This window comes from Pseudomonas sp. NPDC087803 (genome assembly GCF_044742995.1).
In the GTDB taxonomy this organism is placed as follows: Bacteria; Pseudomonadota; Gammaproteobacteria; order Pseudomonadales; family Pseudomonadaceae; genus Aquipseudomonas.
Map to the genome: position 1 here is coordinate 1 of NZ_JBIUVO010000022.1, position 57,671 is coordinate 57,671.

Here is a 57,671-nt window from a genome sequence, read left to right on the forward strand (position 1 = left end):
ATGCCCAGGTAGGTCAGGCGGATCGGCGCTGCGATGGCGAACACCACCGTGGAGATCAGGCCCGGCACCACACCCAGCCCGAAGAGGGTCAGGGTCGGAATGAGGTAAACGAAGGTCGGTACGGTCTGCATCAGATCGAGTACCGGACGCATCAATGTGTAGAACATCGGTTTGTGCGCGGCGACGATGCCCAACGGCACGCCGATGACCACGCAGACCAGGGTCGCAAACATGACCTGGGCGAGGGTTTCCATGGTTTCCTGCCAGTACCCCAGATTGAGGATCAGCAGGAACGAGGCAATCACGAAAACAGTCAGCCCCCATTTGCGCTGGATGAAATGCGCGAGCAGGGCGATGAGGCCGATCAAGACAAAGGGATTGAACCAGGTGAGCGCAAACGTCACGCCGTGGATCATCGTTTCCAGGGTCACGGCGATTGCGTCGAAGGTGCTGGCGCCGTGTTGCGTCAACCATTCAACGAAGCCCGCGATGTACTGGCCTAAAGGGATTTTCTGATCAATCAGCATGGTAGTGAACGTCCGCATGCAAGGAATAAACAGCCCGGGCGAGCGCACTCGCCCGGCGTAAGGCAATTACTGTGCGAGCTTGGCTTTCACGGCCTCCAGGCCTGGTTTACCGTCAATGGTGGTCACGCCAGCGAGCCAGGTATCGAGCACCTGTGGATTCTTTTTCAGCCAGGCCTTGGCGGCCGCGTCAGGCTTCATCTTGTCGTCGAGGATGTTGCCCATCAGCTCACTTTCCATGTCGACATTGAACTCCAGGTTCTTCAGCAACTGACCGACGTTGCTGCATTCGCTGGAGTAACCCTTGCGAGTGTTGGTCGCCACGGTTGCAGCACCGAAATCGGGGCCGAAGAAGTCATCGCCGCCGGTCAGGTATTGAATCTTGAAGCGCTTGTTCATCGGGTGCGGCGCCCAGCCGAGGAAGACCACGGCGGTGTCGCGTTTCTGCGCGCGGTCAACCTGCGAGAGCATGCCTGCTTCGGACGACTCGACGACCTTGAAACCGGCGTCCTTCAGACCGAAGGCGTTCTTGTCGATCATGCTCTGGATCAGGCGGTTGCCGTCGTTGCCAGGCTCGATGCCATAGATCTTGCCATCGAGCTCTTTCTTGAATTTGGCGATGTCGGCGAAGTCATGCAGCCCCTTGTCGTACAGGGCTTGTGGCACGGCGAGGGTGTACTTGGCGCCCTTGAGGTTGGTGCGCACGGTTTCCACGGTGCCGGCGTCGCGGTAGGCCTTGATGTCGTTTTCCATCGTCGGCATCCAGTTACCGAGGAACACGTCCATGTTCTTGCCGTCGGCCAACGACTTGTAGGTCACGGGCACCGAGATCATGGTGGTCTTGGTCTTGTAGCCGAGGGCGTCGAGCACCACCGAGGTGGTGGCGGTGGTGGCGGTGATGTCGGTCCAGCCGACATCGGAGAAGTTCACGGTACTGCACTGAGCCGGTTCTGCGGCTTGAGCCAGTAACGGCAGACTCAGCATGGCGGCCAACAACAACGACGGGGAACCTTTCATGGATGGACTCCTTGGTGTTTTTTTTGGCAGTGTTCCGACTGGACCACCGCACTTATAGGTTGCGGTTGGATGGCGTTCTGGAGACAGCTCTACCACGGCGCCTTGCAATCGAGTCATAACGATCATGTACCAGTGAAAATCTGACGCCTACAGGGTGCGTCGTATCCAGTACAGGGATGGTCGCATCCAGTGTCAGTGACGTCGTTTACAGCTTTTTTCTGCCCCGTCTGGCCATCTGAACCGCATAAAAACGGCGAAAACACGGGAGAAAACCGGCACGGCGTTGGTGGGCATGAGTGCGTCGGTGTCAGACGCCGAGCGACCCGGCAAAAGCCTGATGATGCGGGCATTCCGGCGGATCGCAGCTTGAGCGTAGCAGCTCCGCCAGCGGGCGCTTAATGCCCGGGAACGGCATCCTCAGGAGCTCTGCAGCAATGGCTATCAGCGTTTTCGACCTGTTCAAGATCGGCATCGGCCCGTCCAGTTCTCACACCGTCGGGCCGATGCGCGCCGCCGCCCTGTTCGTCGAGTCGTTGCGCGGCAAATTCCTGCTGGAGCAGGTACGGCGTATAGAAGTGCAACTGTTCGGCTCACTGTCGGCCACCGGCATCGGGCACGGCAGCGACAACGCGGTGATCATGGGCTTGATGGGCGAGTGGCCGGACGCAATCGACCCGTCGCAGATCGGCCCGCGAATCCAGGCGCTGCGGGAAACCCACACGCTGTTATTGGACGGTCGTTTGTCGGTGCCGTTTGTCTGGGCTCGCGACATGCGCCTGATCGACGAGAACCTGCCGTTCCACCCCAACGCCATGACCCTGATTGCCGAAGGCGATCACGGCGAGATTCATCGCGACACCTACTATTCGGTCGGTGGCGGTTTTGTCGTGGATCAAGCGCAGGCATCCAGCGGCGTGGTCGATCTGGATCGCACCGAATTACCTTATGACTTTTCCAGCGCGGTGGAACTGCTGGAGCTGTGTCAAAAGAACAATCTGCGTGTCGCCGAATTGATGATGGCCAACGAAAAGGTCTGGCGCAGCGAAGAAGAAATCCGCGCCGGGCTGATGAAACTGTGGCGGGCCATGCAGGACTGCGTCGAGCAGGGCCTCAAGCACGAAGGCATCCTCCCCGGTGGTCTCAATGTGCGCCGCCGTGCGGCCAAGCTGCATCGCAGCCTGCAAGAGTTGAACAAGCCCAACGTGATCGGCTCGACCCTCAGTGCCATGGAGTGGGTCAACCTGTTTGCCCTCGCGGTCAACGAAGAAAATGCTGCCGGCGGGCGCATGGTCACGGCGCCGACCAATGGCGCAGCGGGGATCATCCCGGCGGTGCTGCACTACTTTATGAAATTCAGCGAAGCGGTCACCGACGCCAACGTGGTCGACTACTTTCTGGGGGCGGCGGCGGTGGGCATTCTGTGCAAGAAGAACGCTTCGATCTCCGGTGCCGAAGTCGGCTGCCAGGGCGAAGTCGGCTCGGCCTGCGCGATGGCGGCAGCCGGACTGGCGGAGATTTTGGGCGCAACGCCGGAGCAACTGTGCAACGCGGCGGAAATTGGCCTGGAACATAACCTTGGCCTGACCTGCGATCCGGTCGGTGGTCTGGTGCAGGTGCCATGCATCGAGCGCAACGCGATTGCCGCGGTGAAGGCGATCAACGCGGCGCAGATGGCCTTGCGTGGCGATGGTCAGCACTTCATCTCGCTGGACCGGGTGATCCGCACCATGCGTGATACCGGCGCCGATATGCATGACAAATATAAAGAGACATCGCGCGGAGGTCTGGCCGTCAGCGCGGTTGAGTGCTGACACATTTTTCTGTGGCGAGGGAGCTTGCTCCCGCTCGGCTGCGCAGCAGTCGCAATCAGTTTGGTGCGTTTCAACTGAGGGACCGCGAAGTCTGGTTTTGGGCCTGCTTCGCAGTCCAGCGGGAGCAAGCTCCCTCGCCACAGGAGCCTGTAACTCTCGCTATTGGGATATGAGTAGACCAGTCAAAACTGCGCGCTAAGTGAACACCGAAACCAAATCACGCCACCTTTTAGCGCGTCGCAATCAGACAAGAGTGTTTCCCACCCACAGTGCGCCGTTCGCACTCCCTACCGTCCGTCACCCGTGCCTGCGGTGACACTCTGCAACAACCCCGCGCAAGCCTGTTCCCACAAGTGCTACCGATCTGCTCACAGGCGGCGGGGCAGGGCTTTTACCGCCGCTGATGGCACTTCGAAATACCTTTCGTCGCACGTCTTGAATAGACACGTCGCGACGTCGTTTTCAGGAGTTATTGAACAGCCATTCAAATTTAGGCATGGCAATTGCTCTGTCATAACAAAGCCCGTCTCCCACGCGAGAACGCTGGCAATAACAAGAGCCTCCGCCTGAGGCCATCACCCGCTTTGTGTGAGGAGATACCGCGATGACGTCGTTCAACTCCGGGGCCCAACCCCAGAACCGTGCGCCTCAATCCATCGGCTTTCTGCTGCTGGACAATTTCACGCTGATTTCTCTGGCCTCTGCGGTTGAACCGCTGCGCATGGCCAACCAGTTGTCCGGTCGTGAGCTGTATCGCTGGAGCACCCTTACCGTCGATGGCGGCCAGGTGTGGGCCAGTGACGGTCTGCAAATCACCCCCGATGCCTCCATGCACAAAGCCCCGCCGCTGGACACCGTGATCGTCTGCGGCGGCATTGGTATTCAACGCACCGTGACCCGTGAACACGTGTCCTGGTTGCAGAGCCAGGCGCGGCAGTCCAAGCGTCTCGGCGCCGTGTGCACCGGCAGTTGGGCCCTGGCCTGTGCCGGCCTGCTCGACGGTTTCGATTGCAGCGTGCACTGGGAATGTCTGGCGGCGATGCAGGAAGCTTTCCCCCGCGTGGCGATGAGCACTCGTCTGTTCACACTCGACCGTAACCGCTTCACCAGTTCCGGCGGCACCGCGCCACTGGACATGATGCTGCACCTGATCAGCCGCGATCACGGTCGTGAACTGTCCGCCGCGATCTCGGAAATGTTCGTCTACGAGCGCATCCGCAACGAGCAGGATCACCAGCGTGTGCCGCTCAAGCACATGCTCGGCACCAACCAGCCGAAACTGCAGGAAATCGTCGCGCTGATGGAAGCCAATCTGGAAGAGCCGATCGACCTCGACGAACTGGCGGTGTACGTCGCCGTGTCGCGTCGACAGCTGGAGCGGCTGTTCCAGAAATACCTGCACTGCTCGCCGTCGCGCTACTACCTCAAGCTGCGCCTGATTCGTGCGCGGCAACTGCTCAAGCAGACGCCGATGTCGATCATCGAAGTCGCCTCGGTGTGTGGTTTCGTGTCGACCCCGCACTTTTCCAAGTGCTACCGCGAATACTTCGGCATTCCGCCGCGTGACGAACGCGTAGGCTCCAACACCACCCAGCAAGTGGCAATGATGCCGCTGCCGCAGGCGATCGTGATGTCGCCGCTGTCGGGGCCGATGTCGGCGTTGAGTCAGGCGCGGAATGAATCGACGTTTGCCAGTGTAAGGTTGTAGACCGCGTCGCCCCTATCGCTGGCAAGCCAGCTCCCACAGGTCTGTGGTGATACAGATATTCTGGTCACACCGAAAATACTGTGGGAGCTGGCTTGCCAGCGATGGCGGTCTGTCAGGCGCTGCGGGTCTGCTGGTACTGCGCCAGTGCCGGCAGTAACTGTTTATCAAAAGCCTCACGCACTGCCGGCAAAATAGTCGCGCTGCTGGTGTACATCTGCTTGACCATCGTACGCAACGTGTTCGCCCGTACGTCGTCCAGACCCCGCACGGCGTATTCGCAGGCTTGCTCAGCGGTAGCGCCCGACGGCACTTCGAAACCCAATGCCTTGAGCTGGCCCAACAGGTCTTCCTGATCGATCAAATCGGCGTACATCATGGTGCGCTTCCTTCTTCGGCAACGGAGGTCGTGACTCGATTCTGGTGGGCATGCGGGGGGACGGCAAGGGCGATTTGTCGCAGTGGCCGCGACGGCTATGAACAGGTCGTTTTCGGCTAACTGACCGCCCATGGGAGTGGGCACACTGGCCTCAGCTCGCTACACGACGGTTTGGTCACCCTCGACTGGCAGCTCCTCAACAGTACCCTCTGCCCCGATCCTGTCACGGCTTGATCGGGGCTTTTTTTGGCTGTGAATTCAGCAAAGGTTCTGACACCTTCGCGAGCAAGCCCGCTCCCACATTCGACCGGTGAACACGCTGACAGCCCGGATCGAAAGGGAATGGTTTACCGGGCAGGTGGCAGGGCGATGACGCGGCCGATGTAAGCCGGGGGCGGCAGGTCGGCTTGTTCGGCGACGATGGCTTGCAGGCGACTCAGGGTGTTCGGGGTGAACGGTGCGGAACGTGGGCCGGCGAGGTCGACGTGTAGCAGCATCTGTTCGTTGCCGGCCAGTTCCTGGTCGTCGCCGGTCAGGTGCAGGCTGTGATAGAGGTGCAGGCGTTTGCTGTCGTGACCGATGATCTGCGTGCGCACTTCGACCTCGGCGTCGAGCTTCACTTCGTGCAGATAATTCAGGTGCAGCTCGAGAGTGAACAGTGAATGGCCGCTGGCTTCGCGGTTGTTGCTGTCCAGGCCGAGGCGATCCATCAGCGCGTCGGTGGCGTAACTGAAAATCAGCAGGTAGAAGGCGTCGCGCAGGTGACCGTTGTAGTCGACCCAGTCGGGGATGATGCGGGTTTGGTAGGTGGTGAGGGCTGGCATGGTTGAACTCCTTAGATCGCTGGCGCAATACACACTTGTGGCGAGGGAGCTTGCTCCCGCTGGGCTGCGCAGCAGCCCCAAAACCTCTGAACGCGGTGCGTCGGTCAGATAGCATTCGCTGGTTTTACGACCGCTTCGCGGCCGAGCGGGAGCAAGCTCCCTCGCCACAGGGGAAGACGATTACTCGCTGAAACTCATTCCATGCTTCTCCTTGGTGGTCTTCACTGCCTCCAGTACCGCCAGCAGGCAATCATCACGATAGCGCTCCAGCGCGGAAATACTGTGGCTGCCCAACTGATCGCTGGTGCCATCGACCACATCGTCAATCAACTTGTCGGTCAACTCCGGTGCCGGCAGATAGGTCCACGGCAACTGCAACGCCGGGCCGAACTGCGACATGAAGTGACGCATTCCGGCATCGCCACCCGCGAGGGTGTAGGTCAGGAATGTGCCCATGAACGACCAGCGCAGCCCGGCGCCAAAACGGATCGCGTCGTCGATCTCGCCAGTCGTCGCCACGCCGTCGTTGACCAGGTGCAGCGCCTCGCGCCACAGCGCTTCGAGCAAGCGGTCAGCGATGAATCCCGGCACTTCCTTGCGCACATGCAGCGGGCGCATGCCGAGGGATTCGTAGACTTTCATCGCCGCTTGCACGGCTTCCGGCGCGGTGTTTTGGCCGCCCACCACTTCCACCAGCGGCAACAGGTAAACCGGGTTGAACGGGTGTCCGACCACGCAGCGCTCCGGGTGGGTCGAACTCTCGTAGAACTCGCTCGGCAACAGACCCGAAGTGCTCGAACCGATCAATGCATCGGGCTTGGCCGCTGCGCTGATTTTGCTGTGCAGCTCCAGTTTCAGCTCAAGGCGTTCCGGGGCGCTTTCCTGAATGAAATCGGCATCGCGCACGCATTCTTCGATGGTCGCGACAAAGCGCAGACGCTCCTGCGAGGCGCCGGGCGCCAGACCATTTTTCTCCAGCGCGCCCCAGGCATTCGCCACGCGTTTGCGCAGCGCCGCTTCAGCGCCAGGCGCCGGATCCCAGGCCACTACATCGAGGCCATGGGCGAGGGCACGCGCGACCCAGCCGCTGCCGATGACACCGCTGCCGAGGGCGGCGAAGGTTTTGATGTTGGTGATAAAGCTCATGACGATTTCCTGAGAGAGTTCGGTGGTCCCTGTGGAAACTCTGTCTTGTGGCGAGGGGATTTATCCCCGATCGGCTGCGAAGCAGTCGTAAAACCAGCACTCTCGGTCTATCTGATGCCCGGATTGTCAGGTTTTGGGGCGGCTTCGCCACCCATCGGGGATAAATCCTTTCACCACAAAATTCATTTCACAGAGGGAAATGGGTGGTTGGGTCAGCCGCGCTGGGTCAGGCCCATCTTCTTGCGGCCTTCAGCCGGGGTCAGCACCCGGGCGCCGAGGCGGCTGAGGATTTCGCTGGCGCGTTCGACCAATTGGCCATTGGTTGCCAGCACGCCTTTGTCCAGCCACAGGTTGTCTTCCAGGCCGACCCGCACGTTGCCGCCGAGCAGCACCGCTTGCGCGGCCATCGGCATCTGCATGCGGCCGATGCCGAACCCGGCCCACACCGCGTCGGTCGGCAGGTTGTCGACCATGGCTTTCATGGTGGTGGTGTCGGCCGGTGCGCCCCACGGGATGCCCAGGCACAGTTGGAACAGCGGGTTATCGAGCAAACCTTCCTTGATCAGCTGCTTGGCGAACCATAGGTGGCCGGTGTCGAAAATCTCCAGCTCGGCCTTCACCCCCAGCTCGGTGATGCGCTTGGCACCGGCGCGCAGTTGCGCCGGGGTCGAGACGTAAATGGTGTCGCCATCGCCGAAGTTCAGCGTGCCGCAATCGAGGGTGCAGATTTCCGGCAGCAGCTCTTCGACATGGGCCAGCCGGGTCAGCGGGCCAACCAGATCGGTGTTCGGGCCGAACTCCATCGGGTGCTCACCGGCGCCGATTTCCAGGTCGCCGCCCATGCCGGCGGTGAGATTGACGATGATGTCGACGTCGGCCTCGCGGATGCGCTCCATCACTTCGCGGTACAGCGCTACATCGCGGCTGAATTTTCCAGTCTGCGGGTCGCGCACATGGCAGTGAACAACCGTCGCACCGGCCTTGGCCGCTTCCACCGTAGCCGCTGCGATCTGTTTCGGGGTGACCGGCACATGCGGGCTTTTGGCGGTCGTGTCGCCAGCACCGGTGAGTGCGCAGGTGATGATGACGTCGTGGTTCATGGTGCGGTTTCCTTCAGGCGTGATGGGTCAGTCCGCAGCCCTTTTTCGGGGCTGCGGGCGTTGATTCGGGGTGATTTATTTGCTGGTCAGTTGCAGGTTTTCAGCGGCCGGTTTGCCGTCGAAAGTGGTCACACCGTCAAGCCAGCGCTGCTTGTCTTCGGGGTGATCCTTAAGCCACTGTTTGGCCGCCTCGAAGGCATCCTTGTGGTCGAGCAGCGGTTGCATCATGCGGCTCTCGTCTTCGGCGGTGAACGTCAGGTTGCTCAGCAGGCGGCCGACGTTCGGGCACTGTTCGGCGTACTTCGGCGCGGTGACGGTCCACACCGTGGCCATGCCTTCGTTCGGACCGAGGGCGTCTTCGCTGCCGGTGAGGTAAGTCATTTTCACGTTGACGTTCATCGGGTGCGGCGCCCAGCCGAAGAACACCACGGCCTCTTTGCGGCGTACGGCGCGGTCGACGGCGGCGAGCATCCCGGCTTCGCTGGACTCGACCAGTTGGAATTTGCCGAGGCCGAACTGGTTTTTGGCGATCATCGCCTTGATCTGCGTGTTGGCGCCCGAACCCGGCTCGATGCCGTAGATCTTGCCGCCCAGTTCCTTCTCGAACCTGGCGATGTCGGCGAAGGTTTTCAGGCCCTTGTCCGCCAGATAGGTCGGCACGGCGAGGGTGGCGCGGGCGTCCTTCAGGCTCGGCGCCGGCAGGACCTTGACCTGATTGGCGTCGACGAACGGGGTAATCGTTTGAGTCATCAGCGGGTTCCAGTAGCCGAGGAACAGGTCCAGCCGCTGATCGCGAATCCCGGCGAAGATGATCTGCTGGGAGGCGCTGGTTTGTTTGGTGCTATAGCCGAGGCCGTCGAGCAGCACCTGGGTCATGGCACTGGTGGCGATCACGTCGGTCCAGTTCACCACACCCATGCGCACGTTCTGGCACGACGCGGGTTCGGCCGCCATGACGCTGGCGCTCAAGAAAGCGGTACCGCTGAGTGCAAGAACACAGCTGCTGATCAGTCGTTTCATGTCGGGTTCCTCGGCAGGTCGTTATTGTGAGTTCCGGCATCTGGCGTGCCGGTGATGCAAAGTTACGCAGCAACAGGCCCGTGAAAGCGCACTGCGGCGACTGGCTCTTGCACTGTAGCGACCTGGGCGCTTGAACGCCGACGCCAAACGGCGTATCAACGATCCACGCTACCCGCCACCGAGTGCGCACATGTCCCAGGATTTCTACTTTCTGCTGATGCCGGGGTTTTCCGCCATCGGTTTTATCTCCGCGATCGAACCGCTGCGGGTAGCCAACCGCTTTCGCGGCGAGCTGTACCGCTGGCACGTGCTCAGCGCGGATGGCGGGGCGGTGCTGGCGAGCAATGGCATGTCGGTCAACGCTGATGCGGCACTGGAGCCGCTGAAGAAAGGCGCGACGCTGCTGGTGGTGGCCGGATTCGAACCGCTGAAGTTCGCCACGCCAACGCTGGAACACTGGCTGCGCCGGTTGGATAACGAAGGCGTGACCCTCGGCGCCATCGACACCGGCAGCTTCGTTCTCGCTGAGGCCGGCCTGCTCGACGGCCATCGCCTGACCCTGCACTGGGAAGCCATCGACGCGTTCAAGGAATCTTATCCACAGCTGAGCGTGACCCAGGAACTGTTCGAGATCGACCGGCGGCGTATCACCTCGGCGGGCGGCACGGCGTCCATCGATTTGATGCTCGACCTGATCGCCCAGGCCCATGGCCCACAACTGGCGATTCAGGTCAGCGAGCAGTTTGTGCTGGGACGGATTCGTCCGCGCAAGGACCACCAGCGCATGGAAGTCGCCACGCGTTACGGCATCAGCAACAAGAAGCTGGTGCAGGTGATTGGCGAGATGGAACAACACAGCGAACCACCGCTGACCACGCTGCAACTGGCGGAATCGATCAAGGTGACGCGGCGACAGCTGGAGCGCTTGTTTCGTTTGCACCTGAATGACACGCCGAGCAATTTTTATCTGCGCCTGCGATTGGAAAAGGCCCGGCAGCTGTTGCGCCAGACTGATATGAGCGTGCTCGAAGTCAGCATCGCCTGCGGCTTTGAATCACCGTCGTATTTTACCCGCAGCTACCGGGCGAAGTTCGCACGCTGCCCCCGCGAAGACCGGCGTACCGCTCAGGCCTAAAATCAAAAGATCGCAGCCTTCGGCAGCTCCTACATTGGAATGCATTTCCCTGTAGGAGCTGCCGAAGGCTGCAATCTTTTGATCTTACTTCTTCACCAACGCCGAACACGCCGCCTTGTAAGCCTCATGCTGATACTTGTTCAGCGTCCCCGGCAGCTCAAAGTTGTGTTTCTTGGCCTGCGCATTGATGGTCTGCGGCGACAGCAACGTCACCTCACACCCATCCAGCAACTGAAACACACCCTCGATCTTGAACGTGGTCGGCCCACCGGCAAACTCGCCCTTCTTGCTGCGCTTCTTGATCGCAATCCGGTCAATCGAATGCTCGCGCACAAACGAAGCAACCTGCGCCGCGAAGCGTTTGACGTTGGCCGCCTCGTCGTCATCGTCCAGAGCAATTTTCTTGGTGCTGAGCGCCACATGGCTCAGCGTTGCCCCGTCAAGGGAGGCCACGGCGATGATCGCTTCGCTGCCTTTGATTTCGATGCCGCAGATGTTCATGGGAATTCCTTTGAATGAAGAGGGCAGCCTACAACTCAAGTTGATTGGCGGTGATGCCGAACGCTGCGGCAATCTTCTCGCGGGTTGCCTTGCGTGGCTTCGCTACCGTTTCCTGTTGAGCGAACGCCGGCTGGGAAATTCCCAGACGTTTCGCCACTTCTTCCTGAGTCAGCTTCAGGTGTTCGCGCCAGGCACGGATCGGTGTCGCCCCGTCGACCATGCGACTGACCACCTCATGGGGGATCAGATCAGGCTGCATTTTCTGCGCGACGTATTGAGCGTAGGGAATGACTACGAAGGCCGGGTTGCCTTCGGCATCGTTGATGATTTGGATGTCAGTAGGTGCGTTCATCGCGTTTTTTGACCTCTTGAATACTGACCACTTTGATTGCGCCTTCCCAGTCGAACATGACTCGATAATTGCCAACGCGCAGGCGGTAGGCATAGTCATGGCCAATCAGTGCTTTGACATTGCCAACATCGGGCATGTCGGCAAGCGCCGTGACGGCATCTCTAACCTGTTCCTGATGAACGGTGTGCAATCTCAAGAGTTGCTTAACGGCCTTTCGCGTCCAGTGGATGCTGTTCATGGAAGAATATAAGTCTTTTATAAGATTCGCGAATCTTTGCTTATATTTTCCCGGTGGCCAATCAACAATCGTTGACAGCATATTGCGTGAAACACCCGCAGCTTCGGGCATTCAAGAAATTTGTGTAGGCGAGGTCGGAGTGCTTTGTAGGAAGAGGGGATAGTGCGCATGAAAGCTGGAGGCAGTTCCAGCTTTCAGCGGAACATTCAGGATCACTCCTGCCCAATCGACTCCAAAAACTCCGACCGTTCGTCACTCATCCGTGCCACACAGTCATTCTGCGCAATCTTGAACGCCTTGCTGCCTTCGGTGGCGGGGAAGGCTTCCACGGCGCAATCGGCATCACGGGTTTTCAGCCACTGTTGCTGGGCGGTTTTGAGTTTGGCGGTGATGTCGGCCAGTTGCGCGGCGTTTTTGCCGTAGGTGGCCTGCATGCGTTCGTTGAGGCTGGCGTAGTTGTCCTTGAGCAGGTCTTCGGCGGTGGTGCGGCTGTAGGTCGAGCATTCCAGGGTCTGGACGTCGTTTTCCACCGCGTCGCACGGGTTGTTGTCGGTGTCTTCGGCGGCGTGTACGCCGGTCGCAATCAGTGCCAGGGCCAGGAAGATCGATTTCATGGTTGTCGCCGCTCTAATCCAGTGGTGTATCCAAGATGCGCCAGATTCTGGCTCAAGCGGGCGGGCTTGAACAGGTGGCTGATCGGAGCGCCTGGCGACCCTTTGTCGCGGATTGACGCTTTCGGCAATTCCCCTGTCGTTTTTGCACCCGGTCGCCCCGGCACCGAGGCATATGCTGGCCCCAAAGCGCCGGCAGACGATTCGGCGCATGAATCGCCAATAAGGGGACGCCTGATGAGCCCAGCCGAATTACACGCCGACAGCATCGTTATCGACGGTCTGATCATTGCCAAATGGAACCGCGAGCTGTTCGAAGACATGCGCAAGGGCGGTCTGACGGCGGCCAACTGCACTGTGTCGGTGTGGGAAGGCTTTCAGGCGACCGTGAACAATATTGCCGCCAGCCAGAAGCTGATCCGCGAAAACAGCGACCTGGTGATGCCGGTGCGCACCACCGCCGACATCCGTCGCGCCAAGGAGCAGGGCAAGACCGGCATCCTCTTCGGCTTCCAGAATGCCCACGCGTTTGAAGACCAGATCGGCTATGTCGAGGTGTTCAAGCAGCTCGGCGTCGGTATCGTGCAGATGTGCTACAACACCCAGAACCTGGTCGGCACCGGTTGCTACGAGCGTGACGGTGGCCTGTCGGGTTTTGGCCGCGAAATCGTTGCCGAGATGAACCGCGTCGGCGTCATGTGCGACCTGTCCCACGTCGGTTCCAAGACATCCGAGGAAGTCATCCTCGAATCGAAAAAACCGGTCTGCTATTCCCACTGCCTGCCGTCGGGTCTGAAAGAGCACCCGCGCAACAAGTCCGATGCTGAGCTGAAGTTCATTGCCGACCACGGCGGTTTTGTCGGCGTGACCATGTTCGCGCCGTTCCTCGCCAAGGGCATCGATTCGACCATCGACGATTACGCCGAAGCCATCGAATACACCATGAACATCGTCGGCGAAGATGCCATCGGCATCGGCACCGACTTCACCCAGGGTCTCGGCCAGGACTTCTTCGAATACCTGACCCACGACAAGGGCTACGCCCGTCGACTGACCAGCTTCGGCAAGATCATCAACCCGCTGGGCATCCGCACCGTCGGCGAGTTCCCGAACCTGACCGAAACCCTGCTCAAGCGCGGCCACTCCGAGCGTGTGGTACGCAAGATCATGGGCGAAAACTGGGTCAATGTCTTAAAGGACGTCTGGGGCGAATGAATAACTCTGGAGCCTACTCCGCTCGCCGATAGCTGCGTCAGGTCCTCGCGCCAAACTCGCCGTACGTCCCGTACTGTCTCGCTTGTCGCTCCGGTCCTTCCTTGCTCTCGACGTGCTCGCTACGGCTCCAAAGTCATTCATACGGCTTTTTTATAAGAGCAAAGCAAAAGCTTTGCTCTGCACCGACCACGAATTTTTCTGGAGTTAAGTTTCCATGGCCAAGATCGCCCCGCAATTGCCAATCGAAGTCGACAGCGAGACCGGTGTCTGGACCTCTGACGCCCTGCCGATGCTCTACGTGCCACGGCACTTTTTCGTCAACAACCACATGGGCATCGAGGAAGTGCTGGGCGCCGAAGCCTATGCCGAAATCCTCTACAAGGCCGGCTACAAGTCCGCCTGGCACTGGTGTGAAAAAGAAGCGGAGTGCCACGGCCTGGAAGGCGTCGCGGTGTTCGAACACTACATGAAGCGCTTGTCGCAACGTGGCTGGGGCCTGTTCAAGATCCAGGACATCGACCTCGACCAAGGCACCGCCAGCGTCAAGCTCGAACACTCGGCGTTCGTCTATGTGTACGGCAAGGTCGGGCGCAAGGTCGACTACATGTTCACCGGCTGGTTTGCCGGGGCCATGGACCAGATCCTCGCCGCTCGCGGCAGCAAGATTCGTACGGTTGCCGAGCAAGTCTACGGTGGCTCCGAAGAAGGCCACGACGACGGCCTGTTCACCGTCAAGCCGTTGTAAGTCGAGGAACCCGCCATGGCTTTCGAAGCAATGTTCCAGCCGATCCAGATCGGCAAACTGACCATCCGCAACCGCGTGCTCAGCACTGCGCACGCCGAGGTCTACGCGACTGACGGCGGCATGACCACCGAGCGCTACGTCAAATACTACGAAGAGAAAGCCAAGGGCGGCATCGGCCTGGCGATCTGTGGCGGCTCGTCCGTGGTCGCCATCGACAGCCCGCAGCAATGGTGGAGTTCGGTGAACCTGTCCACCGACCGGATCATTCCGCACTTCCAGAATCTGGCCGACGCCATGCACAAGCACGGCGCCAAGATCATGATCCAGATTACCCACATGGGCCGCCGCTCACGCTGGGACGGTTTCCACTGGCCGACCCTGATGTCGCCGTCGGGCATCCGTGAACCGGTGCACCGCGCCACCTGCAAGACCATCGAACCGGAAGAAATCTGGCGGGTGATCGGCAACTACGCGCAAGCCGCGCGCCGCGCCAAGGCCGGTGGCCTGGACGGTGTCGAGCTGTCCGCCGTGCACCAGCACATGATCGACCAGTTCTGGAGCCCGCGCGTCAACAAGCGTACCGACGAATGGGGCGGGACCTTTGAAGGCCGGATGAAGTTCGGTCTCGAAGTGCTGAAGGCTGTGCGTGCCGAGGTCGGTGACGACTTCTGCGTGGGCATGCGTATCTGCGGTGATGAATTCCACCCGGATGGCTTGTCCCACGAGGACATGAAGCAGATCGCCAAGTATTACGACGACACCGGCATGCTCGATTTCATCGGCGTTGTCGGCTCGGGTTGCGACACCCACAACACCCTGGCCAACGTGATTCCGAACATGAGCTATCCGCCGGAGCCGTTCCTGCACCTGGCGGCCGGAATCAAGGAAGTGGTCAAGGTTCCGGTGCTGCACGCGCAGAACATCAAGGACCCGAACCAGGCCACGCGCATCCTCGAGGGTGGTTACGTCGACATGGTCGGCATGACCCGCGCGCATATCGCCGACCCGCACCTGATCGCCAAGATCAAGATGGGCCAGATCGACCAGATCAAACAGTGCGTCGGCGCCAACTATTGCATCGACCGTCAGTATCAAGGCCTGGACGTGCTGTGCATCCAGAACGCCGCGACCTCCCGTGAATACATGGGCGTGCCGCACATCATCGAGAAATCCACCGGGCCGAAACGCAAAGTGGTGGTGGTCGGTGCCGGCCCGGCCGGGATGGAAGCGGCGCGCGTTGCCGCCGAGCGGGGCCACGATGTGACTCTGTTCGAGAAGAAAGAATTCATCGGCGGGCAGATCACTACCGCGTCGAAAGCGCCGCAGCGTGACCAGATCGCCGGCATCACTCGCTGGTTCCAGCTGGAGCTGGCGCGGCTGAAAGTCGACCTGCGTCTGGGCACTGCTGCAGATGCCGACACCATCATGGACTTGCGTCCGGACGTGGTAGTGCTGGCCGTCGGTGGGCATCCGTACCTGGAGCAGAACGAACACTGGGGCGCCGCCGAAGGGTTGGTGGTCAGCAGTTGGGATGTGCTCGACGGCAAGGTGGCGCCGGGCAAGAACGTGCTGGTCTACGACACCATTTGCGAGTTCACCGGGATGTCGGTCGCCGACTTCCTCGCCGACAAGGGCAGCCAGGTCGAGATCGTCACCGACGACATCAAGCCGGGCGTGGCCATCGGCGGTACGTCGTTCCCGACCTACTACCGCAGCATGTACCCGAAAGAAGTGATCATGACCGGCGACATGATGCTGGAAAAGGTCTACCGCGAAGGCGACAAGCTGGTGGCGGTGCTGGAGAACGAATACACCGGCGCCAAAGAGGAGCGGGTGGTCGATCAGGTGGTGGTGGAAAACGGCGTGCGTCCGGACGAGGAAATCTACTACGCGCTCAAAGAGGGTTCGCGCAACAAGGGCCAGATCGACGTGGAAGCGTTGTTCGCGATCCAGCCACAACCTTCGCTGAGCAGCACCGGCGACGGCTACTTGCTGTTCCGCATCGGCGACTGCGTGGCGCAGCGTAATACCCACGCTGCGATCTATGACGCGTTGCGGTTGTGCAAGGATTTCTAACGGTTTCACCGCCATCACCTGTGGCGAGGGAGCTTGCTCCCGCTGGGCTGCGAAGCAGCCCCAAAACCTGTAGTCGAGGTGTATCAGATATACACCATCGGCCGGATTGGGAGCGCTTCGCACTCCAGCGGGAGCAAGCTCCCTCGCCACAGGAAGGTGCGTTGTTCTCAGCAGCGCGCAAATGACCCTGAGGTCTTTGGGAGCTTCACCATGTTGAACACCCTTCTTCCAATCCTGTTGTTCGCCGCCCTGGGCCTCGCGGTTCTCGGCGCGTTGCGGCGGGTAGCGATGTGGCGTCGGGGCCGGGCCTCGAAGGTCGACCTGATCGGCGGCCTGTTCGCCATGCCCAAGCGTTATATGGTCGACTTGCACCACGTGGTGGCGCGGGACAAATACATCGCCAACACCCACGTCGCCACGGCCGGTGGTGCGGTGGCGTCGATCGTGCTGGCGATTCTGGTGCACGGTTTCGGCCTGCATAATCGCATCCTCGGCTACGCGCTGCTGTTGATGACGGCGGTGATGTTCGTCGGTGCGATCTTTGTTTATCGGCGCCGGCTCAACCCGCCGGCACGCCTGTCGAAAGGCCCGTGGATGCGCCTGCCGAAAAGCCTGCTGGCGTTCTCCGCGTCGTTCTTCCTGGTGACCCTGCCGGTGGCCGGCATCCTCCCGGAGAACTTCGGCGGCTGGCTGCTCGCGGCGATTCTCGGGCTCGGGGTTTTGTGGGGCGTGTCGGAATTGTTCTTCGGCATGACCTGGGGCGGGCCGATGAAGCACGCCTTCGCCGGCGCCCTGCACCTGGCCTGGCACCGCCGCGCCGAACGCTTTGGCGGCGGTCGTTCCACCGGTTTGAAACCGCTGGACCTGAATGATCCAAGCGCGCCGCTCGGTGTGGAAAAACCCAAGGATTTCACATGGAACCAGTTGCTCGGTTTTGACGCCTGCGTGCAGTGCGGCAAGTGCGAAGCGGCGTGCCCGGCCTTCGCTGCCGGCCAGCCGCTGAACCCGAAGAAGCTGATTCAGGACATGGTCGTCGGCCTCGCTGGCGGCACCGACGCGAAGTTCGCTGGCAGTCCTTATCCGGGCAAGCCTGTGGGCGAACACAGCGGCAACCCGCATCAACCGATCGTCAACGGTCTGGTCGATGCCGAAACCCTGTGGTCGTGCACCACCTGCCGCGCTTGCGTCGAGGAGTGCCCGATGATGATCGAGCACGTCGACGCCATTGTCGACATGCGCCGCCACCTGACGCTGGAAAAAGGTGCGACCCCGAACAAGGGCGCCGAAGTCCTCGAGAATCTGATCGCCACCGATAACCCCGGCGGTTTCGCGCCGGGCGGGCGGATGAATTGGGCGGCGGATCTGAACCTCAATCTGCTCAGCGAAAAGAAATCCACCGACGTGCTGTTCTGGGTCGGCGATGGCGCCTTCGACATGCGCAATCAGCGCACCTTGCGCGCGTTCGTCAAAGTACTGAAGGCCGCGAACATCGACTTCGCCGTGCTCGGTCTCGAAGAGCGCGACAGCGGTGACGTAGCCCGGCGTCTCGGTGACGAAGCGACCTTCCAGTTGCTCGCCAAACGCAATATCCAGACCCTGGCCAAATACAGCTTCAACCGCATCGTCACCTGCGATCCGCACAGTTTTCATGTGCTGAAAAACGAGTACGGCGCCTTCGACGGCAACTACCTCGTTCAGCACCACAGCAGCTACATGGCGGAAATCATCCAGGCCGGCGCGCTGAATCTCGGTCAGCACAAAGGCAACAGCGTGACCTATCACGACCCGTGCTACCTCGGCCGTTACAACGGCGAATACGAGGCGCCGCGCGAAGTGCTGCGCGCCCTCGGCATCGAAGTCAAAGAGATGCAACGCTCCGGCTTCCGTTCGCGCTGCTGCGGCGGCGGTGGCGGCGCGCCGATCACCGACATTCCGGGCAAGCAGCGGATTCCCGACATGCGCATGGATGACATCCGCGAGACCGGCGCCGAGCTGGTGGCGGTGGGTTGTCCACAATGCACGGCGATGCTCGAAGGCGTGGTCGAACCGCGTCCGCTGATCAAGGACATCGCCGAGCTGGTGGCCGACGCGCTGCTCGAAGATGCCGCGCCGAGCAAGCCAGCCACCCCGGCCAAACGTGAACCTGCGGAGGCCCACTGATGAGCGACATTATCCGCCGCGACCCGCGCGCCGAATGGATTGCGCGTAACCGTTTGCACCCGCTGCACGCGGCGATGCAACCGGCGCAACACAGCTGGATGGGCCCCAATGGGGTCATCCGCAAGAACCTGCACGGCATCGGTTTCATCGGCCCCAATGGCATCAAGCGTATTGACCGCAGTGGCGCGCAACAGGGCGGGGCGGTCAAACGCTCGGCCACGGTTGAAGTGCAATTGCCGCTGCATCAGGTGCCAGCCCCGGCGTTCTACATCGGTGTGGTGCCGGACATGGTCGGCGGTCGCTTGAGCAGCCACGACCGCGACTTGCTCGGCCTGGCTCATCAACTGGCCGGCAAGGACGGCGCGGTGCTGGCGGTGGTGTTTGGCGAACACAAAGAAAACGCCTTCGCCACGGCGGGCGTCGATCGCTTGCTGGTGCTGGAGGGCGACGAGTTCAGCGGTTATGCACCGGAACAACGGGTGCAGGGCTTGCGGGCTGTGGATAACCAGTTCAATCCGCGCCACTGGCTGCTGCCGGACAGCCGCAGCGGTGGCGGTGAACTCGGTCGACGCTTTGCCGCAGCACTGGGCGAACGCCCGGCGACGCGGGTGTGGCAGGTCAAGGATCAGGCGTGCATTGGTCGCGCGGGTGCCGGCCTGCAAGACTTGGCGCGGCCGGTGGCACGCTTGATTCTGGCTGCGGCCGAATGCGCAGAACCGGTCAGCGAAACCCGGCACGAAGCGCTGCCAGTGGAGTTATCCACAACGATTGCGCGCAGCCTGTCGCGGATCGAGGATCTGGGTGCGGTAGCGGTGGACCCGGCGGCGATTCCGATGGCCGAAGCCGAGTTCATTTTCTCCGGCGGCAACGGGGTCAAGGACTGGGCGCTGTTCCACCAGACCGCTGCGGCGCTCGGCGCTACCGAGGGCGCCTCGCGGGTCGCGGTGGACGACGGCTTCATGGCGCGTGATCGGCAGGTCGGCGCGTCCGGCACCTGGGTCACCGCGCGGGTTTACGTAGCTGTGGGTATCTCCGGGGCGATCCAGCACCTGCAGGGCATTGGCGCCTGCGACAAGGTGGTGGCGATCAACCTCGATCCCGGTTGCGACATGATCAAACGCGCCGACCTGTCGGTGATTGGCGAAAGCGCGGAAATTCTTCAGGCGTTGATCGCGGCGGTAGCGGCTTACCGCAGCGAAGCCAAGCGCGATGCGGCTTAAGGAACGGGTTATGAGCACAAAGATCATCAGTCTGGTTTCCATCGGTGCGCACCCGACTTCGGGCCGGCCACGCCGCGCCGATCACGACGCGCGCGCCGTGGAACTGGGCCTGCAACTGGCTGGGGATAACCTGCAAGTGCTGCATGCCGGGGATGTTGCCGAACCGGCGCTGCGCGCCTATCTGGGCATGGGCCTGGAACAGCTGCATGTGCTGGAACAACCCGCTGGCGCCGACGCCTTGCCGGCGCTGACCGCGTATCTGCGCGAGGCCGGCGCCCAGGTAGTGCTGACCGGCACTCAGGCGGAAACCGGTGAAGGCTCCGGCATGCTGCCGTTCCTGCTCGCCGAAGGGCTGGGCTGGCCGCTGGTGGTGGGGCTGGCACAGGTCGAGTCGATCAATGACGGCTCGGCGCTGGTGCTGCAAGCCTTGCCCCGTGGGCAGCGGCGGCGCTTGAAGGTGCGCCTGCCGTTTCTGGCGACTGTCGATAATGCCGCGCCCAAGCCGCGACAGAGTGCGTATGGCCCGGCGCAGCGCGGGGTGCTGAACGCCGACGACGTTGAAGTCGTCGACGATGAATTGCTGGCCGTCGCGACCTTGCAACAGGCCAAGCCTCGGCCGAAACGCTTGAAGGTGATCAAGGCCAAGAGCGGTGCGGACCGGATGAAAGCCGCCACGGCCAAGGCCAGTGGCGGCGGGGGGCAAGTGCTCAAAGGCGTTACGGCGCAGGCCGGGGCGGAAGCGATCCTCAAGCTGCTGATCGAAGAAGGCGTCGTGCGCTAGCCACAATCTTCCAGGCACGGAATAACCCTTGTGGGAGCGGGCTTGCTCGCGAAAGCGTCGTTTCAGCTGCATCAAAGCTGAATGACCCACCGCTTTCGCGAGCAAGCCCGCTCCCACATTGGAATCCATGTGAACCTGACTGAATATGTTTACCCACAATCCCTGTTGGCGGATCTGTGGATAACGTGTTCGCCCATCCCTACACCCCACGCCAATCAAGCCTTCCAGGCCTCAGCTCAAAAAACAACCAGCCTAAGTCGCGGTTTTCTCTGGCTTTTTCCTCTGAATAACGGCGCAAGTTGCCCCCAATCTCTGTTGGCGTTTCTGTGGACAAGATGTTCGCTGTCCGCTGCAAGCCATATAAAACGTGGTCTGTAGATAATTGGTCAATAAGTGATCAGTTGGGCTTTTCAAGCTGATAATTCTTGCGCAAACCCTGATTTCACAGCGCTTGCGCCGCTTTTCCACAGCCGCCGCAAAGTTACCCCCGAAGTCTGTTGGCGCTTCTGTGGATAACGTGTTCGCCATCCTCTACAGGCCATATGAGACGTGGCTTGCAGAGATTTGATCAAAAAACACTCAATCCGTCCTGCAAAGCGTGCTTCTGGATAAGTCACGATTTTTCTTCACAAATCAGTCAGTTATTTTTCTGCTCAGGAACAGTTACCCCCAATTGCTGTGGGTGGCTGTGTGGATAACTTGTTCGTCAAACCCTGCAAGCCCCGCCAGCCATAGTCGAAAGCGCAATTGATCACATTTCATACAGTTCTAAGCGGCTGCCTTGACTTCGATTCCTCGCCTGTCTTCACTGCAATGGCACAAGGACAGCCGTCACTTATCCACATCTGGTTCTGGGAGAACGCATGATGGATAGCCGCCCACATCGCCCGAACCCCTCGCCACGCAAGCGCACGTTACGTCGTGCGGCCAATCAACACGCTCGTCTGTAGCGTCCGTCCTGCTTCCACCGCTGTGCTGTCGCCGGGTTCGCCCCGGAGGCCAGGTGCTCGTTCGCCCATTGATTGCAGGCAACCGCAGAGTTGTCCCATCAGCCTGAGAAAGGATCAGTCTCATGACACGCATCGCAACGCCCATCAGCGAGATCAAAGAACACTACGACGTCATTGTCATCGGCTCCGGCTATGGCGGCGGCATTGCTGCATCGCGCCTGTCCCGGGCCGGCAAGCAGGTGTGCCTGCTGGAACGCGGGCGGGAAATCCAGCCCGGCGAATACCCCAACACCATGATTGCCGCCACCGAAGAGCTGCAAGTGCACGACCCCGACGGCCACATCGGTTCGCGCACCGGGCTGTTCGACCTGCATGTCAATGCGCAGCAGAACGTGGTGGTCGGTTGCGGCCTCGGCGGCACATCGTTGATCAATGCCAACGTCGCGCTTGAACCCGAGCCCGGTGTGTTCGAGGACCCGCGCTGGCCGCAGGCGGTGCGCGAACACCGCGACACCCTGCTCAAGGACGGTTACGCCCGCGCCCGGGAAATGCTCAAACCCAATCCGTACCCGAGCACCGCGCCGAACCTGCCCAAGCTCGACGCCAACAAAAAGTCTGCGGACTTCCTCAAACAAGGCGCGCACTTCTACAAGCCGCCGATCAACGTGACCTTCGACAAACTGCCGAACAACCTCAACCACGTCGGCGTCGAGCAACTGCCGTGCAACCAGTGCGGCGACTGCGTCTCGGGCTGTAACAACAAGGCGAAGAACACCACGCTGATGAACTATCTGCCGGACGCCTGGAACCACGGCGCGGAGATTTTCTGTCAGGCCGAGGTGCGGCATCTGGAACGTGATGGCGATGGCTGGATCGTGCACTTCCAGTACCTCGACAGCGGGCGCGAGAAATTCGACGCGCCGACGCTGTTTGTGAAAGCCGATATCGTCGTGGTCTCCGCTGGCACTCTCGGTTCTACCGAGATCCTGTTGCGCTCACGGGACAAGGGCCTGGTGATGTCCGGCCAGCTCGGCGAGAACATGAGCGGCAACGGCGACATCCTCGGCTTCGGCCACAACTGCGAGCAGACCATCAATGGCATCGGTTTCGGCGCGCATTCGGCGAAGGAACTGCAGCCGGTTGGCCCGTGTATCACTTCGATCATCGACATGCGCACCGAAGGTGACTGGCGCAGCCGCATGGTCATCGAGGAAGGCTCGATCCCCGGCGCGCTCGGTCGGCCCATGGTGCCGGCGATGGCCGGGTTCGCCGAGATGATCGGCAAGGCCACCGACGACAGTTTCAGCGGCAAGCTTGGCTACAAGGAGCGCGAGGCCGAAAGCTTCCTGCGCGGCCCGTATTACGGCGCGCTGCACAACATGCAGACCTACCTGATCATGAGCCACGACAGCGGCCAGGGGCGGATGATTCTCGACAACAAGGATCAGTTGCGCATCGACTGGCCGGGTGTCGGCGAGCAGGAAAACTTCAAGCTCGGCAACGAACGGCTGTACCAGAGCACCAAGGCGCTGGGCGGGGTCTGGGTGGAGAATCCGATCTGGACCCAACTGCTCAGGCACAGCATCGTCTCGGTGCATCCGCTGGGCGGTTGCGTGATGGGCGAAGATGCCGCGCAAGGCGTGGTCAATCACAAGGGCCAAGTGTTCAGCGGCGCGAGCGGCACTGATGTCTACCCTAGCCTGTACGTGACCGACGGCGCGGTGATCCCGACGTCGCTGGCGGTCAATCCGCTGCTGACCATCTCCGCCGTGAGCGAGCGCAACATGGGCCTGCTGGCCGCCGACCGGGGTTGGCAGATCGACTACACGCTGCCGTCGGCACCGCGCAAGCAGGTGGCGCCGCCGACCCTCGGCGTGCAGTTCACCGAAACCATGAAGGGCTATTTCTCCCGGGCCTTCACCGCCGCGCAGAGCACCGATCTGAAAGTCTACGAAGCGGCGGCCAAGCGCGGCGAGGCGGACAACTCGCCGATCGACTTCACCCTGACCATCACCGCCAACGACTTGAACCGGATGATCAAGGAGCCGGAACACGCCGCGACCATCGTCGGCACGGTCAACGCCCCGGCGCTGTCGCCACAACCGCTGACCGCCAGCAACGGCGTGTTCAACCTGTTCGAGCAATTCGAGCAGCAGGTCGACACGCGCCACATGAAATACGATATGAAGCTGACCGCCGAGGACGGCAGCGACTATTTCTTCAGCGCCTTCAAAACCGTGCCGGAAGACAACGGCGTGCTGAACATCTGGCACGACACCAGCACCCTGTACGTGACGCTATATCGCGGGTCGGACAAGTCGGGCGAGGTGATCGGCTCCGGGGTGATGCACATTCATCCGACCGATTTCGCCAAGCAGATGACTACCATGAAAGTGCTCAACGCGCGTAACGAGCGCGAGCGCATCGAAGGGCTGGCGCGGTTCGGCAAGTTCTTCGCCGGGATTCTCTGGGAGAGCTACGGCGGGGTGTTCGCCGGTGACAAATATTTCAACCCCGACGCGCCGCCACGCCTGAAACGGCCGCTGGATGCGCCGACCCCGGCGGTGCATTTCTTCCCCACCGAGGATGGCGTCGAGCTGCGCCTGACCCGTTATCAGGCCGGCAGCAAAGGCCCGGTGATGCTGGTGCATGGCTTGGGCGTCGGATCGAATATCTTTTCCACTGACACCATCCAGACCAATCTGCTGGAGTACCTGTGCAAGCACGACTATGACGTGTGGCTACTGGATTTTCGCGTGAGCATCCTGCTGCCGGCGAGCAAGAAGGAATGGAACGGCGACCAGATCGCCCAGTACGACTTCAAGGCTGCCATTGCGCAAATTCAGCAGGAGACCCAGGCCAAAGACGTGCAATGCGTGGTGCATTGCTACGGCGCGACCACGTTCTTCATGTCGTTGCTGGCAGGGCTGCAAGGTGTGCGCTCGGTGGTCTGCTCGCAGATTGCCGCTGACACGGTGGTCGCCACGGCTACCGGATTGAAGGCCGGTCTGCACCTGCCGGGGATGCTCGATGCGATCGGCATCAAGTCGATGACGGCTTACGCCGACAGCAAGGAGAACTGGTTCAACCGCCTCTACGACAAGGCCCTCAACGGCTACGCACGGATCGAGGCGCAGGGTTATTGCACCAATCCGGTGTGCCACCGCATCACCTTCATGTACGCCTCGCTGTATCGCCACGACACCCTCAACGAAACCCTGCACGACAACCTGCACGAACTGTTCGGCGAGTCGAACATCGAGACCTTCGAGCACCTGGCGCTGATCGTGCGCAAAGGGCATCTGGTGGATTTCAAGGGCAACGACGTGTACATGCCGCACTTCGAGCGGCTGACGATGCCGATCTGCTTTATCAGCGGCGCGGACAACCAGTGTTACCTGCCGGAAAGCACGCTCAAGACCTACCAGCGCGTCTGCGACGTCCACGGGCCGGAACGCTACAGCCGGCACGTGGTGCCGGGCTACGGCCACATCGACTGCATGTTCGGCAAGAACGCAGTGGTGGATGTGTATCCGCTCATCCTCGAGCACTTGGAGAAAACGGCCCTCGGTTGAGATCGATTACTGATTTCTGTGTTGAGGAGATTCTCTGTGGCGAGGGGATTCATCCCCGATCGGCTGCACAGCAGTCGTAAAACCTGAGTGCGCGGTCATCCTGACAGACCGCGCTGGCAGGATTTGGGGCCGCTTCGCGACCCATCGGGGATAAATCCCCTCACCACAGGGGACATCGCTGGTTGGTGGTCAGAAGGAAATGGATGAGATGGATACCTGTATCCGCTGGTTTCAACGCTTCATCTGGATCGGCATTGCAATGAACATGGTGTTCGCGATCCCGGCGCTGTTTGCGCCGGGGTTGCTGACATCGGTGGTAGGTCTGCCGCCGCAACTCTCCGACCCGTGGCTGGAAAACGCCGGGATGCTGCTGGTGGGCATCAGCGTGTTTTACATGCCGTCGGGCTTCAACGCGCCGCGCTACGTGGTGCATTCGTGGCTCTGCGTACTGACGCGGCTGATCGCCGTGGTGTTCTGGATTTACCTGATCAATACGAGCATTCAGGGTTCGGTGTTCGTGCCGATGCTGATGGGCGATCTGAGCTTCTTTCTGATCCTTGGCATTCTGCTGTACCTCGGCACCACGCCCGAGCACCGGCCATGGGCATTGCTCTGCGATGGCTGGCGCGAGTGGCGCGCCGCCTGGGCGCGGCAATGGCAGAGCCACGCGTTCAAGGTCGGTACCTTGATCGTAGTGGCAGTGCTCGGCTTCATCGGTTACCAGACCTGGTACCAGATGCTGCGGGTGGTGCCGGAGCAGGAATACGCCTCCGACGAAGATCATTACAAATACGCCGCCATCGGCCTGGGCATCGAAGCGCGGATCCCGTATTACCTGTTCGCCGTGCTGCCACAGATGTGCCCGGAAAAACTGCCCAAACCCGGCGGCTGGGAAGTCTTCGGCTTTCTCTATGAGAACGGCAAGGACCTGCCGATCGGCATGGCCAAGCGACAAATCGGCTACCCGACCGTGGAGCCAAACTGCGCGCTGTGCCACACCGGCTCCTATCGGGCCAATGCCAGCGACGTTGCGGTCAACGTGCCCAGCGCGCCGGCCAACACCCTGCAACTGCAGGCCTTCCAGTGGTTTGCCTACGATTGCGCCAGCGATCCGAAATTCACCACCGACGCGGTGATGGCGGCGATCAACGGCAAATTCCAGCTGGGCTTTTTCGAGAAGCTGTACAACCGCTACCTGATCATCCCGATGGCCAAGAGCGCTTTGCTCAAGCAGAAACAGGCCTACGCCTGGCAGAAGCTGCGCCCCGCTCAAGGACCCGGTCGCACCGACACCTTCAACCCGACGAAAATGGTGGTGTTCGGCTTCCCGGATGACTCGACCATCGGCACCGTCGACCTGCCGCAAGTGTGGAACCAGAAACCACGGGAGACCATGTACCTGCACTGGGACGGCAATAACAACAAGATCCACGAACGCAACTACGCCGCCGCGATGGCAGTGGGCGCAACGCCGGAATCGGTGCTGCCGCCGAGCTTCAACCGGGTGACCAACTGGCTGCTCGGGCACAAGCCGCCGGCGTGGCCGTGGGCGCTGGATCAGGCCAGGGTCGCGCAAGGCAAACCGATCTGGGAAGCCAATTGCGCCGGTTGCCATGACTTCGGGCGCGCCGACACCGGGCAGGTCACCACCAACATTGATCAACTGGGCACCGATCCACATCGGCTGGACTCGTTCACCACCGGTCTGGTGACCGCGTTCCATACCTTCAAGAAACCGCCGTTCGACTTCGGCGCGTATCGCAAGACCCAGAGCTACAGCAACACGCCGACTGACGGCATCTGGCTGCGTGCGCCGTACCTGCACAACGGTTCGGTGCCGACCCTGTGGGACCTGCTGCAACCGCCGGAAAAACGTCCGGTGGTGTTCATCACCGGCTCCGACGTCTACGACCCGGTCAACGTCGGTTTCGTCACCACCGGTGCCCAGGCCAAAGCCTCGGCGGATTTCAAATACGACACCCGACTGGAGGGCAACCACAACAGCGGTCACCTGTATGGCACCACGCTGTCGGACGCCGACAAGCGTGCGCTGATCGAATTCATGAAAACCCTGTGAGCCCTTACGGATAGAGGATTACGCCATGTCAGCGGTCGGTCATCTGAAACACGAATACGACAAGGTCAAAGTGCGCATTCACGGCTTGTTCACGCGCATGGAAATGGCCTGGATGAAGCTCATCAGCGAACTTGAACCGCAGGAGTTCGAGGCCATTATCAAGTTGCTGCAGCGCGGTCACGATCAGGCGCAATACGTGCTGAAAAACGGCGAGTTGCCCGGCGACGAACCGGCGGTGCCGTGGGAGTTGTCCCATGGTCTGTCGATCCTGCGGATCGGCAACGCTACGCCTTTGCCGCAGTCGAGTGATCAGTTGCAAACCCGGGTGCTGAAGGACGGCAGCCTGCTGGGTTGTCGCAAGTGGGAACTGCTCGATCTGCTGTGGAGCGAGGCGCTGCTGAAGTGGATCGAAAACCTGCGTCACCACGCGACCTTCGGCACCGACCCGGCGGTGGTGCAGATGGAGCGCGACGTGACCCTGGCGATTGCCGGCGATTGGGGTACCGGCCCCTTTGACAGTCACGCGCCGGCGGTGTCGGTGGCCAACCAGATGCAACTGGCGCAGGCCGATTTCACCATCCATCTGGGTGACGTGTATTACGCCGGCAGCCACTCGCAGGAAGACGTCGACATGGCCGGTTGGCCGATGGGCAGCCACGGTTCCTTCACCCTCAATTCCAACCATGAGATGTACAGCGGCGCCCACGGTTATTTCAAGGAGCTGGCCAAGCGCTTTCCGGGACAGCAGGGCACCAGTTATTTCGCCTTGATCAATGATGACTGGCTGGTGGTCGGCCTGGACTCGGCGTACGCCTCGGATGCAATGAACCTGTACATGGACGGCACGCTGAACGAGCCGCAGATTGTGTGGATGAAGGGCCTGCCGAAACGCAAAAAAATCATGGTGCTCAGCCATCATCAGGGCTTCGACATCTCCGGGCACAACAAGACCGCGCTGTATCAACCGGTGTGCGATGCCCTGGGGCGCGAGCCGGATTACTGGTACTGGGGGCATCTGCACAACGGCATCGTCTATGCGCAACAGGGCGGTTTGCGTGCGCGCTGCGCCGGGCACGGGGCGATTCCCTATGGCAACGCCAGCGAGCTGGACGGGCATTCGCGGGTGTTGTGGTCGGAGACGCAGGATGCCAACGACCCGGCGTATCCGCTGCGGGTGTTGAATGGCTACGCGAAAATCCGGCTGGTGGGGGAGGATATTTTTGAGGAGTTTATTGGGGAGGATGGCAGTGTGAGGTGGTCGTCCAAGTGATGAGGTGAATGTTCTGACGCCATCGCTGGCAAGCCAGCTCCCACAGGTTTGAGGTGTTCACAACATTTGTGTACACCAGAGAACCCTGTGGGAGCTGGCTTGCCAGCGATGCTTTTAGCCCTGGACAGGGACGCCTTTGAGGTACGGCGCAGGCTCAGCCCCAAGGTTGTTGAGCATCCGCTCGCTGTACCAGTCCACGAAGTTGACCACGCCAAACTCATAGGTCTTGGAGTACGGCCCAGGCTGATAAGCGGTGGAGTTGATCCCGCGCTGGTTCTCTTCGGCCAGACGCCGGTCCTGATCGTTGGTCGCGTCCCACACCTGGCGCATGCGTTCGACGTCGTAATCCACGCCTTCCACTGCATCTTTATGCACCAGCCACTTGGTAGTGACCATGGTTTCCTGGGCGCTGATCGGCCACACGGTGAAGACGATGATGTGGTCGCCCATGCAGTGGTTCCACGAGTGCGGCAGGTGCAGGATGCGCATCGAGCCGAGGTCGGGGTTCTTGATCCGGCCCATCAGTCTGGCGCAGCCCTGTTTGCCGTCCAGGGTCATCGACACGGTGCCCTTGAGCAGCGGCATGCGCACGATGCGGTTGCGCAGGCCGAAGCTGGCGTGGGCGTAAGGGATCTTCTCGGCTTCCCACGCCGCGGCGGAGGCGGCGACGTGATCCTTGAATGCCTGATCGGCGCGCGGGTCGGTGACGTCGTCCCATTCCAGCAGGGTTTTCAGCAGTTCCGGGTGCGAGGCGTTGCAGTGGTAGCACTCGCGGTTGTTTTCCAGCACCAGTTTCCAGTTGGCCTTTTCCATCAAGGTGGTGGTGATCGCCACCTTGGTGTTCTCCATGTCGTACGGTTCCATGTAGTGGTTCAGCGTCGACAGGAAGTCATCAATGGCCGGCGGATTCTCCGCCAGGCTGATGAAGATGTAGCCGCCGGCGGTCTTCACGTTCACCGGTTTGAGGCCGTACTGCTTCATGTCGAAGTCGGCGCCCATCTCGGTGCCCGCGAACAGCAGGCGGCCGTCCAGCTCATAGGTCCACTGGTGGTAGTGGCAGACCAGTTTGGCGACCTTGCCCTTGTCGCTGGTGCACAGGCGCGAGCCACGGTGGCGGCAGACGTTGTGAAACGCGTGGACCACACCGTCGGCGCCACGAATGACGATGATCGGGTTTTTGCCGATCTGCAGGGTGATGTAGTTGCCCTTGGCCGGGATCTCGCAGGTCATGCCAGCGATCAACCACTCTTTCTGAAAAATCTCCTGCATGTCGATATCGAACAGACGCTCGTCGCTGTAGAACGGCTGCGGCAGCGAAAAGGTGCGCTCGCGCTCCTGCAGCATCTGTGCGGTGGCCTTGCGTGCGGGTTCCAGCGGATCGCCCAGGCTGATTTTTGCGGTGACGTCCATCGATGTATTCCTCAAGGCCATCTGCGTGGCCGCGAAAGTGGCTGATCAGGGTTGCTACGCAAGGTGTAAAGAATCTGTTTGATGTGAGGCGAGTGTGGGGCCGGCGCCGGGCGGAACCTTATCCATGGGCGACATGGCGCAATCTGTTCCCGACGCGCAACCCCCGGTGGTTGGGGGCTGGTCGCGATAAGTATGTGAATGTCGCGGATAGGTAAACGGGCGGTTCACGCTATACGCAGAATCGCCACATGAAGGCCGACAGTCGGCCGTGGAGAACAGCATGTCCAACAGCTTCCTGAATCCGGTCACCACCCAGACCTGGGCCAATGGCCGACACATCGTCCGTTGCGTCAAAGTCATCCAGGAAACCTGGGACGTGCGCACCTTCTGTTTCATGGCCGACCAGCCGATCCTGTTCTTCTTCAAACCCGGACAGTTCGTGACTCTGGAGCTGGAAATCGATGGCCAGCCGATCATGCGCTCGTACACCATCTCCAGTTCGCCGTCGGTGCCGTACAGCTTCTCGGTAACCATCAAGCGCGTGCCCGGCGGCAAGGTCTCCAACTGGCTGCACGACACGTTGCATGAAGGCCAGGAGCTGGCGGTGCACGGGCCGGTGGGGCTGTTCAACGCCATCGACTTCCCTAGCCCGAAAGTGCTGTATCTCAGCGGCGGCGTCGGGATCACCCCGTGCATGTCGATGGCACGCTGGTTCTACGACACCAACGCCAATGTCGACATGACCTTTATCCACAGCGCGCGCTCGCCGAAAGACATCATTTACCACCGCGAGCTGGAGCACATGGCGTCGCGGATCGACAACTTCAGCCTGCACCTGATCTGCGAAAAACACGGGCTGGGCGAGCCGTGGGCCGGTTATCGCGGCTACCTCAATCACAAGATGCTCGAACTGATGGTGCCGGACTTCCTCGAACGCGAAGTGTTCTGCTGCGGCCCGACGCCATACATGACCGCGGTCAAACGCTTGCTGGAAGCCGCCGGTTACGACATGTCGCGCTACCACGAGGAGTCCTTCGGCGCCACACCACCGGAAGCTCGTGCCGACGCGGTGGAACAGGCCGAACAGGCGGCCGAGGCACCGGAAATCGACGCAGCGGATCTGCATCAGGTCGAGTTCACCGCCTCCGGCAAGAGCATTCGCGTGGCCCCGGGCGAAACCGTCCACGCAGCCGCGGCCAAGCTTGGCCTGATGATCCCGAAAGCCTGCGGCATGGGGATTTGCGGCACCTGCAAGGTGCTCAAGCTCGGTGGCGAAGTGGAGATGGAGCACAACGGCGGGATCACCGAGGATGACGAGGCGGAAGGGTTCATCCTGTCGTGCTGCAGCGTGCCGAAGGGCGACGTGCGAATCGAATTCTAAGGCTTTGCACAAACCCAATGTGGGAGCGGGCTTGCTCGCGAAGGCGTCGGATCAGTCGGCAAATGTGTTGAATGACACACCGCTTTCGCGAGCAAGCCCGCTCCCACAAGGGAATGTGTTTTCAGTCGATGAACAGGTCGGGCATCAGGGTTGCGTTGCTGTCCGGATCAAATCGGTAATGGTCGAATTCGGTCACGCCGCTCTCCCGCAAAATCTCCTCATCAATCAACAGCCGGCCAGTGATCTGCCGTTGGTGGCTGCTCAGAATCACATGCGCCGCATCCGCCATGATCGCTGGCGTGCGCGCATGCTTGAACGACTCGCGACTGCCCAACTGAAACTCGATTGCCGCCGTGGCAATCATCGTCTGCGGCCACAGCGAATTGACGCTGATGCCGTAACTGGCGAATTCTTCGCTCATGCCCACGGTAAGCATGCTCATGCCGTATTTGGTCACGGTGTACGGGCTGTACTGGGCGAACCATTTGCTCGCCAGGTTCAGCGGCGGCGAAAGGTTGAGGATGTGGCCGGCGGATTTTTTCAGATAGGGCAGGGCGGCCTGGCTGCACAGCAACACCGCGCGGGTGTTGATCTGGTGCATCAGGTCGAAACGCTTGAGTTCGATGTGTTGCACACCGGTGAGCTTGATCGCCCCGGCGTTGTTCACCAGCGCATCAATGCCGCCGAAATGTTCATTGGCCTGGGCCAGTGCACTGCGCACCGCGTCTTCATCACGCACATCCAGTTGCAGCGCCAATGCCTTGCCGCCAGCGGCTTCGACTTCTGCTGCGACGCTGTGGATGGTGCCGGGCAGTTTCGGATGGGCTTCGGCGCTTTTGGCCGCAATCACGATATTGGCCCCGTCCTTGGCGGCGCGCAGCGCAATCTCACGCCCGATGCCGCGGCTGGCGCCGGTGATGAACAGGGTTTTGCCTTGTAGCGACATGCCGATGCTCCTGCTTGTTGTTATGTGAGCGGAGGGCTCGACAGACAATGTAGACCAAGCAGCTGGCGGGGTAGGGATGGGCGGAGATGACTTGTGGTGAGGGGATTTATCCCCGATGGGTTGCGCAGCAGCCCCAAAACCTGTGAACGCGATCTACCAGTAAGACCGCGTTCTCAGGATTTACGACTGCTGCGCAGCCGATCGGGGATAAATCCCCTCGCCACAAGGGATCACCTCATTACCGGAGATCACCTGATCCGGGGTTCATTTGCCAAGGAATCAGGCCGACATCACTTCGCGGATGTCGCGGGCCAGTTCGCGTACGCGTTCTTCTTCGGTGTCCCACGAGCACATGAAACGTGCGCCGCCCTTGCCGATGAAGGTGTAGAAGCGCCAGTTCTTCGCGGTCAGCGCGGCGATCGCCGGTTCCGAGAGTTGCAGGAACACGCCGTTGGCCTGCACCGGGAACATCAGTTCCACGCCGGGGATGTCGCTGACCAGTTCGGCCAGCAATTGCGCGCAGTGGTTGGCGTGGCGGGCGTACTTGAGCCAGGCGTCGTTTTCGAGGATGCCGACCCACGGTGCCGAGAGGAAACGCATTTTCGACGCCAGTTGCCCGGCCTGTTTGCAGCGGTAGTCGAAGTCTTCGGCCAGTTTGTGGTTGAAGAACAGAATCGCTTCACCCACCGCCATACCGTTCTTGGTGCCGCCGAAGCACAGCACGTCGACGCCGGCCTTCCAGGTCAGGTCGGCCGGCGAGCAGCCGAGGAAGGCGCAAGCGTTGGAGAAACGCGCGCCGTCCATATGCAGGTGCAGGCCCAGCTCTTTGCAGGTGGCGCTGATGGCGCGGACTTCTTCCGGGGTGTAGACGCTGCCGACTTCAGTGGCCTGGGTCAGGGTCACGACACGCGGTTTCGGGTAGTGAATGTCCTGGCGCTTGAGCGCGACTTCACGGATCGACTGCGGGGTGATCTTGCCGTTTTCGGTGCCGGCGATCAGCAGTTTCGAGCCGTTGGAGAAGAATTCCGGGGCGCCGCATTCGTCGGTTTCGACGTGGGCGGTTTCCGAGCAGATCACGCTGTGGTAACTCTGGCACAGTGACGACAGCGCCAGCGAGTTGGCGGCGGTGCCGTTGAAGGCGAAGAACACTTCGCAGTCGGTTTCGAACAATTTGCGGAAATAGTCCGAAGCGCGTGCGGTCCATTCATCGTCGCCATAGGCACGCTGGTGGCCGTGGTTGGCCTGTTCCATGGCAGCCCAGGCTTCAGGGCAGATACCGGAGTAGTTATCGCTGGCGAATTGTTGGCTCTTGTCGGTCATGGCCGGCTTCCGTGGTCGAGACTCTTGTGAAGGCTCGTGGTCAATGATGGTGCGCACTTTACCGAAGATCTTCCGGGGAGCACACGGGATGTCGCTGTCAGAAAATTACCAGTTTGTTGCCCGATTATGCACGTGACTAAACGCGACGGCGCGCTGGATTTGCTCAAGTGGCTGGCGCTGCTGAGCATGCTGCTCGATCACCTGCGATATGTCGGGATCAGCGCCGATTGGCTGTATGTTCCGGGGCGACTGGCGTTCCCGTGGTTCTGTCTGGCGATGGCGGCGAACCTTGCCCGGGCCGGTGCGCAGAAGACCGAGTGGCGCTACCTGGGCTGGTTGCTGCTATTCAGTGCGGTCAGCGAAATTCCCTATCGTTTGTACATTCCTGATCCCGACACCTTGAACGTGATGCCCACGCTGGCGCTGGGATTGCTGGTGGCGCGGGGCTGGCAGGATCGGTCGCTGTTGTCGCGGCTTTTGGGCGTCGCTGCCTTGCTGCTGGCGGTGCTGTTTTCGCAGTGGCTGATGTTCGGCGTGTTTGGCGTGTTGCTGCCGCTGGCGCTGCTGTGGGTGATCCGTCGCCCCTGGTATTTCGGTCTGCTGCCGGGGCTGGTGTGTCTGGCGGGGAATCAGTGGCAGGTGCTGTATGAGGCGGCGGAGTTTGGCAACTACGTGGCGGTGTTCGGCATCGCGGCATGCCTGATTGCGCCAATGCTTGGGCTGTTCTTGTTGCGACACTTCAGATCTATCCATCCGCTGCCCATGCGCCGTTGGGCGTACGCCCTTTACCCCGCGCATTTCCTCCTGTTACTCGCCATTCGCGCGGCCTGCACATAACCCCTGTGGGAGCGGGCTTGCTCGCGATAGCGGTGAATCAGACGGCATAGATGGCGACTGACACACCCCTTTCGCGAGCAAGCCCGCTCCCACAAGGGATCTGCGTGGATTCATTCGGTCATTTCCCGCCATGTCGTAAACGCACCTTTGCGTGGCGTCCGTAGGCATTTGAGCTGTCTGCGCCGGTCATACCATCGCATCAAAGGGCACCGTCGCAAGCCGCGTGCCTGACCAAGACAAAATGGCGCACCGCCGCCGCTGGGAGAGACGCGATGTTCAGCAAGCAAGACCGGATCCAGGGTTACGACGATGCACTGCTGGCGGCGATGAATGCCGAGGAGCAACGTCAGGAAGATCACATCGAGCTGATCGCGTCGGAGAACTACACCAGCAAACGCGTGATGGAAGCGCAAGGCAGCGGCCTGACCAACAAGTACGCCGAAGGTTATCCGGGCAAGCGCTACTACGGTGGCTGCGAGCATGTGGATAAAGTCGAAGCACTGGCCATCGAACGCGCCAAGCAACTGTTCGGTGCCGATTACGCCAACGTCCAGCCGCACTCCGGTTCTTCGGCCAACAGCGCCGTGTACCTGGCGCTGATCCAGCCGGGCGACACCATTCTCGGCATGAGCCTGGCCCACGGCGGTCACCTGACCCACGGCGCGAAAGTGTCGTCCTCGGGCAAGCTGTACAACGCCGTGCAGTACGGGATCAACACCGACACCGGGCTGATCGATTACGACGAAGTCGAGCGTCTGGCCGTCGAGTGCAAGCCGAAGATGATCGTTGCCGGTTTCTCCGCTTATTCGAAGACCCTGGACTTCCCGCGCTTCCGGCAGATCGCCGACAAGGTTGGTGCGCTGCTGTTCGTCGACATGGCTCACGTGGCCGGTCTGGTCGCTGCTGGTCTCTACCCGAATCCGCTGCCGTACGCCGACGTGGTCACCACCACCACGCACAAAACCCTGCGCGGTCCGCGTGGCGGGCTGATCCTTGCCAAGTCCAACGAAGAGATCGAGAAGAAGCTCAACGCCGCGGTTTTCCCCGGTGCCCAGGGCGGCCCGCTGATGCACGTTATCGCCGGTAAAGCGGTGTGCTTCAAGGAAGCGCTGGAGCCTGGCTTCAAGGCTTATCAGCAACAAGTGATCGACAACGCCAAGGCGATGGCCAGCGTGTTTATCAAACGTGGCTACGATGTAGTGTCCGGCGGTACCGACAACCATTTGTTCCTGGTCAGCCTGATCCGTCAGGGCCTGACCGGCAAAGACGCCGACGCCGCCCTCGGCCGTGCGCACATCACCGTCAACAAGAACGCCGTGCCGAACGACCCGCAGTCGCCGTTCGTGACCTCGGGCCTGCGCATCGGCACCCCGGCCGTCACCACCCGCGGCTTCAAGGTCGCCCAGTGCGAAGTGCTGGCCGGCTGGATCTGCGACATCCTCGACAACCTCGGTGACGCCGACGTCGAAGCGAATGTGGCCAAGAACGTCGCGGCACTGTGCGCCGACTACCCGGTTTATCGCTGAGCGGTTTGGAGTAAATGACTATGCAACGCTATTCGGGCTTCGGCCTCTTCAAACACTCCCTCAGCCACCACGAAAACTGGCAGCGCATGTGGCGCACGCCGACGCCGAAGAAGGTCTACGACGTGGTCATCGTTGGCGGCGGCGGGCACGGTCTGGCGACCGCCTACTACCTGGCGAAAGAGCACGGCATCACCAACGTCGCCGTGGTCGAGAAGGGCTGGCTGGGCGGCGGCAACACCGCGCGCAACACCACCATCGTGCGTTCCAACTACCTGTGGGACGAGTCGGCGCACCTGTACGAGCACGCGATGAAACTATGGGAAGGCCTGTCGCAGGACCTGAACTACAACGTGATGTTCTCCCAGCGCGGCGTTTACAACCTGTGCCACACCCTGCAAGACATCCGTGATTCCGAGCGTCGGGTCAGCGCCAACCGCCTCAACGGCGTCGACGGCGAACTGCTCAATGCCCAGCAAGTGGCCGACGAGATCCCGTACCTCGACTGCTCGAAAAACACCCGCTACCCGGTGATGGGCGCGACCGTTCAGCGTCGTGGTGGCGTCGCCCGTCACGATGCCGTGGCCTGGGGCTTTGCCCGTGCCGCCGACGCCCTTGGTGTGGACTTGATCCAGCAGACCGAAGTGATCGGTTTCCGCAAGGAAAACGGCGTGTGCATCGGCGTTGAAACCAACAAGGGCTTCATCGGCGCCAAGCGTGTCGGTGTGGTCACTGCCGGTAACTCTGGACACATGGCCAAGCTCGCCGGTTTCCGTCTGCCGATCGAATCCCACCCGCTGCAAGCGCTGGTGTCCGAACCGATCAAACCGATTATCGACAGCGTGATCATGTCCAACGCCGTGCACGGTTACATCAGCCAGTCGGACAAAGGCGACCTGGTGATCGGCGCCGGTATCGACGGCTACAACGGCTACGGCCAGCGTGGTTCGTACCCGGTGATCGAGCACACCATTCAGGCCATCGTTGAGATGTTCCCGGTGTTGTCGCGGGTGCGCATGAACCGCCAGTGGGGCGGCATCGTCGACACCACTCCGGACGCCTGCCCGATCATTTCGAAAACCCCGGTGCCGAACATGTTCTTCAACTGCGGTTGGGGCACCGGTGGCTTCAAGGCCACTCCCGGCTCGGGCAACGTGTTTGCCGCCAGCCTCGCCAAGGGTGAAATGCACCCGTTGGCGGCACCGTTTTCCATCGACCGTTTCCACAACGGCGCACTCATCGACGAACACGGCGCTGCTGCCGTCGCCCACTAACAGGAGAAATCCCCATGTTGCATATCTTCTGTCCTCACTGCGGCGAACTGCGCTCCGAAGAGGAATTCCACGCATCCGGCCAGGCGCACATCCCGCGTCCGCTGGATCCGAACGCCTGCACCGATGAAGAGTGGGGCGACTACATGTTCTTCCGCGACAACCCGCGCGGTCTGCACCACGAACTGTGGGATCACGTCGCCGGTTGCCGTCAGTACTTCAACGTCACCCGCGACACCGTGACTTACGAGATTCTCGAAACCTACAAGATCGGCACCAAGCCGCAATTCACCGACAAGGCTGATTCGGCGAAAACAGCCACGACGGCGCTGGGAGAGAAGGTATGAGCCAGACCAATCGCCTGTCCAACGGTGGACGGATCGACCGCAACAAAGTGCTGAGCTTCACCTTCAACGGTCAGAGCTACAAAGGCTTCGAGGGCGACTCGCTGGCCTCGGCACTGATCGCCAACGGCGTCGACATCATCGGTCGCAGCTTCAAGTATTCGCGTCCACGCGGGATCTTCGCCGCCGGTGCCGAAGAGCCGAACGCGGTGCTGCAGATCGGGGCCACCGAAGCCACGCAGATTCCCAACGTGCGCGCCACGCAACAGGCGCTGTACCAAGGCCTGGTGGCCACCAGCACCAACGGCTGGCCCAGCGTCAACAACGACATGATGGGCATTCTCGGCAAGGTCGGCGGCAAGCTGATGCCGCCGGGTTTCTACTACAAAACCTTCATGTACCCGCAATCGTTCTGGATGACTTACGAGAAGTACATTCGCAAGGCTGCCGGTTTGGGCCGTTCGCCGACCGAAGTCGATCCGGACACCTACGACTACATGAACCAGCACTGCGACGTGCTGATCGTCGGCGCCGGCCCTGCCGGTCTCGCCGCTGCCCTGGCGGCTGCGCGCAGCGGTGCGCGGGTGATCCTCGCTGATGAGCAGGAAGAGTTCGGCGGCAGCCTGCTCGATTCCCGCGAAAGCCTCGACGGCAAACCGGCGATCGAGTGGGTGGCCAGCGTCATCGCTGAACTCAAGGACACCCCGGACGTGCTGCTGTTGCCGCGCGCCACGGTCAACGGTTACCACGACCACAACTTCCTGACCATTCACGAACGCCTCACCGATCACCTCGGTGACCGTGCGCCAATCGGTCAGGTGCGTCAGCGCATCCACCGGGTTCGCGCCAAGCGTGTGGTGCTGGCGACCGGCGCGCACGAGCGTCCGCTGGTCTACGGCAACAACGATGTGCCGGGTAACATGCTTGCCGGCGCGGTCTCGACTTACGTACGCCGTTACGGCGTGGCACCGGGCAAGAAGCTGGTGCTGAGCACCAACAACGATCACGCCTACCGCGTGGCGCTGGACTGGCTCGACGCCAGCCTGCAAGTGGTGGCCATCGCCGATGCACGCAGCAATCCGCGTGGCGCACTGGTGGAAGAAGCCCGCGCCAAAGGCATTCGCATCCTCACCGGCAGCGCCGTGATCGAGGCCCGTGGCAGCAAGCGCGTCACCGCTGCCCGCGTCGCCGCGATTGACGTGAAAGCGCACAGCGTGACCAGCCCGGGCGAATGGCTCGACTGCGACGTGATCGCCAGTTCCGGCGGTTACAGCCCTGTCGTGCACCTGGCTTCGCACCTCGGTGGCAAGCCGATCTGGCGCGAAGATATCCTCGGTTTCGTACCGGGCGAAGCACCGCAGAAGCGTGTGTGCGTCGGTGGCATCAACGGCGTCTACGGCCTCGGTGATTCGCTGGCCGATGGCTTCGAAGGTGGCGCACGCGCTGCCAGTGAAGCCGGCTTCGGAGTGGTCGAGGGCACGCTGCCAAAAGCGCTGAGCCGTCTCGAAGAAGCGACGCTGGCGCTGTTCCAGGTGCCGCACGAGAAGGGCACTGCGCGGGCGCCGAAGCAATTCGTCGACCTGCAGAACGACGTCACCGCCGCCGCCATCGAACTGGCGACCCGCGAAGGTTTCGAGTCGGTCGAGCACGTCAAACGCTACACCGCACTGGGCTTCGGTACCGATCAGGGCAAGCTCGGCAACGTCAACGGTCTGGCCATCGCCGCGCGCTCGCTGAACGTGACCATCCCGCAGATGGGCACCACGATGTTCCGTCCCAACTACACGCCGGTGACGTTCGGCGCCGTGGCCGGTCGTCACTGCGGGCACATCTTCGAGCCGGTGCGTTACACCGCGCTGCATCAATGGCACCTGAAAAACGGCGCGGAGTTTGAAGACGTCGGCCAGTGGAAACGTCCGTGGTACTTCCCGAAAAACGGTGAAGACCTGCACGCCGCGGTGAAGCGCGAATGCAAAGCCGTGCGCGACAGCGTCGGCCTGCTCGATGCCTCGACCCTCGGCAAGATCGACATTCAAGGCCCGGATGCCCGCGAGTTTCTCAACCGCGTCTACACCAACGCCTGGACCAAGCTCGACGTGGGCAAGGCGCGTTATGGCCTGATGTGCAAAGAAGACGGCATGGTTTTCGACGACGGGGTGACGGCGTGTCTGGCCGACAACCATTTCGTCATGACCACCACCACCGGCGGCGCCGCGCGCGTGCTGCAATGGCTGGAGCTGTACCACCAGACCGAATGGCCAGAGATGAAGGTGTATTTCACTTCCGTCACCGACCACTGGGCGACCATGACCCTGTCCGGGCCGAACAGCCGCAAGCTGCTCAGCGCCGTGACCGACATTGATCTGAGCAACGAAGCCTTCCCGTTCATGACCTGGAAAGAAGGTCTGGTCGGCGGTGTGCCGGCGCGGGTGTTCCGCATCTCGTTCACCGGGGAGCTGTCGTACGAAGTCAACGTGCAGGCCGATTACGCGATGGGCGTGCTGGAGAAGATCGTCGAGGCCGGCAAGCAGTACAACCTGACGCCGTACGGCACGGAAACCATGCACGTCCTGCGGGCGGAGAAGGGCTTCATCATCGTCGGCCAGGACACCGACGGCTCGATGACCCCGGACGACCTGAACATGGGCTGGTGCGTCGGTCGCACCAAACCGTTCTCGTGGATCGGCCAGCGCGGCATGAACCGTGAAGACTGCGTGCGTGATCAGCGCAAACAACTGGTGGGTCTGAAGCCGATTGATCCGAACGTCTGGCTGCCGGAGGGTGCGCAACTGGTGTTCAACACCAAGCAGGCGATCCCGATGACCATGGTCGGCCACGTGACCTCCAGCTACGCGCACAACTCCCTCGGTTATTCGTTTGCCATGGGCGTGGTCAAGGGCGGTCTCAAGCGCATGGGCGAGCGGGTGTTTGCGCCGCTGGCCGATGGCAGCGTGATCGAGGCGGAGATCGTTTCTTCGGTGTTCTTCGATCCGAAGGGCGATCGGCAGAACATTTGATGGCCTCAGGAATTGTGGGCGGGCGGCTATTCGCGAGCAGGCTCGCTCCCACATTCGACCGCGTTCCCCTGTGGGAGCGAGCCTGCTCGCGAAAGCGGCAGATCAGCCACCGCAGGAACCAACAGAATTCAGGAAGGTGCTTTATGACCACAGCCAACGTGTACCAACAACGCCCGACCACCGGGGCCCGTGCCGAGTCGTCGCTGCACCATGCCGACCTCGCCAGCCTGGCCGGCAAGGGGCGCAAGAACGCCGGCGTGTTCGTGCGTGAAAAGAAACTCCTCGGTCACCTGACCATTCGTGGCGACGGCCACGACGCCGCGTTCGCTGCCGGTGTGCACAAGGCGCTCGGCATCGAGTTGCCCGGCGCCCTGAGCGTGATCGTCAAAGGCGAAACCAGCCTGCAATGGATGGGCCCGGACGAGTGGCTGCTGATCGTGCCGAGCGGTGAAGAGTTCGCCGCCGAGCAGAAACTGCGCGAAGCGCTGGGCGATCTGCACATCGCGATCGTCAACGTCAGCGGCGGCCAGCAGGTGCTCGAACTGAGCGGGCCGAATGTGCGTCAGGTGCTGATGAAATCCACCAGCTACGACGTGCACCCGAACAACTTCCCGGTCGGTAAAGCGGTGGGCACGGTATTCGCCAAATCGCAGCTGATGATTCGCCACACCGCCGAAGACACCTGGGAACTGCTGATCCGCCGCAGCTTCTCGGACTACTGGTGGCTGTGGTTGCAGGATGCGTCGGCCGAGTACGGGTTGAGCGTTCAGGCCTAAGTAGATTGAGTTGCAACGGCTTGTGAGTAGGGCTTGAGATCCTACCCCCTCACCCCAGCCCTCTCCCCCAAGGGGGAGAGGGGGAAAGGGAGCCGATCTTTGGCGTTATTAACAATTGCGGCCGGCGTGAAATTGCTTTTCTCAGACCTGAGTTCGGCTCGGTATTTCACGTCGGTGTAGCTCGAAAGAACAACCCGGTCAGTCCCCTCTCCCTCGGGGAGAGGGCTAGGGTGAGGGGAAAACTCCCTGACACCCCGCACAAAGAACAGGAGTCACCGCACCATGAGCCGCGCCCCAGACACATGGATTCTGACCGCCGACTGCCCCAGTGTGCTCGGCACGGTGGACGCGGTGACGCGTTTTCTGTTCGAGCAGGGTTGCTACGTCACCGAGCACCATTCGTTCGATGACCGGCTCTCGGGCCGCTTCTTCATTCGCGTGGAATTCCGTCAGCCTGACGGTTTCGACGAACAATCCTTCCGCGCCGGCCTTGCCGAGCGTGGGCAGGCGTTCGGCATGGTCTTCGAGCTGACCGCACCGAACTACCGGCCGAAAGTGGTGATCATGGTTTCCAAGGCCGATCACTGCCTCAACGATTTGCTCTACCGCCAGCGCATCGGCCAGTTGTCGATGGACGTAGCGGCGGTGGTATCCAACCATCCGGATCTCAAGCCGCTGGCCGACTGGCACCAGATTCCCTACTACCATTTCCCCCTCGACCCCAACGACAAGCCGGCGCAGGAGCGTCAGGTGTGGCAGGTGATCGAAGAGTCCGGCGCCGAACTGGTGATCCTCGCCCGTTACATGCAGGTGCTGTCACCGGAACTGTGCCGCAAGCTCGATGGCAAGGCGATCAACATTCACCACTCGCTGCTACCGGGGTTCAAGGGCGCCAAGCCGTATCACCAGGCCTACAACAAGGGCGTGAAACTGGTCGGCGCGACGGCGCATTACATCAACAACGATCTGGATGAAGGGCCGATCATCGCCCAGGGTGTCGAGGCGGTGGATCACAGCCATTACCCGGAGGATCTGATTGCCAAGGGGCGGGATATCGAAGGGCTGACCCTGGCCCGGGCCGTTGGTTATCACATTGAGCGCAGGGTGTTTCTCAACGCCAATCGCACGGTCGTTCTCTAGATCGCCATCGCTGGCAAGCCAGCTCCCACAGAGATTTGTGTCGTATACAAAATCTGAATCCAACCCGAATCCTGTGGGAGCTGGCTTGCCAGCGATGAGGCCATAACAAGCAACACAACAATCAGCATCTGTACCCGAGCACTTAACGCGCTGCCTGCCTGGGCAACGCGGTTCCATAAAAACAACAGCGAGGTGAAAGCATGTCTGGCAATCGTGGTGTGGTGTATCTCGGCGCTGGCAAGGTCGAAGTGCAGAAAATCGACTATCCGAAAATGCAGGACCCGCGCGGCAGGAAGATCGAGCACGGGGTGATCCTGCGTGTGGTCTCTACCAACATTTGTGGCTCCGACCAGCACATGGTGCGCGGCCGGACCACGGCGCAGACCGGTCTGGTGCTGGGCCATGAAATTACTGGCGAAGTGATCGAAAAGGGATCCGACGTCGAGAACCTGAAAATCGGCGACCTGGTCTCCGTACCGTTCAACGTGGCTTGCGGGCGCTGCCGTTCCTGCAAGGAACAACACACCGGCGTCTGCCTGACCGTCAACCCGGCCCGTGCCGGCGGTGCTTACGGTTATGTCGACATGGGCGACTGGACTGGCGGTCAGGCCGAGTACGTGCTGGTGCCGTACGCCGACTTCAACCTGCTGAAACTGCCGGATCGCGACAAGGCCATGGAGAAAATCCGCGACCTGACCTGCCTCTCCGACATTCTGCCGACCGGCTATCACGGCGCGGTGACGGCGGGCGTTGGTCCGGGCAGCACGGTTTACATCGCCGGTGCCGGCCCGGTCGGCCTGGCCGCTGCGGCTTCGGCGCGTTTGCTGGGGGCGGCGGTGGTGATCATCGGCGACGTCAACACCATCCGCCTGGCGCACGCCAAGGCCCAGGGTTTTGAGGTGGTCGACCTGTCCAAGGACACGCCGCTGCACGAGCAGATCGCCGAGTTGCTGGGCGAGCCGGAAGTCGATTGTGCAGTCGACTGCGTGGGCTTCGAAGCGCGCGGCCACGGGCATGACGGGGTGAAATCCGAAGCCCCGGCCACCGTGCTCAACTCGCTGATGGGCGTGGTGCGTGTCGCCGGCAAGATCGGTATCCCGGGCCTGTACGTGACCGAAGATCCGGGTGCCGTGGACGCCGCCGCGAAAATGGGCAGCCTGAGCATCCGCTTCGGTCTGGGCTGGGCCAAATCCCACAGCTTCCACACCGGCCAGACCCCGGTGATGAAGTACAACCGCCAGCTGATGCAGGCGATCATGTGGGACCGCATCAACATCGCCGAAGTGGTCGGCGTGCAAGTCATCAGCCTCGATCAGGCGCCGGAAGGTTACGGCGAGTTCGATGCCGGTGTGCCGAAGAAGTTTGTGATCGATCCGCATCGGTTGTTCAGTGCGGCGTGATGATTGAACGGCGACCTTCGGGTCGCTGTTTTCAGATCAAAAGATCGCAGCCTTCGGCAGCTCCTACAGGGATCGGTGTAGGAGCTGCCGAAGGCTGCGATCTTTTGACTTTAGGCAATCAGAGGGCTGCCAAAGCGCCTTGGTAAAGCACCGGCCCGGTCGGCTGTCCGGTCGGCGAGCCACCCTTGGGTTCCAGACTCACCGCCAGCGCAATCGGCTGGCCGATCAAGACTTTCTGCGCCTCGCTGAGCTCGACTTTGCCTTTGCCCCCCAGCGGAATCACACCCAGCGAAATCGGCTTGCCATCCGCCGGTATCGCCCACAATTCCAGGCTGCGATCCGGTCCGACTGCCGCCAGTGTCAGCGGTTCGACCTGCAGATAATCGGCATGCGCCTCGACTTTCAGCGCCGGTTGCGCGTCGGCGCTCAGCAGGGTGGCGCGGTAGCGGGCGTCGTCGCGGTTGTACAGCGAACCGAGGAACACCAGCACCACGATCGAACACAGCGCGGCGGTGACCCGCAGCCAGTTCCAGAACGGACGTTTTTCCGGGACGTGCAGCACTTGCGGTTCGATGCGTGCGGTGATGCCTTGCCACACCCGATCCGGCACCGCTTGCTCCGGCAGCGTTTCGGTAAGGCTGGCCAGGCTCTCCTGCCACTGCGCCAACTCGGTTCGCAGTGCCGCGTCCTCCAGCAGCAATTGTTCAAAGCGCCTGCGCGCTGCCGCCGACATCAGGCCGATGGCGTAATCGGCAGCGAGGGCGCGGCGCAGGGTGGGGGTCTGGTAGTTCATGATTCAAGGCACCTGCGCAGACGCTCCATGCCGCGACGAATCCACGACTTCACCGAACCCAGCGGGGCGGCCAGGTGCTCGGCGAGTTCTGTGCACGACAGGCCCTGGAAGTAGGCGACGCTGATCGACTGGCGCTGCATGCCGTCGAGGGTGTCCAGGCAACGGTGCAACGCGCTGGCTTCGCGGCTGCTGTTCAACAGATCGTGAGCCGTAGGGCCTTCGTCCGGCAGGGTGTCCTGTTCGAAGTCGGTCAGCGGCCGCTCGCGCTGTTTGCGCAACTGGTCGATGGCCTGATGGCGGGTGATGTTGATCATCCAGGTCAGCGGCGCCGACAAATGGGCTTCGTAGCGCGAGGCGTTGTTCCAGATACGCACGAAGCTTTCCTGCAACACTTCTTCGGCCAGATCCGTCCGACCCATGAAGCGCAGGGCCACGCCGTGCAGGCGCGGGCCAACGCTGCGATAGAGCGTTTCGAATGCACCACGGTCGCCCAGTGAGCACTGGGCCAACAGCTGGCGCAACTGATCGTGGTCGGCGATGGAAATGACGGTTCTCCAGGCAATGGGCGGGCGACGAGGGCGCTGCTCGGGCTGTTCACAGGCTAGTTCAGCGACAGCGCTTGTGCCATTCATCTCGGGTTATCCGCGGTTTCACGTTTTATATACGTGGCTATGCTGAAAATGGATGCGCCGGCGAGGAACATGCCGGTTGAAACCCGGTCAAATCGGCAGTTTTGCCGCCTATCGAGGGCGGTCACCACAGCGCAAGAGGATGTCTGAATGAAGATTTCACGCGGTATTGCCTTGGCTTCACTGATGACCCTTGCAGCGAGCCCGGTGTTCGCCGGCTTCAGTCTGGACGACGTGACCAAAGCGGCTTCGAGCATGCAGGGTGGCAACGCTGCCACCGCCGCCGCGCCGACCTCGGAAACCGCCGGTTTGCTGCAAGCGGTCACCGGTCTCGGTGTTACGCCGCAGCAAGCCGTCGGTGGCACCAGCGCCATGCTTGGCCTGGCCAAGAACCAATTGAGCAGCACCGATTATTCGCAGTTGGCCAAAGAAGTGCCGGGCATCGACAAATTGTCGGGCGGCAGCGGTAACCTGGCGGCGTTGAGCGGCTTGCTTGGCTCGTCGGGCAAGTCAGCCGGGCTGGAAAATGCGCTGGGCAATGTGAAGAACACCAGCGACCTGAACAATGCCTTCGGTGCCTTGGGCATGGACAGCGGCATGGTCGGCCAGTTTGCCCCGGTGCTGCTCAAGTACCTGGGTGATCAAGGTGTCGGCGGCCCGATTCTGCAGAGCCTGGGCAGCATCTGGGGCGCCGGCACCGGTAGCTGATTCAGCCGCGCTCGCCGCGCAGTTGGCTGATGCGCTGATCCTTCTCGGTCCAGAGCTGGTTGACCCAGTTCTGGACTTGCTGGCGAAACAGCGGGTCGTTTTCGTAATCGCCCTGCGACAGCGCCGGGTCGAGTTCGCGGGTCTGGATGTCGACGATCACCCGCGGCACGCTGCCGCTGATCAAATCCCAGAACCCCGGAATCTTCTGCTGTGGATAGACCACGGTCACGTCGAGCAGCGCATCCAGCTGTTCGCCCATCGCCGCCAGAACAAACGCCACGCCACCCGCCTTGGGTTTGAGCAGATGCTTGAACGGTGACTGCTGCTGTGCGCTTTTTGCGGCGGTGTAGCGGGTGCCTTCCAGATAATTCACCACGGTCACTGGCTGGCGCTTGAACAGCTCGCAGGCCTGTCGGGTGATTTCCAGATCCTTGCCCGCCAGCTCCGGGTGCCTGGCCAGAAACGCCTTGCTGTAGCGCTTCATGAACGGGTAATCCAGCGCCCACCACGCCAGACCGAGGAATGGCACCCAGATCAGTTCTTTCTTGAGGAAGAATTTGAAGAATGGCGTGCGGCGGTTGAGGGTCTGGATCAGCGCCGGAATGTCGACCCACGACTGGTGGTTGCTGACCACCAGATACGAGGTGTCGCCGCGCAGGTTTTCACCGCCACGAATGTCCCATTGGGTGGGAATGCACAGGCGAAAGATCAGCTTGTCGATTTCCGCCCAGGTCTCGGCGATCCACATCACCGCCCACGAGGCGTAATCGCGCCAGCGCCCCGGCGCAATCAGTTTGAGCAGGGCAAAGACCAGCAATGGCCCGATCAGGATCAGGGTGTTGAGCAACAGCAGCAGGGTGACGAAACAGCCGGTGAGCAGGCGGCGCATAAGCAACTCTATGAAGGCGGATGGGCGCGCCATGATAAGTGGCTTCGGGCGACAGGCCAAATTGATGGTGACGAATGTTTCACTTTTGGCTGGCTATGCTGGAGCTGATTACTGTGCTGGCAGGGCTGGCCTCTTCGCGAGCAAGCCCGCTCCCACAGTGGATCTTCAGTGTGCATGCCATCTTCAACAGATCCCCGACCCCTGTGGGAGCGGGCTTGCTCGCGAAGGCGGATTCAGGGCGAACGAATTGCCCAATGGCTGTCTAAAATCTCGCGTCTGACGCCCTCATTTTCCAAGGAAGCCCCTTACGTGAAATCCCTCCTTGCACTGTTTGCCCTCGTCGCCCTGCCGGTCATGGCCGCCGAGCCGACCCTGTACGGGCGTTACGAATACATCGCGCTGCCGGAAATCGGTGGTGAGGTGCTCAAGGCCAAGATGGACACCGGCGCGCTGACCGCCTCGCTGTCGGCCAAGGACATCGAGACCTTCACCCGCGACGGCGAGAACTGGGTGCGTTTCCGCCTCGGCACCAAGGACGCCAACAACAAGGTCTACGAACACAAGGTCGCGCGGATCAGCAAGATCAAAAGCCGATCGGATGAAGAGGACGAGGGCGACAGCACCGAAGTCGCCAAGCGCCCGGTGGTCGATCTGGAACTGTGTCTGGGTAACGTCAAGCGTACCGTTGAGGTCAACCTGACCGACCGCAGCAACTTCAACTACCCGCTGCTGATCGGTGCCAAGGCCCTGCGCGAGTTCGGCGCGGCAGTGAACCCGGCGCGGCGTTTCACCGCCGACAAGCCGGACTGCTAAGTGGTCTCATTGACGTAAGGTCAGGCTTGGGGCACCGTTCGCGCACTTAACCCATGGGCTCGGACGCCATGCCTCATATCCTGATTGTCGAAGACGAAGCGGCGATTGCCGACACGCTGATTTTTGCCCTGCAGGGCGAGGGGTTCACCACCACGTGGCTGAGCCTCGGCGCGGCGGCGCTGGAGCATCAACGGCAGACCCCGGCCGACTTGATCATTCTCGATATCGGCCTGCCGGACATCAGCGGTTTTGAAACCTGCAAACAGCTGCGGCGCTTCAGTGAAGTGCCGGTGCTGTTCCTCAGTGCCCGGGACGCCGAGATCGACCGCGTGGTGGGGCTGGAGATCGGCGCCGACGATTACGTGGTCAAGCCGTTCAGCCCGCGCGAAGTCGCGGCGCGGGTTCGGGCGATTCTCAAGCGCATGGCGCCAAGAGCGGTTATCGAGACCTCCTCGGCGCTTTTTCGCATCGACTCCGAGCGCGTGTTGATCACCTACCGGGGCCAGCCATTGAGCCTGACCCGCCACGAATTCCGCCTGTTGCAATGCCTGCTTGAACAACCGCAGCGGGTGTTCAGCCGCGAGCAATTGCTCGACGCGCTGGGGGTTGCCGCCGACGTCGGCTACGAGCGCAGCATCGACAGCCACATCAAGAGCGTGCGCGCCAAACTGCGCCTGGTGCGGGCCGATGCCGAGCCGATCCAGACCCATCGCGGCCTCGGTTACAGCTACAGCCCGGGGCACAGCTGATGTCGCTGGGGCTGCGGATTTTTCTGGTGTATGTGCTGTTTGTCGGCCTGACCGGTTACTTCGTGCTCAACACGGTGATGGAAGAAATCCGCCCCGGCGTGCGCCAGTCCACCGAAGAAACCCTGGTCGACACCGCCAACCTGATGGCGGAAATTCTCCGTGATGATTTCAAGGCCGGCACGCTCAGCGAGAACCGCTGGCCCGAATTGCTGCGCGCCTACGGTGAGCGCCAGCCACAGGCGACCATTTGGGGCTTGCCGAAAAACCAGGTCAACCATCGCATCTACGTCACCGACGCCAAAGGCATCGTGGTGCTGGATTCCAGCGGGGTGGCGGTCGGGCAGGATTACTCGCGCTGGAACGACGTCTACCTGACCCTGCGCGGCGAATACGGCGCGCGCTCGACCCGCAGCGATCCGAACGACCCGGCGTCCTCGGTGATGCACGTCGGCGCGCCAATCCGCGATAACGGCCGGATCATTGGCGTGGTTACCGTGGCCAAACCCAACAGTTCCTTGCAGCCTTATGTCGATCGCACCGAGCGGCGCTTGTTGTTTTACGGTGCCGGGCTAATCGGCCTCGGCCTGTTGTTCGGCGCTTTGCTGTCGTGGTGGCTGAGCCGCGCGCTGCACCGTTTGACCGGGTATGCGCAGGCGGTGAGCGAAGGCCGGCGAGTGGAAGTGCCGCATTACCGTGGCGGCGAGCTGGAGCAACTGGCCACAGCGGTTGAGCAGATGCGCACCCAGCTCGAAGGCAAGGCCTACGTCGAACGCTACGTGCACACCCTGACTCATGAGTTGAAGAGTCCGCTGGCGGCGATTCGCGGTGCCGCGGAGTTGCTGCAGGATGAGATGCCAGCGATTCAGCGCCTGCGCTTTGTCGGCAACATCGACAGTGAAAGTGCGCGGATGCAGCAGTTGATCGAGCGCCTGTTGAATCTGGCGCAAGTCGAACAGCGCCAGGGTCTTGAGGAACGGGTGGCGGTGCCACTGGCAGGACTGGTCGACGAATTGTTGCAGGCGCAGGCGGCGCGGATCGAGGGGCGGCGGCTCAAGGTCGAGCAGACGATTGCGCCGGATCTGCTACTGATCGGCGAGCCGTTTCTGCTGCGTCAGGCATTGGGCAATCTGCTGGAGAATGCGCTGGATTTCACCCCGGTCGCCGGGTTGCTGCGCTTCAGTGCCGAGCGCGTGGGGGAGCAGGTCGAGTTGCGCTTGTTCAACGAAGCGGCGGCGATTCCCGAGTACGCCTTGCCGCGTTTGAGCGAACGGTTTTACTCGTTGCCGCGTCCGGACAGTGGGCGCAAGAGCACCGGGCTTGGCCTCAACTTTGTCGCAGAAGTCGCCAAGTTGCATGGCGGTCAACTGTCGGTCAGCAACGTCCCGGGTGGGGTGCAGGCAATGTTGAGCCTGCCCTGAAAAGCGGCGGGCTCAAGTTCAGGATTGAGGCGATGCCTGCGTCGTGCGCTGACGCTTTGTCCGATGGGCAAACCGCAACGCCGGTTGCTCAACCAGGTGCCAGGAGATGATGGCCAGTGCGATCACGATCAATGCTGATACGAGCATGGACGGGACGAAGGTCAGGTTTGATTTGTTGATGACCAGTTGTTGTACTGGGAACGCATACAGATAGATTCCGTAAGAAATATCGAATCGGCCCCGGATACTTTTGTCGACGTAAAGCAGGCCCAGGCTGAGCGTGACCAGAGCACAACCCAGCGTCGCCAGCACCGTGACCATTGGCGTGCCGACACTGAAGCAGATCAAGCCGCTCCCCGCTGCCAGAGCGAGTGCCAGAATACGGGTTTCGCTGAGGTACTGTTTGTGAAAGGCGATCACCGAACCGGCAAAGAAGGCGATACCAGCACCGCAGTAGGTCGCCAGTTTTTGTGCCATGGCGCCGGACACTGCACTACTCAAGACATACGTTGCCACGGCAAACCCCGTCAGCAGGATCCATGGCAACAGGGCTTTTCTATACAGACCGAGAGCCGCCGCCAGCAGCAAGTAAAAGCCGAATTCGATTTTCAGCGTCCAGAGGCTGCCATTGAAGGACTCGTTGAAGATAAATCCATCGGTAATCTGTTCGATGGTGGCCCGACCGAAAACCGAGATGCGCAAGAAGTCGAGCGCTGCACTTGAGCCTGTGACATAGCCTTCGGCAAAGAGTGCGCCGGCAATATAAGTCATCGCGAAGGCGCAGAGCATCAGTGCCGGAAATATGCGGGCAACGCGCTTGGTCAGGTAGTCGGTAAAGCTTGTGGAATTGACGAAGCTGCGGGTGATCAGCAGGCCGGAGATCGCAAAGAACGCGGTCACGGCGATCCCGCCCAGCGAGTTGAAGCCGGCGATACCTGGCTCCGGCAGCCCCCAAAGCGCAAAGTGATGGCTGACCAGCACCATGAGTGCCGCGATGTGCCTGATCAAATCGAATGAGTTGTTGCGCAACGTGTCGGTCCTTTCTTTGAACATTGGCAGTGTTGATGAGGAAAAGCCTTTTACAGGTATTTCCACACAATGCCCACACAACCCCCACAACAAACCCACATAACACTTTCAGACTCGCTTCATTCCAACAAGGGAGCGTTTTCATGAACCGAAGTCTGATGATAAAACTGGGGGCGATTGCCCTGCTGATCCTGCTGTTGCTGATCCCGCTGCTGATGATCGACGGCATCATCGACGACCGCCAGCAACGGCGCGATGGCGTGCTGGAAGACATCGCCCGCAGTTCCAGCTACAGCCAGCAATTGAGCGGGCCGGTGATGGTGGTGCCTTATCGCAAGGTGGTGCGTACCTGGAAGACCAACGAGAAAACCAGCCAGCGCTACGAAGAGCTCGGCGAAGAGCGTGGTCGGCTGTACTTTCTGCCGGAGCGCTTTGAACTCGACGGCCAGGTGCAGACCGAGCTGCGCAATCGCGGTATTTACGAGGCGCGGCTGTTTCACGCCGACAATCGCATCAATGGGCATTTCTCTTTGCCCGCTCAGTTGGGGATCAAGGAAGACTTTGCCGATTACCAGTTCGATGCACCGTTTCTGGCGGTGGGCATCAGCGATATTCGTGGCATCGAAAACGCCCTGAAACTGGAACTCGACGGCCAACGCCTGGACTTCGTGCCCGGTACTCAGGTGGGCTGGCTCGGCGAGGGCGTGCGGGTCACGTTGCCGGCGTTGGACACCCGCAACGCCACAGAGCTGACCTTCGGTTTCGACCTGCGCCTGCAGGGCACCGGTTCGCTGCAAGTGTTGCCTGTGGGCAAGACCAGCCACGTCAGCCTTGCCGCCAACTGGCCGCATCCCAGCTTTGTCGGCAAATTCTTGCCGGGCAAACGCGAGATCAGTGATCAGGGGTTCAGCGCCGATTGGCAGACCACGTTCTTCTCCACCAACCTGCAAGAAGCCATGAGCCGGTGCGTCATGGGCAACGACTGCGAGGCGTTCAGCGGGCGCAGTTTTGGCGTGAGTTTCATTGATCCGGTGGATCAGTATCTGAAGAGTGATCGGGCGATCAAATATGCGCTGTTGTTTATCGTCCTGACGTTCGCCGGTTTCTTCCTGTTCGAAGTGCTCAAGAGCCTCGCGGTACACCCGGTGCAATACGCGTTGGTCGGGGTGGCGCTGGCGTTCTTCTACCTGTTGCTGCTGTCGTTGTCGGAGCACATCGGCTTTGCCCTGGCGTATCTGCTGTCGGCCAGTGGCTGTGTGTTGTTGATCGGGTTTTATGTCTGCCACGTGCTGCACAGCGTGCGTCATGGTTTGAGTTTTTCTGTGGGATTGGCGGCGTTGTATGGCCTGCTGTATGGCCTGCTGAGCGCCGAGGATTACGCGCTGCTGATGGGCTCGCTGCTGTTGTTCGGCCTGCTCGGGGTGTTCATGGTGCTGACGCGCGAACTCGACTGGTACGGGATCGGGCAGAAACCGGCCAAGCCGCTGGAATTTGATGTGGGGGCGATGCAATGAGCGGGTTGCGTGAGGATCAGCGCTGGAAGGAAGCACTGGTGACGCGGATTGTCGGGTTTCTGCCTTTGGATGCGAGTTGGTGCCATCGCTGGCAAGCCAGCTCCCACAGGATTTGTGCTGAAACAGAGATCTCTGTCATACGCAAATCCATTGTGGGAGCTGGCTTGCCAGCGATGAGGCCGGAACAGGCGCCGCAGCCTTAAGGCTTGGGCATGGTGGCGACCATCGACGGTCGCTGGCTCACGTCGAAATACCAGTTGGCCAGTTGTGGATTGGCGCTGCGCCAGTCCAGATCCGGATGGCGCAGATCGATGTAACCCAGTGCACAAGCGACGCTGATCGCCGCTACGTCGAAATGGCTGGTCAGCTCGGCAATGGCATCACTTTCCAGATAGGCCAGGGCGCGACGAATCTTCTCGCGCTGGGCGTCGAGCCATTCATCCCAGTGTTTTTCCGGGGCGCGCAGCACCAGTTCGTAACGCACCATCACCGAGGCGTCCATGATCCCGTCCGCCATCGACGCCAGGGTCAGACGCCGCCAGCGGGCCGCACCTTCGCGAGGGATCAGTGGATTGCCGACGTGCTGCTGGTCGAGGTATTCGAGAATCACGCGGCTGTCATGGATCACGCTGCCGTCGGCCAGGCGCAGGGCCGGGATCTTGCCCAGCGGGTTGTCGGCGTTGAGCGCAGCGTCCGGGCTGACCGGGCTGAGGACGCAGTCTTGCAGGGCGACGCGATCCTGCTGGCCGGTCTCGTGCAGCAGCACCATCACTTTGCGCACGAACGGGGAGAGCGTGTTGTGGAACAGGGTCATGCTGGGGGCGGACATTGGCAGGGTCTCGGTCAGGACAGTGAGCGAGGAGCATAGCGTGTTACTCGGCTTGCTCAAGCCCTGCACAGCCCCTTGTAGGAGTGAGCCTGCTCGCGATCGCGGCAGGTCAGTCGACGATGAAGTTGAATGGGAGTGCGCTATCGCGAGCAGGCTCACTCCGACAGTGATCTTTAGCTTCGCGGCAATAAACCTCTAATGGCCAGAAATGCCGGAACACCCAGCCCGACCCAGCTCAATGCATCCCAGATCCCGTCCCCCAGCAACGCCGAAAACAACCCCGCCGCACTCAGCAGCGCGATCACCAGCGGTGTGCTGAAGACCTTCCAGAAATTGCTCTGACGCGGCTTCATGCAGCAGCCTCCGACGACAGCGGTTTCGCCGCTTTGCGCCGCACCACCCAGAGGTACACGCCGCTGCCGAGGACGATGATCGTCAGCACGTCGAGGGTCGCCCAGAGGATTTTCATCGGCATGCCGCCGTAGTCGCCGAAGTGCAGCGGCTGGGACATGCCCATGGCGTCCATGTACCACGGACGTTCACCGACGGCGGTGACTTGCAGGGTACTGGCGTCGATCAGTACCGGCGTCAGCAGGTGCGAGGTCAGGTGCGTGCCGCCCTTCATGAAGACTGAATAATGATGCTCGCTGGAAAACCGCGTGCCGGGGAAGGCGATGAAATCCGGGTTCATCCCCGGTGCCACGTCGCGGGCGATGTCGAGCAGGCGGGTGGCCGGGGCCAGTCGGGTCAGCGGCGGGGCATCGCGATAGGGCGCGACCATGGCGGTCAGCGTGTCGTTGCGCCACGCGGCGATGATCAGGTCGGCACAGGCACTGATCACGCCGGTGACACCGACCACCAGCGCCCAGGTCAGGGTGACGACACCGATCAGGTTGTGCAGGTCGAGCCAGCGCAGGCGGGTGGACTTGTCGTGACGCACGGTGCCGAACTGCAAGCGGCGCATGAATGGCAGGTACAACACCGTCCCGGAAATGATCGCGACCACAAACAGCAGGCCCATGAATGCCAGCAGCAGCTTGCCTGGCAACCCGGCGAACATGTCGACGTGCAGGCGCAGGATGAACAGCATCAGCCCGCCATTGGCCGACGGGGTTTCCAGCGCTTCACCGGTACGCGCGTCGAGCATGAAGGTGTGCGACGAGTTCGGTTCGGTGCCGGCGGTTTTCGCCATGATCGTCAGCACGGCGTTGGGTTCGTCGTCTTCGAAACCGAAGTACTGCACCACTTCGCCGGGACGATGTTTCTCGGCGGCCTCGACCAGTTGCGCCAGATTCAGGCGCGGCGTGTCGGTGGGCATCTCGCGCACTTGCGGGGCATCGCCAAGCAAATGCTCGATCTCGTGATGGAAGATCAGCGGCAGGCCGGTCAACGCCAGCAGCAGCAGAAACACGGTGCAGATCAGGCTGGTCCAGGTGTGAATGTACGACCAGCGGCGGATTGTTTTACTTTTCATTTCATGACCTTCAAAAACACCAAAGCCGTCCACGAGGGACGGCCAGGTTACAGGGCCTGTTTCAGCTCACGCGCTTACCACTTGTAGGTGGCGCTGGCGATGACGCTGCGCTGGTCGCCGTAGTAGCAGTAGAAGCCGTCGCAGGTGGAGATGTAGTCCTTGTCGAACAGGTTGGTGGCGTTGACCGCGACCGATGCACCTTTGAGGCTGTTGTCCAGGCGGCCGAGGTCGTAATGCACCGAGGCGTCGAACACGGTGTAGGCATCTGCCTTGCCCAGCCAGGTGTTGGCCTTGTCGCCGTACGTGTTGCCGGTGTAACGCACGCCACCGCCGATGCCGAAGCCGTCGAGTACGCCGCTGTGCCAGGTGTAGTCGGTCCACAGCGAAGCTTGCTGGTTAGGCATCAGTTGCAGGCGGTTGCCCTTGTCGACGCCTTTTTGCACTTCGGATTTGGCCAGGGTGTAGGCGGCGATGACTTTCAGGTTATCGGTGACGTCCGAAACCGCTTCCAGCTCCAGGCCTTTGACTTTCACTTCGCCAGTCTGGCTGGTGATGGTCACGTTGTTGACGATGGTGTTGACCGCGACGTTCTTCTGGGTCAAGTCATATACCGCCGCGCTCAGCAGGGTTTTGCTGCCCGGTGGCTGGTACTTGATGCCCAGTTCCCACTGCTTGCCTTCGGTCGGCTTGAGCGAACCGGTGGACGTGGCGTCGGCGCCGCTGGTTGGCTGGAAGGATTCGGCGTATGACAGGTAGGGCACGAAGCCCGAATCGAACACATAGCTGAGCGCTGCGTTGCCGCTGAAGTTCTTGTCGCGCTGGGTGTTGGTGGCGTCGCCCTTGTTGATGAACTGCGTGCTGGTGTGCACCCAGTCTTCCCGGCCGCCCAGGGTCAGACGCCATTGATCGAGGGCCATCTGGTCCTGCGCGTACAGGCCGGTCTGGTAGGTCTTCTGGTCGTAATCGTAGAACGCCGAGGAACGTGGTGGACGGACGATCGTCTGGCCGTAGATCGGGTTGTTGACGTTGATGTCCGGCGCGCTGCCGAAGATGGAGGTGTAGTTGGTGTTGCTGCGCTGGTGATCGAGACCGAGCAGCAGGGTGTGGCGGATGTCGCCGGTGGCGAAGTCGGCCTGGAAGTTGTTGTCCACGGCGAACTGGCTGATGTCCTCGTCGACGTTGGTGGTGCCGCGACCGACATTGCCCTGATCGTCCACGGTGAAACCGGCGAACGATGGGTTGTAGCTGTTGACGGTGACGGTCTGGAACGCCAGGTCCGATTTGGTGTAGCGCAGGTTCTGCTTGAACTGCCACACGTCGTTCAGGCGATGCTCGAAGGCATAACCGAGCGCGTAGTAGGTGCGGTCGTAGTAGTCGTAGTCAGGATCACCGAGGTTCTTGTGATGGGAAATCTTGCCGAACGGCATATCGATCTTGGTGCCCTGGATCGGGTAGAACTGGCTGGTGACCCCGGTATCGTCGCGGGTGAACTGGCTGAGCAGAGTGAATTTGGTGTCGTCGTCGATGTTCCAGGTCAGGCTCGGAGCGATGTTGTAGCGCTTGTTCTCGATGTGATCGATCTGCGTGTCGCTGTCGCGCACCACGCCGCTGATGCCGTAGAGGAACTGGCCGGCGTCGTCGATCTTGCCGGTGCTGGCGAAGTTGATCTGACGGTGGTTGTCGCTGCCGTACTGCAACTGGATTTCACTGCTGGCGTCGCTGCTCGGGCGGCGGCTGACCATGTCCAACAGGCCGCCCGGCGGGGTCTGGCCGTAGACGGAAGAGGCCGGACCGCGCAGCAGGGCGAGGCGATCGAGGTTCCAGGTTTCCGGTTTCGGGTTGGCGTACACGCCTTTTGGCAGCGGCAGGCCATCGAGGAACTGGGTCGGCTCGAAACCGCGCACGCGCAACCAGTCGATACGGGTGTCGCTGCCGTAGCTGCTGGCGGTGATGCCCGGCATGTAACGCACGGCGTCATCGAGGCTGTGCACGCTGCGGTCATCCATTTGCTGGCGAGTGGCGACCGAGATCGAGCGCGGGGCTTCGACCAGCGCGGTGTCGGTCTTGGTGCCGGCGGCAGTGCGGGTGGCGGTGTAGCCTTCGACCGGGCCCCAGGCGGTTTCCAGGTTTTCCACGCCGATGACTGCGGTTTCCGGCAGCGCCAGTGTCCCTTCCGGCACCGCCACCAGGGTGTAAGTGCCGGTGCTGCTTTGTTCCAGTTGCAGACCGGTGCCACGCAGCGCAGCACGCAGCGCGCCGGCGGCATCGTATTGGCCGCTGACCGGCGCCGAGGTCTTGCCCGCCGCCAGCGACGGGTTCAACGACAGTGCCAGGCCGCCCTGGCTGGCGATCTGGTTAAGGGTGGTCGACAGCGGCGCCGCCGGCAGGTTGTAGGCGCGCACGCTGGAGGCCTGTTCAGCGGCGAGCAACGGGCTGCTGAGTAGCGGTGCGCCGAGGGCGATGGCGACGGCCAGCAGACTGGGGCGCAACAAGGTGTCTAGCGAACGGGACATGCGAAGGCTCCTGAATGGAAATATTTCTCAATTGCCTGTGTGCCGGACGAGAATCGAAAAGTGATAGGGCTGGATGAAAATAATTTTGATTAACTGGGAGTGGGACGGCCGATTCGGAATTTTCGAGTGCTGCGGGTGGCCCTATCGCGAGCAGGCTCACTCCTACAGGGGGAACGCATTCCTACTGTAGGAGTGAGCCTGCTCGCGATAGCTATTTCCCTGACAACGAATTTTTTAAGGCTTGGTATCAGCCTTCGCCACCGTGACCCAATACGGCGTGTGCTGCTCGATCTGCACCGGCAGGGTCGGCAGCAGGGCGCTCAGGGCCTTGTCGGTGTCGTGCAGCGGGAAGCTGCCGGTGATGCGCAGGTCAGCGACTTCCGGCGCCACGCCCAGATGCCCGCGGCGGTAGCGACCGAGTTCATGCACCAGGTCTTCCAGCCGCGCGTTGTCCACTACCAGCATGCCGCGGGTCCAGGCATCGGCGCCGGGCGTGAGCGCGGCGACCGCGTCGAG

The 57,671-nt window shown here is 61.4% G+C and carries 49 protein-coding genes (1 of these 49 running past the window's edge); 26 read left to right on the plus strand and 23 right to left on the minus strand.

Going from position 1 to position 57,671, the window contains the following annotated elements; all coding sequences use genetic code 11:
* Together ACIOUG_RS13960 and ACIOUG_RS13965 are read right to left on the minus strand one after the other, a co-directional pair.
* The coding region (locus ACIOUG_RS13960; protein ID WP_401066356.1) for an ABC transporter permease subunit at nt 1-527 on the minus strand (527 nt) is incomplete at its 3' end.
* A gap of 66 nt (nt 528-593) precedes the next feature.
* A complete protein-coding gene (locus tag ACIOUG_RS13965; RefSeq protein ID WP_401066357.1) occupies nt 594-1,541 on the minus strand; it encodes a choline ABC transporter substrate-binding protein in 948 nt (315 codons plus the stop codon).
* A 434-nt stretch (nt 1,542-1,975) separates the two neighbouring features.
* Between ACIOUG_RS13965 and ACIOUG_RS13970 the strand changes: the two genes are divergently transcribed.
* Together ACIOUG_RS13970 and ACIOUG_RS13975 are read left to right on the plus strand one after the other, a co-directional pair.
* Entirely contained in the window at nt 1,976-3,352 is a 1,377-nt protein-coding gene (locus ACIOUG_RS13970; protein ID WP_401066358.1) for an L-serine ammonia-lyase, read from the plus strand.
* Between the two features lie 604 nt (nt 3,353-3,956).
* A complete protein-coding gene (locus ACIOUG_RS13975; protein ID WP_064589578.1) occupies nt 3,957-5,060 on the plus strand; it encodes a GlxA family transcriptional regulator in 1,104 nt (367 codons plus the stop codon).
* Between the two features lie 112 nt (nt 5,061-5,172).
* Here ACIOUG_RS13975 and ACIOUG_RS13980 read toward each other — a convergent pair whose 3' ends face one another.
* The 5 genes from ACIOUG_RS13980 to ACIOUG_RS14000 form a co-directional block, all read right to left on the minus strand.
* Nucleotides 5,173-5,436 (minus strand): hypothetical protein, encoded by a 264-nt coding sequence (locus ACIOUG_RS13980; RefSeq protein WP_003228989.1) that lies wholly within the window; start codon nt 5,434-5,436, stop codon nt 5,173-5,175.
* 347 nt (nt 5,437-5,783) lie between these two features.
* A complete protein-coding gene (locus tag ACIOUG_RS13985; protein WP_401066360.1) occupies nt 5,784-6,260 on the minus strand; it encodes a thioesterase family protein in 477 nt (158 codons plus the stop codon).
* 180 nt (nt 6,261-6,440) lie between these two features.
* On the minus strand, nt 6,441-7,406 hold the full coding sequence (locus ACIOUG_RS13990) for an L-carnitine dehydrogenase (RefSeq protein ID WP_401066362.1): 966 nt from the start codon (nt 7,404-7,406) through the stop codon (nt 6,441-6,443).
* 212 nt (nt 7,407-7,618) lie between these two features.
* Nucleotides 7,619-8,506 carry a 3-keto-5-aminohexanoate cleavage protein gene (locus ACIOUG_RS13995; protein ID WP_401066364.1) on the minus strand — a complete coding sequence of 296 codons (888 nt, stop codon included), beginning with the start codon at nt 8,504-8,506 and terminating at the stop codon, nt 7,619-7,621.
* Between the two features lie 75 nt (nt 8,507-8,581).
* Nucleotides 8,582-9,526, minus strand: a complete 945-nt coding sequence (locus ACIOUG_RS14000; RefSeq protein WP_401066366.1) for a choline ABC transporter substrate-binding protein — start codon at nt 9,524-9,526, stop codon at nt 8,582-8,584.
* A gap of 190 nt (nt 9,527-9,716) precedes the next feature.
* Here ACIOUG_RS14000 and ACIOUG_RS14005 point away from each other — a divergent pair, with 190 nt between their 5' ends.
* Complete coding sequence (locus ACIOUG_RS14005) at nt 9,717-10,661, plus strand: GlxA family transcriptional regulator (RefSeq protein ID WP_025108540.1); 945 nt, start codon at nt 9,717-9,719, stop codon at nt 10,659-10,661.
* Between the two features lie 84 nt (nt 10,662-10,745).
* On the opposite strand, the gene ACIOUG_RS14010 is transcribed toward ACIOUG_RS14005, so the two are convergent.
* The 4 genes from ACIOUG_RS14010 to ACIOUG_RS14025 form a co-directional block, all read right to left on the minus strand.
* Complete coding sequence (locus ACIOUG_RS14010) at nt 10,746-11,162, minus strand: DUF3010 family protein (protein WP_401066368.1); 417 nt, start codon at nt 11,160-11,162, stop codon at nt 10,746-10,748.
* A 28-nt stretch (nt 11,163-11,190) separates the two neighbouring features.
* A complete protein-coding gene (locus ACIOUG_RS14015; protein ID WP_401066369.1) occupies nt 11,191-11,514 on the minus strand; it encodes a helix-turn-helix domain-containing protein in 324 nt (107 codons plus the stop codon).
* Nucleotides 11,498-11,752 carry a type II toxin-antitoxin system RelE/ParE family toxin gene (locus tag ACIOUG_RS14020; protein WP_401066425.1) on the minus strand — a complete coding sequence of 85 codons (255 nt, stop codon included), beginning with the start codon at nt 11,750-11,752 and terminating at the stop codon, nt 11,498-11,500. Before ACIOUG_RS14020 ends, ACIOUG_RS14015 begins: the two co-directional genes overlap by 17 nt.
* Nucleotides 11,753-11,964: 212 nt before the next feature.
* Nucleotides 11,965-12,366, minus strand: coding sequence for a lysozyme inhibitor LprI family protein (locus tag ACIOUG_RS14025; RefSeq protein WP_003228981.1), 402 nt, complete (start codon nt 12,364-12,366; stop codon nt 11,965-11,967).
* Between the two features lie 234 nt (nt 12,367-12,600).
* Between ACIOUG_RS14025 and ACIOUG_RS14030 the strand changes: the two genes are divergently transcribed.
* The 9 genes from ACIOUG_RS14030 (at nt 12,601) to ACIOUG_RS14070 (ending at nt 28,432) form a co-directional block, all read left to right on the plus strand.
* Nucleotides 12,601-13,578 carry a dipeptidase gene (locus ACIOUG_RS14030; RefSeq protein ID WP_401066373.1) on the plus strand — a complete coding sequence of 326 codons (978 nt, stop codon included), beginning with the start codon at nt 12,601-12,603 and terminating at the stop codon, nt 13,576-13,578.
* A 214-nt stretch (nt 13,579-13,792) separates the two neighbouring features.
* A complete protein-coding gene (locus ACIOUG_RS14035; protein ID WP_338800189.1) occupies nt 13,793-14,323 on the plus strand; it encodes a DUF5943 domain-containing protein in 531 nt (176 codons plus the stop codon).
* A 15-nt stretch (nt 14,324-14,338) separates the two neighbouring features.
* Entirely contained in the window at nt 14,339-16,399 is a 2,061-nt protein-coding gene (dgcA, locus tag ACIOUG_RS14040) for a dimethylglycine demethylation protein DgcA (protein ID WP_401066375.1), read from the plus strand.
* A gap of 210 nt (nt 16,400-16,609) precedes the next feature.
* Nucleotides 16,610-18,559: a dimethylglycine demethylation protein DgcB gene (dgcB, locus tag ACIOUG_RS14045; protein WP_401066377.1), complete on the plus strand. Its 1,950-nt coding sequence runs from the start codon at nt 16,610-16,612 to the stop codon at nt 18,557-18,559.
* On the plus strand, nt 18,559-19,779 hold the full coding sequence (locus ACIOUG_RS14050) for an electron transfer flavoprotein subunit alpha/FixB family protein (RefSeq protein WP_401066378.1): 1,221 nt from the start codon (nt 18,559-18,561) through the stop codon (nt 19,777-19,779). Before dgcB ends, ACIOUG_RS14050 begins: the two co-directional genes overlap by 1 nt.
* A 10-nt stretch (nt 19,780-19,789) precedes the next feature.
* A complete protein-coding gene (locus ACIOUG_RS14055; protein ID WP_401066380.1) occupies nt 19,790-20,560 on the plus strand; it encodes an electron transfer flavoprotein subunit beta in 771 nt (256 codons plus the stop codon).
* A gap of 1,072 nt (nt 20,561-21,632) precedes the next feature.
* Complete coding sequence (locus ACIOUG_RS14060) at nt 21,633-25,085, plus strand: GMC oxidoreductase (RefSeq protein ID WP_401066382.1); 3,453 nt, start codon at nt 21,633-21,635, stop codon at nt 25,083-25,085.
* 208 nt (nt 25,086-25,293) lie between these two features.
* On the plus strand, nt 25,294-27,162 hold the full coding sequence (locus tag ACIOUG_RS14065) for a hypothetical protein (RefSeq protein ID WP_401066383.1): 1,869 nt from the start codon (nt 25,294-25,296) through the stop codon (nt 27,160-27,162).
* Nucleotides 27,163-27,187: 25 nt separating this feature from the next.
* On the plus strand, nt 27,188-28,432 hold the full coding sequence (locus ACIOUG_RS14070; RefSeq protein WP_401066385.1) for a metallophosphoesterase family protein: 1,245 nt from the start codon (nt 27,188-27,190) through the stop codon (nt 28,430-28,432).
* A gap of 114 nt (nt 28,433-28,546) precedes the next feature.
* On the opposite strand, the gene gbcA is transcribed toward ACIOUG_RS14070, so the two are convergent.
* Nucleotides 28,547-29,842, minus strand: coding sequence for a glycine-betaine demethylase subunit GbcA (gene gbcA / locus ACIOUG_RS14075; RefSeq protein WP_401066387.1), 1,296 nt, complete (start codon nt 29,840-29,842; stop codon nt 28,547-28,549).
* Nucleotides 29,843-30,122: 280 nt separating this feature from the next.
* On the opposite strand from gbcA, the gene gbcB reads away from it, so the two are divergent.
* Nucleotides 30,123-31,223 carry a glycine-betaine demethylase subunit GbcB gene (gene gbcB, locus ACIOUG_RS14080; protein ID WP_003228970.1) on the plus strand — a complete coding sequence of 367 codons (1,101 nt, stop codon included), beginning with the start codon at nt 30,123-30,125 and terminating at the stop codon, nt 31,221-31,223.
* Between the two features lie 121 nt (nt 31,224-31,344).
* Here the strand turns inward: gbcB and ACIOUG_RS14085 are convergent, their stop codons facing one another.
* Together ACIOUG_RS14085 and ACIOUG_RS14090 are read right to left on the minus strand one after the other, a co-directional pair.
* On the minus strand, nt 31,345-32,169 hold the full coding sequence (locus ACIOUG_RS14085) for an SDR family oxidoreductase (RefSeq protein WP_401066389.1): 825 nt from the start codon (nt 32,167-32,169) through the stop codon (nt 31,345-31,347).
* 279 nt (nt 32,170-32,448) lie between these two features.
* Nucleotides 32,449-33,489 carry a low specificity L-threonine aldolase gene (locus ACIOUG_RS14090; RefSeq protein WP_003228968.1) on the minus strand — a complete coding sequence of 347 codons (1,041 nt, stop codon included), beginning with the start codon at nt 33,487-33,489 and terminating at the stop codon, nt 32,449-32,451.
* Nucleotides 33,490-33,615: 126 nt separating this feature from the next.
* Between ACIOUG_RS14090 and ACIOUG_RS14095 the strand changes: the two genes are divergently transcribed.
* The 8 genes from ACIOUG_RS14095 to fdhA all read left to right on the plus strand — a co-directional run bounded on the left by ACIOUG_RS14095 (nt 33,616) and on the right by fdhA (nt 43,797).
* On the plus strand, nt 33,616-34,326 hold the full coding sequence (locus tag ACIOUG_RS14095; RefSeq protein ID WP_401066390.1) for a TraX family protein: 711 nt from the start codon (nt 33,616-33,618) through the stop codon (nt 34,324-34,326).
* 272 nt (nt 34,327-34,598) lie between these two features.
* Complete coding sequence (glyA, locus tag ACIOUG_RS14100; protein ID WP_401066392.1) at nt 34,599-35,852, plus strand: serine hydroxymethyltransferase; 1,254 nt, start codon at nt 34,599-34,601, stop codon at nt 35,850-35,852.
* A gap of 20 nt (nt 35,853-35,872) precedes the next feature.
* Entirely contained in the window at nt 35,873-37,123 is a 1,251-nt protein-coding gene (locus ACIOUG_RS14105) for a sarcosine oxidase subunit beta (protein ID WP_027617102.1), read from the plus strand.
* Nucleotides 37,124-37,137: 14 nt separating this feature from the next.
* Nucleotides 37,138-37,467, plus strand: a complete 330-nt coding sequence (locus ACIOUG_RS14110) for a sarcosine oxidase subunit delta (protein ID WP_047596487.1) — start codon at nt 37,138-37,140, stop codon at nt 37,465-37,467.
* Nucleotides 37,464-40,481 (plus strand): sarcosine oxidase subunit alpha, encoded by a 3,018-nt coding sequence (locus ACIOUG_RS14115; RefSeq protein WP_401066394.1) that lies wholly within the window; start codon nt 37,464-37,466, stop codon nt 40,479-40,481. The genes ACIOUG_RS14110 and ACIOUG_RS14115 overlap by 4 nt, the downstream gene beginning before the upstream one ends.
* A 143-nt stretch (nt 40,482-40,624) precedes the next feature.
* On the plus strand, nt 40,625-41,257 hold the full coding sequence (locus tag ACIOUG_RS14120; RefSeq protein WP_401066396.1) for a sarcosine oxidase subunit gamma: 633 nt from the start codon (nt 40,625-40,627) through the stop codon (nt 41,255-41,257).
* A gap of 282 nt (nt 41,258-41,539) precedes the next feature.
* The gene (gene purU, locus ACIOUG_RS14125) at nt 41,540-42,397 is read left to right on the plus strand and encodes a formyltetrahydrofolate deformylase (RefSeq protein WP_003228959.1); all 858 of its coding nucleotides are present in this window, start codon (nt 41,540-41,542) and stop codon (nt 42,395-42,397) included.
* A gap of 200 nt (nt 42,398-42,597) precedes the next feature.
* Nucleotides 42,598-43,797: a formaldehyde dehydrogenase, glutathione-independent gene (fdhA, locus tag ACIOUG_RS14130; protein ID WP_103484819.1), complete on the plus strand. Its 1,200-nt coding sequence runs from the start codon at nt 42,598-42,600 to the stop codon at nt 43,795-43,797.
* A 118-nt stretch (nt 43,798-43,915) separates the two neighbouring features.
* Here fdhA and ACIOUG_RS14135 read toward each other — a convergent pair whose 3' ends face one another.
* Together ACIOUG_RS14135 and ACIOUG_RS14140 are read right to left on the minus strand one after the other, a co-directional pair.
* On the minus strand, nt 43,916-44,590 hold the full coding sequence (locus ACIOUG_RS14135) for an anti-sigma factor domain-containing protein (protein ID WP_401066398.1): 675 nt from the start codon (nt 44,588-44,590) through the stop codon (nt 43,916-43,918).
* Nucleotides 44,587-45,222 (minus strand): RNA polymerase sigma factor, encoded by a 636-nt coding sequence (locus ACIOUG_RS14140; protein ID WP_401066400.1) that lies wholly within the window; start codon nt 45,220-45,222, stop codon nt 44,587-44,589. The genes ACIOUG_RS14135 and ACIOUG_RS14140 overlap by 4 nt, the downstream gene beginning before the upstream one ends.
* A gap of 147 nt (nt 45,223-45,369) precedes the next feature.
* Between ACIOUG_RS14140 and ACIOUG_RS14145 the strand changes: the two genes are divergently transcribed.
* On the plus strand, nt 45,370-45,927 hold the full coding sequence (locus ACIOUG_RS14145; protein ID WP_007962589.1) for a DUF2780 domain-containing protein: 558 nt from the start codon (nt 45,370-45,372) through the stop codon (nt 45,925-45,927).
* A 1-nt stretch (nt 45,928) separates the two neighbouring features.
* On the opposite strand, the gene ACIOUG_RS14150 is transcribed toward ACIOUG_RS14145, so the two are convergent.
* Complete coding sequence (locus tag ACIOUG_RS14150; protein WP_003228950.1) at nt 45,929-46,816, minus strand: acyltransferase; 888 nt, start codon at nt 46,814-46,816, stop codon at nt 45,929-45,931.
* A 309-nt stretch (nt 46,817-47,125) separates the two neighbouring features.
* Here ACIOUG_RS14150 and ACIOUG_RS14155 point away from each other — a divergent pair, with 309 nt between their 5' ends.
* The 3 genes from ACIOUG_RS14155 (at nt 47,126) to creC (ending at nt 49,796) form a co-directional block, all read left to right on the plus strand.
* Complete coding sequence (locus ACIOUG_RS14155; RefSeq protein WP_401066402.1) at nt 47,126-47,629, plus strand: ATP-dependent zinc protease; 504 nt, start codon at nt 47,126-47,128, stop codon at nt 47,627-47,629.
* Nucleotides 47,630-47,697: 68 nt separating this feature from the next.
* Nucleotides 47,698-48,378, plus strand: a complete 681-nt coding sequence (gene creB / locus ACIOUG_RS14160; protein ID WP_401066403.1) for a two-component system response regulator CreB — start codon at nt 47,698-47,700, stop codon at nt 48,376-48,378.
* Nucleotides 48,378-49,796: a two-component system sensor histidine kinase CreC gene (gene creC / locus ACIOUG_RS14165; protein ID WP_401066405.1), complete on the plus strand. Its 1,419-nt coding sequence runs from the start codon at nt 48,378-48,380 to the stop codon at nt 49,794-49,796. The genes creB and creC overlap by 1 nt, the downstream gene beginning before the upstream one ends.
* Before the next feature lie 18 nt (nt 49,797-49,814).
* Here creC and ACIOUG_RS14170 read toward each other — a convergent pair whose 3' ends face one another.
* On the minus strand, nt 49,815-50,825 hold the full coding sequence (locus ACIOUG_RS14170) for an acyltransferase family protein (RefSeq protein WP_401066406.1): 1,011 nt from the start codon (nt 50,823-50,825) through the stop codon (nt 49,815-49,817).
* A gap of 143 nt (nt 50,826-50,968) precedes the next feature.
* Between ACIOUG_RS14170 and creD the strand changes: the two genes are divergently transcribed.
* The gene (gene creD / locus ACIOUG_RS14175) at nt 50,969-52,339 is read left to right on the plus strand and encodes a cell envelope integrity protein CreD (protein ID WP_401066408.1); all 1,371 of its coding nucleotides are present in this window, start codon (nt 50,969-50,971) and stop codon (nt 52,337-52,339) included.
* 199 nt (nt 52,340-52,538) lie between these two features.
* Here the strand turns inward: creD and ACIOUG_RS14180 are convergent, their stop codons facing one another.
* From ACIOUG_RS14180 to ACIOUG_RS14200, 5 genes are all read right to left on the minus strand, one after another.
* A complete protein-coding gene (locus ACIOUG_RS14180; RefSeq protein ID WP_401066409.1) occupies nt 52,539-53,168 on the minus strand; it encodes a glutathione S-transferase in 630 nt (209 codons plus the stop codon).
* Between the two features lie 173 nt (nt 53,169-53,341).
* Nucleotides 53,342-53,521 carry a hypothetical protein gene (locus tag ACIOUG_RS14185; RefSeq protein ID WP_401066411.1) on the minus strand — a complete coding sequence of 60 codons (180 nt, stop codon included), beginning with the start codon at nt 53,519-53,521 and terminating at the stop codon, nt 53,342-53,344.
* Nucleotides 53,518-54,642: a PepSY-associated TM helix domain-containing protein gene (locus ACIOUG_RS14190; RefSeq protein WP_401066412.1), complete on the minus strand. Its 1,125-nt coding sequence runs from the start codon at nt 54,640-54,642 to the stop codon at nt 53,518-53,520. Before ACIOUG_RS14190 ends, ACIOUG_RS14185 begins: the two co-directional genes overlap by 4 nt.
* A 74-nt stretch (nt 54,643-54,716) precedes the next feature.
* Nucleotides 54,717-57,155 carry a TonB-dependent siderophore receptor gene (locus ACIOUG_RS14195; protein ID WP_401066414.1) on the minus strand — a complete coding sequence of 813 codons (2,439 nt, stop codon included), beginning with the start codon at nt 57,153-57,155 and terminating at the stop codon, nt 54,717-54,719.
* A gap of 234 nt (nt 57,156-57,389) precedes the next feature.
* A protein-coding gene (locus ACIOUG_RS14200) for a FecR domain-containing protein (protein ID WP_401066416.1) crosses the window boundary here: on the minus strand, nt 57,390-57,671 show its 3' end. Its footprint extends 690 nt past the window's final position; only the last 282 of its 972 coding nucleotides appear in the window; its start codon lies off the right edge, out of view — the gene reads right to left on this strand; it ends in the stop codon at nt 57,390-57,392.

Coding starts and splice junctions, on each gene's coding strand:
- ACIOUG_RS13965 (WP_401066357.1), bottom strand. CDS start 1,541: ATGAAAGGTTCCCCGTCGTTGTTGTTGGCCGCCATGCTGAGTCTGCCG.
- ACIOUG_RS13970 (WP_401066358.1), top strand. CDS start 1,976: ATGGCTATCAGCGTTTTCGACCTGTTCAAGATCGGCATCGGCCCGTCC.
- ACIOUG_RS13975 (WP_064589578.1), top strand. CDS start 3,957: ATGACGTCGTTCAACTCCGGGGCCCAACCCCAGAACCGTGCGCCTCAA.
- ACIOUG_RS13980 (WP_003228989.1), bottom strand. CDS start 5,436: ATGATGTACGCCGATTTGATCGATCAGGAAGACCTGTTGGGCCAGCTC.
- ACIOUG_RS13985 (WP_401066360.1), bottom strand. CDS start 6,260: ATGCCAGCCCTCACCACCTACCAAACCCGCATCATCCCCGACTGGGTC.
- ACIOUG_RS13990 (WP_401066362.1), bottom strand. CDS start 7,406: ATGAGCTTTATCACCAACATCAAAACCTTCGCCGCCCTCGGCAGCGGT.
- ACIOUG_RS13995 (WP_401066364.1), bottom strand. CDS start 8,506: ATGAACCACGACGTCATCATCACCTGCGCACTCACCGGTGCTGGCGAC.
- ACIOUG_RS14000 (WP_401066366.1), bottom strand. CDS start 9,526: ATGAAACGACTGATCAGCAGCTGTGTTCTTGCACTCAGCGGTACCGCT.
- ACIOUG_RS14005 (WP_025108540.1), top strand. CDS start 9,717: ATGTCCCAGGATTTCTACTTTCTGCTGATGCCGGGGTTTTCCGCCATC.
- ACIOUG_RS14010 (WP_401066368.1), bottom strand. CDS start 11,162: ATGAACATCTGCGGCATCGAAATCAAAGGCAGCGAAGCGATCATCGCC.
- ACIOUG_RS14015 (WP_401066369.1), bottom strand. CDS start 11,514: ATGAACGCACCTACTGACATCCAAATCATCAACGATGCCGAAGGCAAC.
- ACIOUG_RS14020 (WP_401066425.1), bottom strand. CDS start 11,752: ATGAACAGCATCCACTGGACGCGAAAGGCCGTTAAGCAACTCTTGAGA.
- ACIOUG_RS14025 (WP_003228981.1), bottom strand. CDS start 12,366: ATGAAATCGATCTTCCTGGCCCTGGCACTGATTGCGACCGGCGTACAC.
- ACIOUG_RS14030 (WP_401066373.1), top strand. CDS start 12,601: ATGAGCCCAGCCGAATTACACGCCGACAGCATCGTTATCGACGGTCTG.
- ACIOUG_RS14035 (WP_338800189.1), top strand. CDS start 13,793: ATGGCCAAGATCGCCCCGCAATTGCCAATCGAAGTCGACAGCGAGACC.
- dgcA (WP_401066375.1), top strand. CDS start 14,339: ATGGCTTTCGAAGCAATGTTCCAGCCGATCCAGATCGGCAAACTGACC.
- dgcB (WP_401066377.1), top strand. CDS start 16,610: ATGTTGAACACCCTTCTTCCAATCCTGTTGTTCGCCGCCCTGGGCCTC.
- ACIOUG_RS14050 (WP_401066378.1), top strand. CDS start 18,559: ATGAGCGACATTATCCGCCGCGACCCGCGCGCCGAATGGATTGCGCGT.
- ACIOUG_RS14055 (WP_401066380.1), top strand. CDS start 19,790: ATGAGCACAAAGATCATCAGTCTGGTTTCCATCGGTGCGCACCCGACT.
- ACIOUG_RS14060 (WP_401066382.1), top strand. CDS start 21,633: ATGACACGCATCGCAACGCCCATCAGCGAGATCAAAGAACACTACGAC.
- ACIOUG_RS14065 (WP_401066383.1), top strand. CDS start 25,294: ATGGATACCTGTATCCGCTGGTTTCAACGCTTCATCTGGATCGGCATT.
- ACIOUG_RS14070 (WP_401066385.1), top strand. CDS start 27,188: ATGTCAGCGGTCGGTCATCTGAAACACGAATACGACAAGGTCAAAGTG.
- gbcA (WP_401066387.1), bottom strand. CDS start 29,842: ATGGACGTCACCGCAAAAATCAGCCTGGGCGATCCGCTGGAACCCGCA.
- gbcB (WP_003228970.1), top strand. CDS start 30,123: ATGTCCAACAGCTTCCTGAATCCGGTCACCACCCAGACCTGGGCCAAT.
- ACIOUG_RS14085 (WP_401066389.1), bottom strand. CDS start 32,169: ATGTCGCTACAAGGCAAAACCCTGTTCATCACCGGCGCCAGCCGCGGC.
- ACIOUG_RS14090 (WP_003228968.1), bottom strand. CDS start 33,489: ATGACCGACAAGAGCCAACAATTCGCCAGCGATAACTACTCCGGTATC.
- ACIOUG_RS14095 (WP_401066390.1), top strand. CDS start 33,616: ATGCACGTGACTAAACGCGACGGCGCGCTGGATTTGCTCAAGTGGCTG.
- glyA (WP_401066392.1), top strand. CDS start 34,599: ATGTTCAGCAAGCAAGACCGGATCCAGGGTTACGACGATGCACTGCTG.
- ACIOUG_RS14105 (WP_027617102.1), top strand. CDS start 35,873: ATGCAACGCTATTCGGGCTTCGGCCTCTTCAAACACTCCCTCAGCCAC.
- ACIOUG_RS14110 (WP_047596487.1), top strand. CDS start 37,138: ATGTTGCATATCTTCTGTCCTCACTGCGGCGAACTGCGCTCCGAAGAG.
- ACIOUG_RS14115 (WP_401066394.1), top strand. CDS start 37,464: ATGAGCCAGACCAATCGCCTGTCCAACGGTGGACGGATCGACCGCAAC.
- ACIOUG_RS14120 (WP_401066396.1), top strand. CDS start 40,625: ATGACCACAGCCAACGTGTACCAACAACGCCCGACCACCGGGGCCCGT.
- purU (WP_003228959.1), top strand. CDS start 41,540: ATGAGCCGCGCCCCAGACACATGGATTCTGACCGCCGACTGCCCCAGT.
- fdhA (WP_103484819.1), top strand. CDS start 42,598: ATGTCTGGCAATCGTGGTGTGGTGTATCTCGGCGCTGGCAAGGTCGAA.
- ACIOUG_RS14135 (WP_401066398.1), bottom strand. CDS start 44,590: ATGAACTACCAGACCCCCACCCTGCGCCGCGCCCTCGCTGCCGATTAC.
- ACIOUG_RS14140 (WP_401066400.1), bottom strand. CDS start 45,222: ATGAATGGCACAAGCGCTGTCGCTGAACTAGCCTGTGAACAGCCCGAG.
- ACIOUG_RS14145 (WP_007962589.1), top strand. CDS start 45,370: ATGAAGATTTCACGCGGTATTGCCTTGGCTTCACTGATGACCCTTGCA.
- ACIOUG_RS14150 (WP_003228950.1), bottom strand. CDS start 46,816: ATGCGCCGCCTGCTCACCGGCTGTTTCGTCACCCTGCTGCTGTTGCTC.
- creB (WP_401066403.1), top strand. CDS start 47,698: ATGCCTCATATCCTGATTGTCGAAGACGAAGCGGCGATTGCCGACACG.
- creC (WP_401066405.1), top strand. CDS start 48,378: ATGTCGCTGGGGCTGCGGATTTTTCTGGTGTATGTGCTGTTTGTCGGC.
- creD (WP_401066408.1), top strand. CDS start 50,969: ATGAACCGAAGTCTGATGATAAAACTGGGGGCGATTGCCCTGCTGATC.
- ACIOUG_RS14180 (WP_401066409.1), bottom strand. CDS start 53,168: ATGTCCGCCCCCAGCATGACCCTGTTCCACAACACGCTCTCCCCGTTC.
- ACIOUG_RS14185 (WP_401066411.1), bottom strand. CDS start 53,521: ATGAAGCCGCGTCAGAGCAATTTCTGGAAGGTCTTCAGCACACCGCTG.
- ACIOUG_RS14190 (WP_401066412.1), bottom strand. CDS start 54,642: ATGAAAAGTAAAACAATCCGCCGCTGGTCGTACATTCACACCTGGACC.
- ACIOUG_RS14195 (WP_401066414.1), bottom strand. CDS start 57,155: ATGTCCCGTTCGCTAGACACCTTGTTGCGCCCCAGTCTGCTGGCCGTC.